This is a genomic window from Paenibacillus sp. Y930, from assembly GCF_056786375.1.
Genome location: NZ_JBXCIX010000001.1, coordinates 980,418 through 1,038,088 on the forward strand (window position 1 = coordinate 980,418; position 57,671 = coordinate 1,038,088).

51 protein-coding genes, 2 pseudogenes, 1 riboswitch and 2 other annotated features are annotated in these 57,671 nt (G+C 39.4%); of the genes and pseudogenes, 16 read left to right on the plus strand and 37 right to left on the minus strand.

What is annotated here, in order from left to right:
• Positions 1-178 precede the first annotated feature (178 nt).
• Positions 179-423: a binding site (T-box leader), on the minus strand.
• Positions 424-790: 367 nt separating this feature from the next.
• On the minus strand, positions 791-1,969 hold the full coding sequence (locus AC1TO5_RS04645; RefSeq protein WP_482061600.1) for a copper resistance D family protein: 1,179 nt from the start codon (positions 1,967-1,969) through the stop codon (positions 791-793).
• A 210-nt stretch (positions 1,970-2,179) separates the two neighbouring features.
• Here AC1TO5_RS04645 and AC1TO5_RS04650 point away from each other — a divergent pair, with 210 nt between their 5' ends.
• Entirely contained in the window at positions 2,180-3,559 is a 1,380-nt protein-coding gene (locus AC1TO5_RS04650; protein WP_482061601.1) for a Glu/Leu/Phe/Val family dehydrogenase, read from the plus strand.
• Between the two features lie 132 nt (positions 3,560-3,691).
• Here the strand turns inward: AC1TO5_RS04650 and AC1TO5_RS04655 are convergent, their stop codons facing one another.
• Positions 3,692-4,651: an aldolase catalytic domain-containing protein gene (locus tag AC1TO5_RS04655; protein WP_482061602.1), complete on the minus strand. Its 960-nt coding sequence runs from the start codon at positions 4,649-4,651 to the stop codon at positions 3,692-3,694.
• A gap of 167 nt (positions 4,652-4,818) precedes the next feature.
• Positions 4,819-4,980, plus strand: a riboswitch (cyclic di-AMP (ydaO/yuaA leader).
• 4 nt (positions 4,981-4,984) lie between these two features.
• Between AC1TO5_RS04655 and AC1TO5_RS04660 the strand changes: the two genes are divergently transcribed.
• On the plus strand, positions 4,985-5,419 hold the full coding sequence (locus AC1TO5_RS04660; protein ID WP_482061603.1) for a hypothetical protein: 435 nt from the start codon (positions 4,985-4,987) through the stop codon (positions 5,417-5,419).
• A gap of 81 nt (positions 5,420-5,500) precedes the next feature.
• Here AC1TO5_RS04660 and AC1TO5_RS04665 read toward each other — a convergent pair whose 3' ends face one another.
• Positions 5,501-6,571, minus strand: coding sequence for a branched-chain amino acid aminotransferase (locus AC1TO5_RS04665; RefSeq protein WP_482061604.1), 1,071 nt, complete (start codon positions 6,569-6,571; stop codon positions 5,501-5,503).
• Positions 6,572-6,700: 129 nt separating this feature from the next.
• On the opposite strand from AC1TO5_RS04665, the gene AC1TO5_RS04670 reads away from it, so the two are divergent.
• Positions 6,701-7,612, plus strand: coding sequence for a LysR family transcriptional regulator (locus AC1TO5_RS04670; protein WP_482061605.1), 912 nt, complete (start codon positions 6,701-6,703; stop codon positions 7,610-7,612).
• On the opposite strand, the gene AC1TO5_RS04675 is transcribed toward AC1TO5_RS04670, so the two are convergent.
• The 3 genes from AC1TO5_RS04675 to AC1TO5_RS04685 are packed head-to-tail and all read right to left on the minus strand — an operon-like array spanning position 7,591 to position 10,165.
• Positions 7,591-8,373 carry an ABC transporter permease gene (locus tag AC1TO5_RS04675; protein WP_482061606.1) on the minus strand — a complete coding sequence of 261 codons (783 nt, stop codon included), beginning with the start codon at positions 8,371-8,373 and terminating at the stop codon, positions 7,591-7,593. The genes AC1TO5_RS04670 and AC1TO5_RS04675 overlap by 22 nt on opposite strands.
• A gap of 2 nt (positions 8,374-8,375) precedes the next feature.
• On the minus strand, positions 8,376-9,179 hold the full coding sequence (locus AC1TO5_RS04680; protein WP_482061607.1) for an ABC transporter permease: 804 nt from the start codon (positions 9,177-9,179) through the stop codon (positions 8,376-8,378).
• The gene (locus tag AC1TO5_RS04685; protein ID WP_482061608.1) at positions 9,176-10,165 is read right to left on the minus strand and encodes an ABC transporter ATP-binding protein; all 990 of its coding nucleotides are present in this window, start codon (positions 10,163-10,165) and stop codon (positions 9,176-9,178) included. Before AC1TO5_RS04685 ends, AC1TO5_RS04680 begins: the two co-directional genes overlap by 4 nt.
• Before the next feature lie 205 nt (positions 10,166-10,370).
• On the opposite strand from AC1TO5_RS04685, the gene AC1TO5_RS04690 reads away from it, so the two are divergent.
• Complete coding sequence (locus AC1TO5_RS04690) at positions 10,371-10,628, plus strand: hypothetical protein (RefSeq protein ID WP_482061609.1); 258 nt, start codon at positions 10,371-10,373, stop codon at positions 10,626-10,628.
• 77 nt (positions 10,629-10,705) lie between these two features.
• Here AC1TO5_RS04690 and AC1TO5_RS04695 read toward each other — a convergent pair whose 3' ends face one another.
• Positions 10,706-11,779, minus strand: a complete 1,074-nt coding sequence (locus AC1TO5_RS04695; RefSeq protein WP_482061824.1) for a Gfo/Idh/MocA family protein — start codon at positions 11,777-11,779, stop codon at positions 10,706-10,708.
• A gap of 16 nt (positions 11,780-11,795) precedes the next feature.
• Entirely contained in the window at positions 11,796-12,917 is a 1,122-nt protein-coding gene (locus tag AC1TO5_RS04700) for a Gfo/Idh/MocA family protein (RefSeq protein WP_482061610.1), read from the minus strand.
• A 213-nt stretch (positions 12,918-13,130) separates the two neighbouring features.
• Here AC1TO5_RS04700 and AC1TO5_RS04705 point away from each other — a divergent pair, with 213 nt between their 5' ends.
• A complete protein-coding gene (locus AC1TO5_RS04705; protein WP_482061611.1) occupies positions 13,131-13,988 on the plus strand; it encodes a helix-turn-helix transcriptional regulator in 858 nt (285 codons plus the stop codon).
• A 317-nt stretch (positions 13,989-14,305) separates the two neighbouring features.
• Here AC1TO5_RS04705 and AC1TO5_RS04710 read toward each other — a convergent pair whose 3' ends face one another.
• The 15 genes from AC1TO5_RS04710 to AC1TO5_RS04780 form a co-directional block, all read right to left on the minus strand.
• The gene (locus tag AC1TO5_RS04710; RefSeq protein WP_482061612.1) at positions 14,306-15,895 is read right to left on the minus strand and encodes an ATP-binding protein; all 1,590 of its coding nucleotides are present in this window, start codon (positions 15,893-15,895) and stop codon (positions 14,306-14,308) included.
• 108 nt (positions 15,896-16,003) lie between these two features.
• A complete protein-coding gene (gene odhB, locus AC1TO5_RS04715) occupies positions 16,004-17,260 on the minus strand; it encodes a 2-oxoglutarate dehydrogenase complex dihydrolipoyllysine-residue succinyltransferase (protein ID WP_482061613.1) in 1,257 nt (418 codons plus the stop codon).
• Positions 17,261-17,267: 7 nt separating this feature from the next.
• Complete coding sequence (locus AC1TO5_RS04720; RefSeq protein WP_482061614.1) at positions 17,268-20,177, minus strand: 2-oxoglutarate dehydrogenase E1 component; 2,910 nt, start codon at positions 20,175-20,177, stop codon at positions 17,268-17,270.
• Between the two features lie 217 nt (positions 20,178-20,394).
• A complete protein-coding gene (locus tag AC1TO5_RS04725) occupies positions 20,395-21,900 on the minus strand; it encodes a leucyl aminopeptidase (protein WP_482061615.1) in 1,506 nt (501 codons plus the stop codon).
• 225 nt (positions 21,901-22,125) lie between these two features.
• Positions 22,126-22,671, minus strand: a complete 546-nt coding sequence (locus AC1TO5_RS04730; protein WP_482061616.1) for a peroxiredoxin — start codon at positions 22,669-22,671, stop codon at positions 22,126-22,128.
• 215 nt (positions 22,672-22,886) lie between these two features.
• On the minus strand, positions 22,887-24,365 hold the full coding sequence (locus AC1TO5_RS04735) for a BclA C-terminal domain-containing protein (protein ID WP_482061617.1): 1,479 nt from the start codon (positions 24,363-24,365) through the stop codon (positions 22,887-22,889).
• A gap of 207 nt (positions 24,366-24,572) precedes the next feature.
• Complete coding sequence (leuB, locus tag AC1TO5_RS04740) at positions 24,573-25,652, minus strand: 3-isopropylmalate dehydrogenase (protein WP_482061618.1); 1,080 nt, start codon at positions 25,650-25,652, stop codon at positions 24,573-24,575.
• Positions 25,653-25,887: 235 nt separating this feature from the next.
• A complete protein-coding gene (ilvC, locus tag AC1TO5_RS04745; RefSeq protein ID WP_482061619.1) occupies positions 25,888-26,880 on the minus strand; it encodes a ketol-acid reductoisomerase in 993 nt (330 codons plus the stop codon).
• Positions 26,881-27,513: 633 nt separating this feature from the next.
• Entirely contained in the window at positions 27,514-27,999 is a 486-nt protein-coding gene (gene ilvN / locus AC1TO5_RS04750; RefSeq protein WP_482061620.1) for an acetolactate synthase small subunit, read from the minus strand.
• Positions 27,996-29,741, minus strand: coding sequence for a biosynthetic-type acetolactate synthase large subunit (gene ilvB, locus AC1TO5_RS04755; RefSeq protein ID WP_482061621.1), 1,746 nt, complete (start codon positions 29,739-29,741; stop codon positions 27,996-27,998). Before ilvB ends, ilvN begins: the two co-directional genes overlap by 4 nt.
• Before the next feature lie 67 nt (positions 29,742-29,808).
• Positions 29,809-30,086 (minus strand) — a binding site (T-box leader).
• A 123-nt stretch (positions 30,087-30,209) separates the two neighbouring features.
• A complete protein-coding gene (locus tag AC1TO5_RS04760) occupies positions 30,210-30,575 on the minus strand; it encodes an LSm family protein (RefSeq protein ID WP_482061622.1) in 366 nt (121 codons plus the stop codon).
• A gap of 146 nt (positions 30,576-30,721) precedes the next feature.
• On the minus strand, positions 30,722-31,081 hold the full coding sequence (gene rplT, locus AC1TO5_RS04765; RefSeq protein ID WP_482061623.1) for a 50S ribosomal protein L20: 360 nt from the start codon (positions 31,079-31,081) through the stop codon (positions 30,722-30,724).
• Between the two features lie 43 nt (positions 31,082-31,124).
• A complete protein-coding gene (gene rpmI / locus AC1TO5_RS04770) occupies positions 31,125-31,325 on the minus strand; it encodes a 50S ribosomal protein L35 (RefSeq protein ID WP_251666071.1) in 201 nt (66 codons plus the stop codon).
• Between the two features lie 32 nt (positions 31,326-31,357).
• Entirely contained in the window at positions 31,358-31,939 is a 582-nt protein-coding gene (infC, locus tag AC1TO5_RS04775) for a translation initiation factor IF-3 (protein WP_482061624.1), read from the minus strand.
• Positions 31,940-32,146: 207 nt separating this feature from the next.
• Complete coding sequence (locus AC1TO5_RS04780; RefSeq protein WP_482061625.1) at positions 32,147-33,382, minus strand: glycosyltransferase family 2 protein; 1,236 nt, start codon at positions 33,380-33,382, stop codon at positions 32,147-32,149.
• Positions 33,383-33,767: 385 nt separating this feature from the next.
• On the opposite strand from AC1TO5_RS04780, the gene AC1TO5_RS04785 reads away from it, so the two are divergent.
• Entirely contained in the window at positions 33,768-34,334 is a 567-nt protein-coding gene (locus AC1TO5_RS04785) for a phosphatase PAP2 family protein (protein ID WP_482061626.1), read from the plus strand.
• A 200-nt stretch (positions 34,335-34,534) separates the two neighbouring features.
• On the opposite strand, the gene AC1TO5_RS04790 is transcribed toward AC1TO5_RS04785, so the two are convergent.
• The 3 genes from AC1TO5_RS04790 to AC1TO5_RS04800 all read right to left on the minus strand — a co-directional run bounded on the left by AC1TO5_RS04790 (position 34,535) and on the right by AC1TO5_RS04800 (position 36,511).
• The gene (locus AC1TO5_RS04790) at positions 34,535-35,146 is read right to left on the minus strand and encodes a hypothetical protein (RefSeq protein WP_482061627.1); all 612 of its coding nucleotides are present in this window, start codon (positions 35,144-35,146) and stop codon (positions 34,535-34,537) included.
• A 128-nt stretch (positions 35,147-35,274) separates the two neighbouring features.
• Positions 35,275-35,988: a tRNA (guanosine(46)-N7)-methyltransferase TrmB gene (trmB, locus tag AC1TO5_RS04795; protein WP_482061628.1), complete on the minus strand. Its 714-nt coding sequence runs from the start codon at positions 35,986-35,988 to the stop codon at positions 35,275-35,277.
• A gap of 328 nt (positions 35,989-36,316) precedes the next feature.
• Positions 36,317-36,511 (minus strand): hypothetical protein, encoded by a 195-nt coding sequence (locus tag AC1TO5_RS04800; RefSeq protein ID WP_482061629.1) that lies wholly within the window; start codon positions 36,509-36,511, stop codon positions 36,317-36,319.
• A gap of 264 nt (positions 36,512-36,775) precedes the next feature.
• On the opposite strand from AC1TO5_RS04800, the gene mnmL reads away from it, so the two are divergent.
• The 7 genes and pseudogenes from mnmL to AC1TO5_RS04835 all read left to right on the plus strand — a co-directional run bounded on the left by mnmL (position 36,776) and on the right by AC1TO5_RS04835 (position 43,361).
• Positions 36,776-37,738, plus strand: a complete 963-nt coding sequence (gene mnmL / locus AC1TO5_RS04805; protein WP_482061630.1) for a tRNA modification radical SAM protein MnmL/YtqA — start codon at positions 36,776-36,778, stop codon at positions 37,736-37,738.
• 4 nt (positions 37,739-37,742) lie between these two features.
• The gene (gene mnmM / locus AC1TO5_RS04810) at positions 37,743-38,318 is read left to right on the plus strand and encodes a tRNA 5-(aminomethyl)-2-thiouridylate-methyltransferase MnmM (RefSeq protein ID WP_482061631.1); all 576 of its coding nucleotides are present in this window, start codon (positions 37,743-37,745) and stop codon (positions 38,316-38,318) included.
• 34 nt (positions 38,319-38,352) lie between these two features.
• Positions 38,353-38,715, plus strand: a pseudogene (locus AC1TO5_RS04815) (VOC family protein); the annotation flags it as partial.
• Positions 38,716-38,742: 27 nt separating this feature from the next.
• Entirely contained in the window at positions 38,743-39,714 is a 972-nt protein-coding gene (locus AC1TO5_RS04820; protein ID WP_482061825.1) for a type I phosphomannose isomerase catalytic subunit, read from the plus strand.
• Positions 39,715-40,178: 464 nt separating this feature from the next.
• Positions 40,179-41,510, plus strand: a complete 1,332-nt coding sequence (locus AC1TO5_RS04825; RefSeq protein ID WP_482061632.1) for an ABC transporter substrate-binding protein — start codon at positions 40,179-40,181, stop codon at positions 41,508-41,510.
• 124 nt (positions 41,511-41,634) lie between these two features.
• Positions 41,635-42,525, plus strand: a complete 891-nt coding sequence (locus AC1TO5_RS04830; protein ID WP_482061633.1) for a carbohydrate ABC transporter permease — start codon at positions 41,635-41,637, stop codon at positions 42,523-42,525.
• 2 nt (positions 42,526-42,527) lie between these two features.
• Positions 42,528-43,361: a carbohydrate ABC transporter permease gene (locus AC1TO5_RS04835; protein ID WP_482061634.1), complete on the plus strand. Its 834-nt coding sequence runs from the start codon at positions 42,528-42,530 to the stop codon at positions 43,359-43,361.
• An 81-nt stretch (positions 43,362-43,442) separates the two neighbouring features.
• Here AC1TO5_RS04835 and AC1TO5_RS04840 read toward each other — a convergent pair whose 3' ends face one another.
• The 5 genes from AC1TO5_RS04840 to AC1TO5_RS04860 form a co-directional block, all read right to left on the minus strand.
• On the minus strand, positions 43,443-45,242 hold the full coding sequence (locus tag AC1TO5_RS04840; RefSeq protein ID WP_482061635.1) for a B12-binding domain-containing radical SAM protein: 1,800 nt from the start codon (positions 45,240-45,242) through the stop codon (positions 43,443-43,445).
• A gap of 267 nt (positions 45,243-45,509) precedes the next feature.
• Positions 45,510-46,016, minus strand: coding sequence for a ferritin (locus tag AC1TO5_RS04845; protein WP_482061636.1), 507 nt, complete (start codon positions 46,014-46,016; stop codon positions 45,510-45,512).
• Between the two features lie 383 nt (positions 46,017-46,399).
• Complete coding sequence (locus tag AC1TO5_RS04850; RefSeq protein ID WP_482061637.1) at positions 46,400-46,618, minus strand: DUF1450 domain-containing protein; 219 nt, start codon at positions 46,616-46,618, stop codon at positions 46,400-46,402.
• A gap of 192 nt (positions 46,619-46,810) precedes the next feature.
• Positions 46,811-47,011 carry a cold-shock protein gene (locus tag AC1TO5_RS04855; RefSeq protein WP_482061638.1) on the minus strand — a complete coding sequence of 67 codons (201 nt, stop codon included), beginning with the start codon at positions 47,009-47,011 and terminating at the stop codon, positions 46,811-46,813.
• A 180-nt stretch (positions 47,012-47,191) separates the two neighbouring features.
• Entirely contained in the window at positions 47,192-48,613 is a 1,422-nt protein-coding gene (locus AC1TO5_RS04860) for a S41 family peptidase (protein ID WP_482061639.1), read from the minus strand.
• Between the two features lie 86 nt (positions 48,614-48,699).
• On the opposite strand from AC1TO5_RS04860, the gene AC1TO5_RS04865 reads away from it, so the two are divergent.
• Positions 48,700-49,497: a Cof-type HAD-IIB family hydrolase gene (locus AC1TO5_RS04865; protein WP_482061640.1), complete on the plus strand. Its 798-nt coding sequence runs from the start codon at positions 48,700-48,702 to the stop codon at positions 49,495-49,497.
• Positions 49,498-49,577: 80 nt separating this feature from the next.
• On the opposite strand, the gene fur is transcribed toward AC1TO5_RS04865, so the two are convergent.
• The 4 genes from fur to AC1TO5_RS04885 form a co-directional block, all read right to left on the minus strand.
• Positions 49,578-50,045, minus strand: a complete 468-nt coding sequence (fur, locus tag AC1TO5_RS04870; protein ID WP_482061641.1) for a ferric iron uptake transcriptional regulator — start codon at positions 50,043-50,045, stop codon at positions 49,578-49,580.
• Between the two features lie 975 nt (positions 50,046-51,020).
• Positions 51,021-51,914 (minus strand): GNAT family N-acetyltransferase, encoded by an 894-nt coding sequence (locus AC1TO5_RS04875; protein WP_482061642.1) that lies wholly within the window; start codon positions 51,912-51,914, stop codon positions 51,021-51,023.
• Between the two features lie 393 nt (positions 51,915-52,307).
• The gene (locus AC1TO5_RS04880; protein WP_482061643.1) at positions 52,308-52,670 is read right to left on the minus strand and encodes a DUF3139 domain-containing protein; all 363 of its coding nucleotides are present in this window, start codon (positions 52,668-52,670) and stop codon (positions 52,308-52,310) included.
• 249 nt (positions 52,671-52,919) lie between these two features.
• Entirely contained in the window at positions 52,920-53,450 is a 531-nt protein-coding gene (locus AC1TO5_RS04885; RefSeq protein WP_482061644.1) for a GNAT family N-acetyltransferase, read from the minus strand.
• 213 nt (positions 53,451-53,663) lie between these two features.
• Here AC1TO5_RS04885 and AC1TO5_RS04890 point away from each other — a divergent pair.
• A pseudogene (locus AC1TO5_RS04890) lies at positions 53,664-54,917 on the plus strand (IS110 family RNA-guided transposase); the annotation flags it as partial.
• Positions 54,918-55,261: 344 nt separating this feature from the next.
• Here the strand turns inward: AC1TO5_RS04890 and AC1TO5_RS04895 are convergent.
• Positions 55,262-55,723 (minus strand): hypothetical protein, encoded by a 462-nt coding sequence (locus tag AC1TO5_RS04895; protein WP_482061645.1) that lies wholly within the window; start codon positions 55,721-55,723, stop codon positions 55,262-55,264.
• A 167-nt stretch (positions 55,724-55,890) separates the two neighbouring features.
• On the minus strand, positions 55,891-56,832 hold the full coding sequence (locus tag AC1TO5_RS04900) for a ketopantoate reductase family protein (RefSeq protein ID WP_482061646.1): 942 nt from the start codon (positions 56,830-56,832) through the stop codon (positions 55,891-55,893).
• Between the two features lie 159 nt (positions 56,833-56,991).
• Here AC1TO5_RS04900 and AC1TO5_RS04905 point away from each other — a divergent pair, with 159 nt between their 5' ends.
• Complete coding sequence (locus AC1TO5_RS04905) at positions 56,992-57,558, plus strand: TetR/AcrR family transcriptional regulator (protein ID WP_482061647.1); 567 nt, start codon at positions 56,992-56,994, stop codon at positions 57,556-57,558.
• The last annotated feature ends 113 nt before the right edge of the window (positions 57,559-57,671 follow it).

Genomic DNA, 57,671 nt, shown 5'->3' on the forward strand with positions numbered 1-57,671 from the left:
AAACTCAAGTAAAATGTTCTTGGATGTGGTAATCCGTTCTGATTTTCGCATTAATGCGAATCTGTTAACTTTCAAACGGAAAGTTAACTAGGAGCCCAACCTCGTAGCATCACTTCGTAATCATTAGTGAATCAGCGTGATCACAAGCGAAATAACAGAAAAAGGCCCTTCCTCCCTATACAGGGACGGAAGAACCGTGGTACCACCCTAATTCAGACATATCGAACATAAAACTTTCGATATACCTCTTAGTCCCTGTAACGACGGGTCATCGTGTAGATCTACTGATTGACGCTAAGTCAATGTTCAAGTACAAGCTCCAGAGTGAATTTCAGTTATCAGTTGCTATAGGAATGCTCTCAATCTGCGGCACTCCATCCCTGTATAGATGATTAACGTACTTATCTCTTTCATAGCCTTCAAGTATTACATACTCGTTATATTATAGACAAAATAACTTGCTCATGCAAGATAGCATATTAATTTCGATAGCTAATTAAGGCTCAACCTCATAATAAGTGCTTGAGTGTGTAAGTTAGATTGCATCCTAATGTGTTATTTTTTAGCAATAAGCGGACTGTAAGGACGTTATTGCTGCATTTTCCGCTCATATCGAGTTTTCGCGGACTCAGATGACCTTATTCGCTCGTTCACTAGTGAATTTCGAGCGTCATACGATCAATAGCGTAACGTGTGTCCTCTTGCATCCTAATTTGTTGGTTTTAAGCTAATTAGCGTACTGCGTGTCCGCTCATATCTCATTAAGCACTGTTTAGGTTTTGAGCCCTTATTAATCATTACTAAATTTAAAATCAAAGCTTCGCTCATGTCCATCCTCGAATGTCATAATTACTTTCGCTTGCCACTGGCTTGGGTACGGTAAGTTCATATCCTTCATCACAAATCTAGATTCATTGAAATTTTCGAAGCCAAATTCATCTTCAAGCTCAGCCTGTACTAATGCAATGTCTCTTGTCGATCTGGCTGGCTTATCCGCTGCAGACAACGACACATCTACTGTTGCTACTTTCCCTTCCTCTTCTAATGTCCATAGCGTTATACTTAGCTGATTCGGACCAGGTGCATTAGGAGTCAGCTTCACTGTGTAATGTAACTCATCACCCATTTTATGAACGTTCAATATATTATTCATCTGCGGCATCGGACTAATCTGACTTATTACTGATGCAAGCGTAATAATTACTGTTAATAAAATAGCTTCCAGCCACATAACACGCAGTGGATTTTTTTGATGCTTCACAATTTTCATACGAGCAGCATACCCCAAGCTAATAGCTATGCTAATTACTACAATTTTGATCAATAGCCATTTACCCCACGATGTATAAAGTAGATATAACCCGCTTGGTAATATAAGTATCGTTAGTACAATACCACTAATGGCCACCAGTGCTATCGTTATCCATAATATTTTCGAGAATTTATTCATAAATTCAGCAGCAATAGCTTTATCATGTCGCCAAATTATCCACAGCTTAATTACACCACCAATCCAAATCGCCGCACAGGCTAGATGGATATAATCAAATAGTATTCCGATCTGACTACTTTCAAGAGCTGCAATATGCCCATTCATAGCCTCCCCAAAAAGAATAAGCCATGCCCAAATCACACTCAATACGCCATCGTATTTTTTGAAAAACAAACCGATAATTGCCATAACCAATAAGTAAATCAAACCTTTGCCTGTAGAAGTATTCAACAGTAATTCCTTCCATTGAATCGAATCTGCACCAAAGATATTAAGCCATTGCATCGATTGAACACATAGTACTAATATAACCGCAATGACCAAAAACTTAGTTAGCTGCTGAGCACGAAGCCCAATACGTCCTAATATCAACTGTTCCCACTTCATTCCTAATAATGAATTGGCAATAATTAATCCAGATGTAGCTAACAAGGTAATAAGTAAAATCACATTACTTATATACAACAGCGTATCCATTATGTCACTTCCTAATTATGTAGTAAAATTATTACTTTTCTATACCTAATTGATCTAGTTCAGTGTAACATAGGAGTTATATTAATGTGTTGCAACTTTGTTAACATTCAACTAATCGCAACACATTATATAATAAACGATTGTATCATTCTCGGGCAGCAGCACATCATATAAAGATACAACGTCAATATGATTAGGGAGCTGAATTTAATGGGAAGACAAACTGGCATGATCGTTCAACAAGCTTTAGATATCTTGTCGGCTGATCCTGCAATTTTACCGTTGCTTAAAGGAAATACTCGCGAGCAAATTTTCCAATCGATAGGCGCCATTCTTTCTACACCAAATAAAACTCATAAAGCTTATCTAAGAATTACGTTAGATAATGGTAATGTTGTGCGAATTCCTGCCTATCGAATCCAGCATAATGATGCGATTGGCCCCTATAAAGGTGGTATACGATTCCATGAATCTGTCAATGAAGACGAAGTAAGTAATCTTGCTGCGTTAATGACGTTGAAAAATGCACTACATGATGTTCCATTCGGTGGTGGTAAAGGTGGCGTAGGAATTAATCCACGTCAATACTCTGAACGTGAATTGAATCTTATATGTAAAAAGTATGTACAATATTTCACCGACATTCTTGGTCCTGATAAAGATATTCCTGCTCCTGATATGGGTACTGGTGAGCGCGAAATGGATTGGATGACCGCAGAGTACAAGAACATTCATCCTGGCAAACCTTATCTAGGTAGTTTTACAGGAAAAAGTATCGTTTCTGGTGGCTCGCTTGGTAGACGTGAGGCAACCGGAAAAGGTGTTTACTTTACATTCAAATATATGCTTCAATCTTATATCCGTAGTAACTTATCTACACTAGAATCATATAATAATCCATATCTGCCTATTGCAAAAAGCTATTTGGATCGCCCACTAACGATTGCGATTCAAGGCTTCGGCAATGTAGGCGCAGTTATTGCACAGGAAGCTTTCCTAGATCAATCTGTTCAACATACCGTTATTGCAGTTAGCGATCGCAATGTTACGCTATTCAGCGAAAAAGGGCTACCGATCGATAAGCTATTACAATATAGTTTAGACCATGCGGGTGAACTTCCTACAACAACTGAAGCATGCGCCGAATATCATATTGAGGCTGTCATTCAAGAGCGTGAAGCTGTGCTTTATCAAGATGTTGATGTATTGTTCTTAGCTGCATTAGAGGAACAAATTCACGAAGGTAATGTGAGTCAAATAAAGGCAAAGTGGATTGTTGAAGGAGCGAATGCGCCAATTACTGGTGAGGCAGACGATGTATTAGCAGCCAATAATGTCATTGTCATTCCAGATATTCTTGCTAATGCTGGAGGAGTGATCGTCTCTTACTTTGAGTGGCTGCAAGGCAAAGATACACAATTCTATAGTGAAGAACGTGTATACGAGTTACTTTATGAGAAGATGCAAAGAACATTAGATCAAGTATTTCCGCTGTTTTTCAGTCAAAATCATCAGCTTCGCCAATGTTGCTACAATCATGCGGTGATGAGGTTGTCCCAGGTTCTCTACCGTCAAGGCAAGCTCTACTGACTCCGACGTCAGAATGACTTACAGCGTTGCTGCTGACTTCGCATAGGCTGTGTATCGGATAAAGGATAATATAATAAAAAAACCTAACAAAAAAAAGGTTAGTTCATCTCTGAACTAACCTTTAGGTTACACTTATTTATTTGCCATTTCTGGAGTTGTAAGTTGATCATAGAATTCTACGTATTTATCTTTGTCCTCTGAGTTTCTAAGTGCCATCGCAGAACGTGGATGCTCATCAAGTACACCAGTTACCATGTACGGAATATTGTAACCCCACTCTACTTTGTCACGCATAGGAACCATATGCTGCTCGATCATATCAAGCACAGGACGAATATTGTATTTTGTATTTTGAAGCTCTGTTACTAGCAGCTCAGTGTTACAGTTACCTGCAGCACGACCCATACCGTATACAGATGCATCAAGCAGTTCAACACCTTTACCACCAGCAAGAAGCGTATTAGCAAAAGCAAGTTGAAGGTTATTATGAGCGTGAACGCCTAGACGTTTGTTAGGAAGATGCTCAAGGAATTTATCAACCAAATAACTCATATCATTTGGCTTCATACTTCCGTAAGAGTCAACGATATATACAAAATCAACAACGCTATTGTTAATTAATTCGAATGCTTCGATCATTTGATTTTCAAGAACATTAGACAACGCCATAATATTAATTGTTGTTTCATATCCACGGTCATGGAAAATTTGAACTAGTTCAAGAGCTTTGTCCACATCTTGAATATAACAAGCAACACGGATTAGATCAATCATACTCTCACTACGAGGCAAAATATCATTTTCATCAACGCGACCGATATCTACAAGCGCAGAAAGCTTCGTTTGACCTTTATTAGGAATTACTGTTCTAAGAAAGTCATCATCAAGGAATCTCCATGGACCAGCTTGGTCAGCACCCTTTAGCAATTTAGGAGAGTTTTTATATCCAATTTCCATATAATCAACGCCAGCTTCATTCAAGCTATTGTACAAATGTTGAACAAATTCAACACTGAAATCCCAATTGTTCACAAGTCCGCCATCGCGAATCGTACAGTCTACAATTTTACAATGATTAGTTTTGGATTGCATATCTTATACTCCTTTTATTCAGAACATAGTTCATTTTTTAATCATCATACTTGAATTTCATAAATAACGCAAAATAAAAATAATTGTGCACTTATGTATCAACTGAATCTTTTCGCTTATCAATAGCTTGGTTTCGTTTACAAATATGTATTAACAAAGTAAACTAATATTATATTTCGCTTAATTTTTCGTATGAAAAAGCGGGGGAACCAAACAGAATCGATTTTTTTTCGATTTTAAGGGGTGAATCAAGTCTAATTTATAGACAGTAGGGCCACTCTCTAGCCCGAACCCGACAGCTAACCTCGTCAGCGTGAAAAGGAGAGATGTGCAATGACAATTTGTCCATCTAATGATTTTCAAAATTCACCAACAGATTCAATAATTTTTCAATTGCAGCGAATCGAAATTTTCGTCATTCCTGCACTTGCCATCGATGCCAATGGTTATCGTGTATGTCTGAGAATTTCAAGCAGTAGAGGTTATGGCTGGAGTGAAATCTTCGTCGACGATTCCGAAATTAGCTTTGATCTACAAGATTGGGAGCACCAACTCGCCACGTTTATCGGTCCATGTTCTATTCATACTCTTGCGGAGCTAATCTCCTCTCAATTACAACAATCAACCTTTTATGATCAACGTGCGATTTATCTATTCACTAATGCATTACATCAAGTTAATTTTTTACCTGATTCAGATAGCAATTCAGAGGTTGATGAAGAGTTAATATTAAGACGTCGAGCTGTTGCTTACTTGTCTATACGTTAACAAAAAATCCCCTGCTATATGGCGATACTGTAATGATCCTTTGTCATTACAATCCATAAGGCGGGGGATTTTTATATGTTATTATGAGTCTAAGCTAACTACCCAACCGAATGGATCTTCAACTTTACCCGTTTGAATACCAGTAATTGTATCGTACACTTTTCCTGAGATTTCACCGATGTTGCCATTATTAATAACTAGTTTTTCACCATGATAATTTAATTCTCCAATAGGTGAAATAACTGCCGCTGTACCTGTACCAAAAGCTTCCTCTAGCTCGCCTTTATGATGAGCCTCGACTATTTCTTCAATAGATATACGACGTTCTTCAACCGGAACGCCCCAATGCTTCAGCAATGTAATAACTGAATTACGAGTAATTCCATCGAGAATACTACCATTTAGCATTGGTGTATGAATGACACCATTAATTTTGAAAAATACGTTCATGCTACCTACTTCTTCAATATAACGTCTGTGCACGCCATCCAGCCATAGAACTTGAGAATAACCCTGCTCCTTTGCTTGCTCTTGCGCATTGAGTCCCGCAGCGTAGTTACCTGCTGTTTTCGCTTCACCTACACCACCTGCAACTGCACGTACAAACTCAGATTCCACGTGGATTTTAACAGGATTAACCCCTTCAGTATAGTACGCACCTACAGGAGACATAATGATCATAAATAGATAGTTTTGTGATGGATTTACACCAAGAGTTGCCTCTGTAGCAATAATGAATGGACGAATGTAGAGACTCGTTCCTTCTACACTTGGAACCCAATCTTGATCAACCTTCAATAATTCCATCAAACCATTGTAAGCCATATTTTCATCAAGATGCGGAATACTTAGACGAGCGTTTGAACGGTTAAGACGCTCAAAGTTTTTCTTAGGACGGAATAGCTTAATTCCATTGTCCGTTCGATAAGCCTTCATCCCTTCAAATACCGTTTGACCATAGTGGAATACTTTTGCAGCAGGGTCCATTGAAATGTTTTGATAAGGTACAACTCTGCCTGAGTGCCAGCCTTGACCTTCTGTATATTCTAAAATAAACATATGATCAGTATAATAATGACCGAAGCCAAGCTTTGTTTCATCAAGTTTAGATTTAAGATTTGTCGAACGTTCAACCTTAATAGTATGATCCATTATGAAATTCTCTCCTTAGAAATTGTTTTCTTAATTGAATGATACCATGGTTTCCCGTATATTTATAATATCTATATTATGTTGTTGCCATACCTTAAAGGTATGACCGCATCGAGGGGAAGCGTTGTCATGGATATACGTCAATTGAAATACTTTTTGACTATTGCTCGCGAAGGTCAAGTTACACGCGCAGCGAAAATATTGAATATGGAGCAACCACCGCTAAGTCGTCAATTGAAACAAATAGAGGATGAGCTAGGTGTCCGGTTGTTTGATCGTCACGGTAAAGGTTTGCAGTTAACCGATGCTGGCATCGTACTGAAGCAAAAAGCCGAAACACTTATTTCGCAATTTAATGAGACGATCGAAGAGATGAAGGAGCTCCAGGAGGGCGTTCGTGGCGTGTTGTCGATCGGCGCTGTATTTTCCTGCATTTCCCTACTCCCGCAGCCGATCGAGCAATTTAGAAGGCTCTATCCTCAAGTAAATTTCAAAATATTAGAAGGCGATCATTATTATTTGGGTGAACAGCTAGAAAAACGAGCCATTGATATTGTATTCGCTCGTCTACCGTTCGAAGCACTTACTGATCCTAAGCAGCTTGCTGTAATGCCATTACCCTCTGATCCGTTCGTCGTTGTCATTCCTAGCAAATGGGATCAATATCGCAATACGAAGCAGTTTCAGATCGAGGAGCTTGCAGGTTTACCGCTGTTAACGCTGAAAACAGATCAAACGACTCATATGCATGAACAGGTTATTGCCGCTTGTCGCAAACATCATTTCGAGCCTAATATTATATGCGAATGCTCATCTGTAGCGATTACCATTGCCCTTATTGCTGAAGGAATTGGCATTTCACTTTTGCCACGCTCGGTTATGCATTCCTTTATGGACCCTCGTGTTAGAATGATCCCACTATCGAATGAGGAACTACAATCCGATATCGGCATCATCTGGCATAAAGATCATTACTTAACGAAAAGTGCCCGCTTCTTTATCGAATCGATCCGTGAAGATCATGATCCAGTTGAACGATAATGCTTTACACCAAATTGCCATATCAAGTAACAAGGAATGAGAAATAGTGAGCCACCGAAAGGAATAAGCATCGCTTGCCACAACGGAGCTTCCACTTTGTCTAAAATCATTTGCAATGGGATATAACTCACTAATCCGAATGGAATAATGAATGTAAATAGCTTCATTACCCACTTTTCATAAATATTAAGCGGATACTGGGCCATCTCACGCCCACCATCTGTAAATACATTAGCAATTTCTAACCCTTGCACCGTCCAAAAGCATAGTGTTGCCGCCAGCATAAATATGCCAATAAAAATACATACACCATTAACAATCATGAACAGAATAATAAGGATATACTGCCAATGCCATAGCTGTGGGAGCTGGCTAATAGCATAGATAAGTACGATCAAACTTTGCAACAAACGACCGATTCTTGTAAATTCGAATGCTGAACCGAGAACTTGTAGTACAGTATGTCGTGGACGTAACAATAGTCGATCAAAGTCTCCGCGAATAATAAGCGAAGAAAAACTATCGAACCCTCTAGCGAAGCATTCACTTAATGAAAACGATTGGTGAATGATTGCAAAGCATAAAGCAACCTCGGCAAAGTTCCAGCCTTGCAGCGTTCCAAACTTCTCGAACATGAAATATAAGCCTGCAAATATTGTAAACGGAATGAAAAATTGCCCGATACTTAACATGAGAAAAGAACCTTTATATTGCAGCTGGGCACGTAAATGCATGATTAAATATTTATAATATAATGTCATAGCTAGCCTCCTTGAATAACAACTGCACGGACAGCTTTATTCATTATCCAATATCCGACAGCGAGTATAACCACTAGCCAACCTAATTGATTACAAATTCCGATTATAAGCTCACTACCTTGTACATGCTCATTAAATACACGGAATGGGAAATCTACCGTCCAGCGAAATGGAAAGGCATATGTAATGAGTTGCATCCACTGTGGCATTAGCGGTATGGGAATAACAAGACCAGCTAAAAACTCTCCCAACACTGCAAATAGTAGCACTGAGCCCGTTGGTGACATTGTCCAAAACACAGAGATATAGATGAGCATTGAGATCGCAACAACTAAAAGTAATGCTAGCAATAAAGTAACGACAAAAGCTAGAAAGGTAATCCAATGAGATGGAATCGTTAGTCGATATGGTTCCGGAATTAATAATACAATGATCGTCACTGGTACGCAGCGTAGCGTCATATTCGCTACACGCTGGGCTAGTAGCTTACTATACCAGAAAGGATAGATCGAGCTTGGACGACATAATTCATAGGCGATATTGCCACTTGTTATTAATTCAAAAATTTCAGGATCACGCACCCATAGCATAACAAGCGATAGGCATATTTGCTGCAACCAAATATAAGATACGACTTGTTGTAAAGAAAGATCCGGCTCTGCTGGTGCTTGATTGTAAAAGGCGATATAGATCATGATGAATATGAAGCCAAAAAACAATTGTGTTGCTATGCCAGCATAAGCTGCTGTACGATACTGCAAACCATTCAAAAAGCGAATTCTCCATACCGAAGTGTATGTTCTCATACCGAATGCTCCTTATAAAGCGACAAAATTAAGTCCTCAATCGGGATCGCTTGTACCGTAAAATCAGTTACTTCAATTTGCGCAGTTAACCATTGAATACATTGAGGCACAGTACATAACTCAGTATTTACAGCAAGTGATAATTTCTCTTCACTTTGCTCGATCAACGTAATACCTGGTAAGATTTCATCGACTAGATGTCCACTGTAAGCCACTTGAACAATTTTCCCTGTACCATAGCGCTGTTGTAATTGTGATAACGTTCCATCGAATAGTAGCGTTCCTTTGCCGATCATCATAATCCGATGCGCTAACGCCTCAATATCATTCATATCATGCGTCGTTAAAATGACCGTAACACCATAGCGCTCGTTAATCTCTTTCACAATCGATCGGACCGCAATTTTACTATCCGCATCTAAGCCAATCGTCGGTTCATCTAGAAACAATATGGAAGGTTTATGGAGTAAAGATGCGGCAAGCTCACAACGCATGCGTTGACCAAGGCTAAGCTGCCTTACAGGGGTATGTAATATATCCGCGAACTTCAACAAATTTGTTAATTCCTCTAACGTTTCAATATATTGCTGTTCCGGTATACGATATATATCTCTAAGGAGCTGGAAGGAATCAATAACTGGCACATCCCACCACAACTGAGATCGCTGTCCAAATACAACACCAATTCTAGCTACATATTTTTGCCGATCTAACCACGGCGTCATATTCATAACGCTGCAGCTACCGCTATCTGGGAGCAACACCCCACTCATAATTTTGATCGTTGTTGATTTGCCCGCTCCATTGGGACCGATATAACCAACAATTTCACCTTGCTGCACTTGAAAGCTAATATTCTTCAATGCTTCAATAACTTTATAATCTCGCTTAATCAGCGCTTTGAACGCTTCCTTTAAGCCCCCTTTACGTATAGCAACTTGATAGGATTTACTAATTCCGTGCAATGAAATGATAGGCTTATCCATTCCTTCCCTCCTTTTTTTTTAATAGAGCGTGATCACAGTTGGGCTTTTTGAACATCCTCTAACATGATCGGACTTATTACTATATATTAATTTGCACACGCTTTCAACAGTTCTTTTCGAGAATAACTGCTCATATTGAACGAGCCGTTATTCATAAGATCGTAAAGAACACTCGTGACCTCTAGTCGTGAGAGGAATTGATGCATTGAAGATGGATGATTACCATTATGCGATCGGAGGCTGTCCATTGATGTTATCACTAGCGCGCCCTCAAAATGTTACTTTTCAAGTTTATATTTTTCGAATGAGTTTAATAAAGCGTTATTTTGCGCTTGATATTATAGGGGGACTTGCATTTTATATGGTAGGAAGAATGGTATTCGGCAGTGAATTACTTGGAATTGGATGTAATATAGTAGTCTCTCAGATGCTTCAATATATTGTGCCTATAAGTTCAAGTTAACTCCATAGAAAAATATGCCTATATATCCGCACGTCCAGATATATAGGCATATTCATTTAAACTAATATCCTGCTTACTTATTCCACAACAACTGCTTGTTGCTGAGCTAACAACGTCAATTCAGCTACTTTGAAAATATGATTCTGTGTCATAGCGTTCTCCGTACCATGTAAACAATCAAGTATGAACTTTCCGAAGAATGGAAAACCTACTTTACCTTGCAAATTCCAATATTGCTCACCTTGCTTATTCACTAGAAATAGATGATCTCCACCTGCAGACTTTGTTATATCTACATACTTTCGCAGTTCAATATAACCTTCCGTCCCAAGTATAATCGTTCGACCATCTCCCCAACTACTTAATCCGTCAGGTGTCAACCAATCGACACGAATATATGCTGTAGCACCATTAGCCCCTACCAGATGTGTATCGCCAAAATCCTCAAGCTCAGCTCGATGTTTATTATTGTAGTTAGCAACTTGGCTTGAGGTTATGCGAGCGTCATTATTTCCCGAGAAATAAAGAAATTGCTCGATTTGATGAGATGCGATGTCGCATAATATGCCTCCATACTGCTCTTTATTGAAAAACCAGTCTGGTCTACTAGCTTCATTAAGGCGATGTGGCCCTAGCCCGATCATCTGAATAACTCTACCGATTGCTCCTTGCTGAATCAGCTGCTCTGCAAACACAGCACTTTCAACATGAAGTCGTTCACTGTAATACACTGCATATTTACAATTTGTTCGAGCTACAGCTTCCTTAACCTGCTCCAATTGTGCCAATGTCGTAAACGGTGCTTTATCTGTAAAGTAATGCTTACCCGCTTCCATTACTTTAATACCTAACCCCGCTCGTTCATTCGGTATCGCCGCTGCTGCCACTAATTTAATTGTAGCATCCTCTAATATTTGCATTAATGAGCTCGCAATTTGAACAGTAGGATATGTAGCGACAAACTGTGCAACCCTTTGCTCATCCTCGTCATATACCCATTTCAAAGTAGCACCTGCTTCAATTAACCCATTGCACATGCCATATATATGTCCATGATCTAATGCGATCGCCGCGAATTGAAATTCCCCTTGTTCCACGACATGATCTGGCTTTCCAATAGGTGCATAGTTCATGCCATCGCTATGATTCACTATACTTTCCATATCATCACCCCTGAAATTTTGATTTTGCGATCTTTTCTTCTAAATGAGCAAGGTATTTGTCCTCGTCAATCGGAAACTGTACCCAATCATCTTCCCATGTAGACAATAACATCGCATTAGCGAGCATTAGACCTTTAATTCCTTCTACACCTGGTGCAATTAGCGGCTCATTATGCAATATCGCATTAGCCCAATTTTGTGTAATTCCCGCATGATCTGGATTACTGCCTTCGATCGGTATATCGATTTGCCAGCATTCAGGCTGAGCAAACGGCTCCGCCGAGCGTGCATTGAATTCAGACTCTGATTCTAGCAATCGATAAAATGTTAATTTACCATTTTCGATCACGACTTTACCGCGATCCCCAACAACCTCGAAGCGGTTCGTTCCAGGCGCTTCTGCTGTCGTCGTTACGAAGACACCTGTAGCACCATTCTCATACTCCACGAAAGCGGTCACATCATTTTCCACTTCAATATTACGATTTTTCCCGAAGTAACAGAACGCACGTAGACGCTGAGGCATCATACTTACCGTCCATTGCCATAGATCAAGCTGATGTGGATCTTGGTTGAGCAATACCCCGCCGCCTTCACCACCCCATGTAGCACGCCATGTCCCTGAATCATAATAGCTTTGCGATCTATACCAATTCGTAATAATCCAATTCGTCCGTCTTACTTCGCCTAGCTCACCACTATCGACTAGTTGCTTCAGCTTCCGATAGAGAGGATTCGTTCGTTGATTGTACATCATACTAAATACAACATCACTTTGCTCTGCCGCTTCATTCATATGGCGAACTTGCTTCGTATATACTCCAGCCGGCTTTTCTAGCAGCACATGTTTATTATGCTTAAAGCTAGCAATCGCTAATTCGGGATGTGAGAAGTGCGGCGTACAAATAATAACACCATCCACCACATCAGAGGCAATCAACTCGTAAGGATCGCTATATACATGAACAGCTTCACCTAATGTCTCACTTGCCCATAAGCGACTTGCCTCATTAACATCAGAGACAGCAGTAAGTTCTACACCACTTACCACTCCATTACGAATATATGAAATATGACCTTTACCCATATTACCTAAACCAATAATTCCGATTCTAACTTTTGACATAATAAACCTCCTAAAACTTCTCTAGGCTCCTTGGAGTAACTTCTCGGTACAGAAAAGTTGCTTCGGAAGCCTGAGCCTCAATATTCACTAGCATACTTGTATGTTAGCATTACCGGCTATCCATTACTTCATCACGGTTAATCGATTTCAACATGCAATTAACTCTAGTTGGTGTATAATTTAAGTTAATACAATGATTGAGGTGAATCGGATTTGTCAAACACAACACATCTTATACCATTCACAATAAACTTTCATAATGATATTCCTAATCACTTGACGTATCACACCCATGCCACCTATGAAATTTACTATTTTCATGCAGGAAAAGTTAATTACCTTATTAATGATCGCATCTACAAACTAGAATCAGGAGATATGATTCTTATGCACGGAATGACATTACATAAAGCCCATTTAGAACAAACGGATTGTTATGAACGAACCATTATTCATTTCGATCCATTTTATTTCAAACAACATATGCAACCAAGCTTTGTACCCGATCTGCTAATGCCATTTCATAAACTAAAAAATATCCGACTATCGTTCATAGAGCCCGTTCGCATAGAAATAGAAACTCTTCTCCATAAATTAGTGCTGCTACAGCAAAGCGCGGAGCCATTCGCCATAGAGCGAAGTCATATCGTGCTACTAGAGCTAATGCTATTAATCTACACACAATGCCAGCAACCACTGCAGGATATCCAGCAAAATCAACATGCTTCAACGAAGGAAACCCATGTTCAAAATATCATTTCATATATAGAAGAACACTATAGTGAAGAAGTATCGCTGCAACATATCCAGGAAGCGCTTCATCTCAATAAATTTTATCTTAGTAAATCATTCAAAGAAGTAACGGGAACAACAATCTTTCAGTATATGCTAGAACGTCGCATTTACGCTGCCAAAGTATTGCTTATCAAGCAGATCAGCACAATAACAGATATTAGCTATGAAGTTGGCTTCAAGCATCCCGCACACTTCTCAAGATCGTTCAAGCTAGTTACCGGAGTAACCGCTGAGCAATACCGCAAACAATACAGCATCCACGACAAAAACCATTAAGCAGCAAAGCGCTTAATGGTTTTTTATTCCCTATAATCCCCAGAATCGTTGCGCGGACAGCCAGCGTGAATCTGCGAGTCTGTCCACTTTCTACCCAGAAAGTGAACTAGGAGCCAACACCGGAGCATCACCCACAGCTTTTCCGCTTTACTTCGGAGCGTAGATCGCTTGTCAGCACCGAGAAGATGACATGAAGCTAGTGACGCGAGTAGCGGAGTGTACGTTATTGGTACACGAGCAACACAGCTAGCGATGAATGGCATATTCGATGTCGAGTACGCTGCGTCAGCATAATCATCGTGATCACAAGCGGTCGGTTACAGGGGAAGTTGGATGTCTATCAAAGTACCCTCACCAGGTCGACTCGAAATAAGCATCGTCCCTTTATGCTCCTCGATAATACGCGAGCTAACCATCAGCCCTAATCCTGTTCCATTTTCTTTGGTCGTTAAAAACGGTTCGCCAATACGTTTCATAACATCTTCAGGCATCCCATCGCCCTCATCTTGTATTTTCACATGTATCAGTTGTTCGGAAGACTCAAAGCGTACTGAAATCGCTACAGTCCCGCCTTCGAGCATTGCTTCAAAAGCATTTTTTATTACATTTAAAAACACTTGCTTCAATTGATTTTCGTTGCAATATAATTTGGGCATATCGTTCTCAGTCTGAAAATTAACTTCTACACCTAGTAGCATAGCTTGAGTATCTAGAATGGACAGTACACTTTGTAATATATGTTCTATGTCGTTGAATTGAAAGGAATTGTAGTGGGGCTTCGCTAAAGTCATAAATTCATTCACAATAAGGTTGATGCGATCAATTTCAGTACCCATAATGTCAAAATAGTAGCTATGCTCCATATATTTATTACGCAACAGCTGGGTAAATCCTTTCAATGCCGTCAATGGATTACGAATCTCATGGGCAACACCTGCGGCTAGTTGACCAATAACCGATAATTTCTCAGAACGTATGAGGCGTTCTTCATCCTGCCGTCGCTCTGTCAGATCACGCAATACAGTTAATATCGCCGTCCTACCAATATAATTTTCAATTTTTACGCTCGAAAGCTCGACCTCGATGATCTGATCACCGATGCACATTTGCTGTTTGCGAAATGCTGTTGCCTCCTCTAATGAAAGCGCACTTTGAAAATCTTTTAACACTTCTTCACGTTCCACTTCAATAAAATGATCGGTAAACAATTGATCTGATAATCCGCTAACATGCCGTTTACCTAGTAAATCTAGTCCATGGCGATTGGCAAATACAATAGCAGTATCTACCGTTATAAATATCGGTTCCGGTATCGTCATTAACATACGCTGATACATTTTGGCATTACGAATGAGTTCACGTTCTTTCTCATACTTAATCGTCACATCTTGCACTGTTGACAAGTAATAGGATTGATCATGATGAATCATTCTTGTTCGTTTGCCTTCCAAGTAAACCGTCGATTTGTTTTTATGCTTCCCATGCCAACGAATAATTTGACGCTTCGTATATTCCTTATCTAGCACTTCATCAAATGTTTGAGGTAATAACCAATCCTCTTCCTCGATAAAAAGCTCCATCTGGCAATTAATCATTTCATGAACAGCATAACCTAGTAGCTGTGCAAAGTAAGTGTTAACATAAATGATTCTATGGTCGTATACAACGAATACGCCCGCGACAACATGATCCATTAAGTTTTGATAAAAATTAGGCTGTTCTTTAATCAATTCTTCAAAATGATTAATACTTTCCTGTTCTGAATTAGCATACATCATTGGTTCTTGTCCTTCTTCAAATCTTTGTTCACCTATTGAGCTTAATTCAACTGCGCGTCCATAATTATCATCTTTATGTAATTGTTCACGGTATTCATTCGTATTATGTTGATCACATTGAATATTCATGTCATCCTCCTTACTGCTTCCTTACTATAGTATTTGCCATAAAATTCAAAAAACCTCTCGGTTTTAGTAATCACCAAGAGGTTTTTTTGAATTTTGTATGTTTAATAACTATCCTTGAAGAAGTAATTGCTCTGGATCTTCAAGCAGCTCTTTAATTGTAACTAAGAAACGAACCGCTTCACTACCGTCAACGATACGGTGATCGTATGATAATGCAAGATACATCATTGGACGATTTTCCATACGTTCTGCATCAATCGCAACGGGACGAAGTTGAATTTTGTGCATACCTAGAATACCAACTTGAGGTGTGTTCAAGATTGGAGTAGACAGCAATGATCCAAATACTCCACCATTTGTAATTGTGAAGCTACCACCGTGTAGGTCGTTTAACGTCAATGTATTAGCGCGTGCTTTCTTAGCAAGCTCGCCAATATTACGTTCAATTTCTGCAAAGCCCATACGATCTGCGTCACGTACAACTGGAACAACTAGACCTTCTTTGGCAGCTACAGCAATACCGATATCGAAATATTTCTTCATCACGATATCTTCACCGTCAATCTCAGCATTCAACATTGGGAATGCCTTCAATGCACCGACAACAGCCTTCGTGAAGAAGGACATAAATCCAAGATTAACATCGTTTTTATCAAAGAACGACTGTTTACGGCGTTTACGAAGATCAAGAATAGCCGTCATATCAATTTCATTAAATGTAGTTAGCATGGCTGCTGTTTGTTGAGCTTCAACTAGTCGCTTAGCAATTGTTGCTCTACGACGAGACATACGTTTACGTTCAACCGCTTTGCCGTCTGCTGACACAGAAGCTGGTGTTGAATTGGCTACAGGAGCAGCTATTGGCGCTGGCGCAGCAGTAGGTTGAACCTGATGTGAACGAACATCTCCAGGGTAGATACGACCGATTGCATCTTTGCCTTGAACTTGAGTTAGATCAACACCTTGCTCACGAGCAAGCTTACGAGCCGCAGGAGACGCATTAACACTTCCTGATGCTGCAGCTACCGATTCAGTCGTTGCTACTACTGGCGCTGACGGCTGAGCCGCTACTGCCGTCGGAACCACTGTAGCAGTTTCAGTCGTCGCTGGTGCTGGTACAGCGGCAGCAGATGCCCCACCAATCGAACCAATTGCTTCGCCTACTAGTACAACCTCACCGTCCTGCTTCGCAATTGCCTGTACTGCACCGCTACTTTCAGCACTAATTTCGATATTAACTTTATCCGTTTCTAGCTCCAGTAGTACGTCTCCTTGATTAACAGTATCGCCAACTTTGACGAACCATTTCGAGATCGTTCCTTCTGAGATCGATTCTCCTAATTCTGGTACAATAATATCTGCCATTAGTAGCTTACCCCCTTACAATATTCGATTCAATTGGCTGCCCATTCAAAGTAGATGAAATAATTGCTTGCTGTTCTCTTACATGAACCTCTTGATGTCCACTAGCTGTACTAGCGCGATCAGGACGTCCGATGTAATTCACTGCTACATTTTTCGGAGCGATCGCACGTAATCTTGGATCCATGAATAGCCATGATCCCATATTTTTCGGTTCTTCCTGTACCCATATAATTTCCTCTAGCTTCGGATAAAGCTTAACGATACGCTCAATCTCAGCCTCTGGGAATGGGAATAGTTGCTCGATACGTGCAATTCTTAACCATTCATAATCGGTAGGAGCGGAAGATGATTGTGCTTCTTCAAGATCAACCATAACTTTACCTGTTCCGAATACGATACGTTTCACTTTATCACGATCAGCCTTTGCTTCTGTTAAGCTGAACTGTGGCAACACTGGCTTGAACGAGCCTTCGCTAAATTCAACACCATGTGCAGCGACACGAGGATTACGAATTAAGCTCTTCGGCGCAATAAGCACTAATGGACGAACATTTTCACTTCCTAGCATTGCTGCTTGCTTACGTAATAAGTGGAAGTATTGTGATGCACTTGTTAGATTCGCAACTGTCCAGTTATTGTCAGCTGATAGCTGTAAGAAACGCTCAAGGCGTGCACTAGAATGTTCTGGACCTTGACCTTCATATCCGTGAGGTAGAAGAATCGTAATACCAGATTTTTGCGCCCATTTTGCACGACCAGCTGCAATGAATTGATCAAATATTACTTGTGCAACGTTTGCAAAGTCACCATATTGAGCTTCCCAAATCACTAATGTCTCTGGCGCAAATACATTATAACCATATTCGAAGCCTAGAACAGCAGTTTCAGAAAGTGGACTGTTATGAATAGAGAACGACGCTTTAGCTTGCGGAATATAATGTAATGGCGAAAACTTTTGGGCATTTACATTATCATTCAAGACGATATGACGATGTGAGAATGTTCCACGCTCGACATCTTGACCACTCATCCGAATCGGAGTACCATCAGCCAATATTGTAGCAAATGCTAACGCTTCAGCATGTGCCCAATCAACCTTTTCCCCATCATTCAAGCTTACAGCACGACGTTGTAAAATCTTTTGTAGCTTATTATATTCGGTAAAGCTTTCAGGACGATTAAGCATCTCAAGATTGATTTCACGTAATTGCTCCATCGCTACGGATGTTTTCACATCTTCTGGAACAGTAAAGCCTTCTGGCTTTTCACGTTTTTCTTTCTTTTGTCCTTCATTAGCTTTCATCATTGCATACGCATTTTGAAGCACATCCAATGTACGACCACGTAAGCCTTCTACCTGTTCCTTAGTCATAGAATTACGCTCTACCAATTCGTTAGCATAAATCGTACTAACTGTAGGATGGTTACGGATTTTGCTGTACATCAACGGTTGCGTTCCTTCTGGATCGTCCATCTCGTTATGACCGTAGCGACGGTAGCCGATTAGATCGATTACGAAGCCTTTGTTATAGCGTAAACGATACTCACATGCTAATCTAACCGCAGCAAGACAAGCCTCTGGATCATCCGCATTTACGTGAACAATCGGAAGATCGAAGCCTTTCGCCAAGTCACTCGCATAATAAGTCGATCTAGAATCTTGACTATTCGTCGTAAAGCCTAAACGATTGTTAGCGATAATATGCAAAGTACCGCCATTACTATAACCGTCCAAATTATTAAAGTTAAGTGTTTCTGCTACAATACCTTCGCCGATAAACGCAGCGTCACCATGAATGCAAATCGTTACTGCAGCATGGGGATCCTGCTTAGGATATCCTGGTTTGGAACGATCCTCTTGGGCGGCTCTTGTATAGCCTTCAACAACTGAATTAACAAATTCCAAATGTGATGGATTATTAGCAAGTGTAATATTAGCTCGTACCGTTTCACCTTCACGCACTGTACGATCAGCACCAAGATGATACTTAACGTCACCTGTCCATCCGTAATTTAAGTTTTTAGTACTTTCAAGTGCTTTATTAGGTGAGTTTTGGAATTCCGCAAAAATACGCTCATACGGCTTTCCAAGTATGTGGGCAAGTACATTTAGACGCCCACGGTGTGCCATTCCCACCAAAATATGCTGTGCACCATCATGTGCCACAGCTCTCACAATTTCATCTAGTACAGGAACTAGCATATCTAGACCTTCGATAGAAAAACGCTTCTGACCAACGAATGTTTTGTGAATGAAGTTTTCAAATAACTCAACCTGTAGTAATCTCTCTAGCAATGCTTCTTTCTCACGATCGGAAAGTGGAGCAGGGAAAGATCCAGATTCAGCTTTTTCAAATAACCAATCACGTTCATGTTCGTCATGAATATGAGTAAATTCATAAGCAGCAGAACGTGCGTAGATTTCACGCAAACGCAGTATAGCTTCCCAACCATTAGCAATATTAGCAGGAGCATTATTCCATATTAATTTTGCTGGAATGGCTTCAAGATCATGCTTAGTTAAGCCAAAAGTTTTCGGTTCCAACAGCTTCGTATCAGCTTTAGGACTTAGATCAAGAGGATTGATATCTGCACCTAGATGTCCATAACGACGAATATTCAACATCAATTGGTGAGCAGCTACAACCTTTTGCAATAAATTACTGTCTAACGGGATGTTATTACTTACGAGTGACGCTCTTGAAGCATTAACTCCAGAATTCGCTACAGAAGATTGCGCTCCAGGTGTAGAAAAATCAGTTGGTGGTTCCCCCCAAAGGACAAATAATTCACGAACGGAAGGATCGACCATATTCGGGTCTTGCAAATAAAGCTCATATTGCTCCTGCACATAACCATAGTTAGGACCATAGTAACTCTTCCAAGGAGAAGTGTTGCGCTCATCATGGATGCTCATTGCAGTTTATTCCACCCTCTCTATACTTTTAGATCTTGATATTATTATAAGTGCATTAACACTTATATTGAAAAGAGAAGTACACTACTGTTTGTCACAGTATCGTAACTTCTCTATATTCTAGTACATTAATGAAAAGGCTTCAACCGCTATTTTGGCATCGGTTTCATCGATTATCCATATGGATTCAACCGATATCGACCTTTCTGTCCATTTCTCAATCATTTTCAGATATTAATTGATAAAGTGTTCTCACCATTACGCCTGTTGCACCTTTTGTTTCCCATTTGCGAGAGTTGCTCAAAAAGGCAGTCCCAGCTATATCTAGATGTACCCATGGTTTGTCCTCGGCAAAATGTCCAACGAATAGACCACCTGTAATGGTACCTCCATGTCTGCCACCACTATTTTTCAAATCAGCAACGTCGCTGCGGATTAGCTTCTTATATTCAGCATATGCAGGAAGCTGCCATACCCGTTCTCCGCTTCTAGTAGATGCAGCAATTACTTGTTGCATTAGCTGCTCATTATTCGTAATCGCACCTGTGGCTTCTGTCCCTAGTGCTACTACAACAGCCCCCGTTAACGTAGCGACGTCAACTAGTTTCGTTGCTCCTCGCTTAATAGCGGTCGTCATGCCATCAGCCAATACTAATCTACCTTCAGCATCGGTATTAACGATTTCTACCGTATATCCACTCATCGTTGTAATAATATCGCCTGGTTTCAAGGCACGGTCACTAGGCATATTTTCTGCTGTTGGAATGACAACGACAACATTGACTGCTAATTTCATCGAAGCAATGGCACGTAATGCACCAAGCACAGCTGCCGCACCACCCATATCAGAAATCATTTCTTCCATGTTTGCAGCAGGTTTCAAGGAAATACCACCTGTATCAAATGTAATCCCTTTACCAACGAGACCCCATTTTTCATCTGAAGAAGGATCACCTTCATAATGAATAACGATCATTCTCGGTGGATTAACACTACCTTGACCAACACCAAGCAGAGCTCCCATATTTTCTTCAGCCAATGTCCACTCATCCAGCACTTCAATATCCAGTTCCAATTCGTCGGCTAATTGTTCAGCATAAAAAGTAAGTCGTTCTGGTGTCAGATCATTGCCTGACATATTCGTCAAGTCACGAGCAAGTTTTACACTTTGTACCATATGCTCTGCTTCATTAACCGCTGCTTCATACATAGCGACATTGGCAAGCTGTGAATCATTAAGTACAAAGTTTAAAACCTGCAAATTATAAAATTTCTGATCTTCTTTCTTCATTACTGTACGCTCATATAATGCTAATTGTAACCCTTCGATCATCGCTTGTACGCTATGATGTGTACCTTGAGTTGATAGCGCTGTCTCTAATTCCGCATTATTCAGTGATAGTGACAAAGAAGCAAGTCGTAATGACTTCACTTGTTTCGCAATAGCTGCAAACAGCTCGCGTAATCCATCTGCTCCATCTTCCTCGCTATAAGCTGCAAGCAACAAATATCGCTCATTAATTAAACCTAACGTAGCAATAACCGCAACTTGATTCGCTTTTGCACTAAATTGTTCATTTTCAAACATTGATATAATATGCTGATCAAGTGCATTTCCTACAATCGGCTCACCTTGCTTCAATTGTTGTAATTGTTGCTTATTAACTAGCAATAATAATGCATCTGATGGCTGCTCTTTATTGCCATATGTATAAGTTGTCATCTTTTAACCTCCAACGCTTTTCTCTACTTCTTATCAATTGAAATTTTTCTGTAAATTATTCCTTTTCTCATTCTAAACTGTACCACTACAAAAGGCAATTTACCGTTGCCTTTTGTAGTAATATTCACACTTAGATCAGTCATATAATACAAAAATAAAAAGACCATCTACCGTTGTCAAATTGACAATCGATAAATGATCTTTTGTACTAATTAACTGTTTTAATTAACCTTGAAGGTTAGCTTGTCCTGGTTTCCAGTTAATTGGGCAAAGTCCACCAGATTGAAGTGCTTGAAGTACACGAAGAGTTTCTTCAACGCTACGTCCAACATCATTGTGGTTAACTACTTGATACTTGATTTCGCCTTCTGGATCAATAATGAATAGACCACGTAATGCTACGCCTTCTTCTTCAATAAGAACACCATAATCAGCTGCAACACTCTTCGTAATGTCAGAAGCCAATGGGAAGTTCAAATGTCCAAGACCATTGCTCTCAACTGGAGTAGTAATCCAAGCTTTATGAGTATGCTTACTATCGATAGAAACACCAAGAACTTCAGTGTTCAGTGCTTTAAATTGATCATATGCAAGACTTATTGCTGTAATTTCAGTCGGGCATACAAAAGTGAAATCTAGTGGGTAGAAGAAAAATACTAACCATTTTCCTTTGTAATCAGAAAGTGAAGCAGTTCCAAAATCAGAACCATCACCAAGTGCAGTTTCCATTGTAAAATTAGGTGCTTGAAGACCTACCAAACGATCAGCCATAATAAATTCCTCCTCGTATCCTATCTATCTATTATCATGTAGTTTTCTATGAAAATCATAAAAATGACTACTGATAAATATTATCATTACAAAAGACTAGTGTCAAGATTATAAACAATATTTATTTATAATGATTACAAATAAACTAAAAAAGTCATCATTTTTTCACATTATGATGACTTTTTTAGTATAATTAATGAGATTAGTTGTATCAGTTAACTAAGCTTCATAATAGATAATGAAGCACCTTGACCTTGACTTACCAAGTTCACAACCTCTGAAGCTCCATATAATTGAAGCGAAATTTTGCTCCCTGCAGTGATATACGCTATCACCGTAGCTGAATAACTTGATTGAGCATGTCCTGCAGGAATGGAAGAATTCACTAGTGCAGAATCATTTCTAAGCAGACGGGTTCCAATACTTTTTGCCTCCGTCAAATTAACATGATAGGTAATATAATAAAAGCCCTCTTGCACAACATTTATGCCGTCCTCTGCATAACTATAGTAATTTTGTGTATGACTAAGGATATCCCATTCTATTGACACTCCATCTGATGTTACAGGATATGGAGAAAATGAACTTCCTGCATATGCCCAAGGTACGATATTACTTCCAGACTCACCTTGTGGGCCTGTTGCTCCTGTTTCACCTTGAATACCTGCTGGGCCTGTTTCACCTTTTTCACCTTGAGTACCTGCTGCGCCTGTTGCTCCCGTGTCACCTTTTTCACCTTGAGTACCTGCTACGCCTGTTGCACCAGTGTCACCTTGAATACCTGCTACGCCTGTTGCACCAGTGTCACCTTGAATACCTGCTGCGCCTGTTGCTCCTGTTTCACCTTGAGTACCTGCTGCGCCTGTTGCTCCCGTGTCACCTTTTTCACCTTGAGTACCTGCTACGCCTGGGTCCCCTTTATCTCCTTGCGGTCCTGCAACGCCTTTGTCTCCTTTATCTCCTTGTGATCCTGCCGGGCCTGTTGCTCCCGTATCTCCTTTATTCCCTTGCGATCCCGCTGATCCCGTTGCCCCTGTAGAACCTGAGGAACCGGTATCTCCTTTTTCTCCTTTGACACCTTGCTCGCCCTGCTCACCCTTTTCATCTGTTGGTTTTTTACCAGCTAATTGAGTGTTAATATTAACTTGTCCATTAATACCATCCCAAGCGATTTCTAACCCTAGAGAAGTGGCAAGCGTTCGAATTGGCAAGTACATACTACCTTGGAACGATAGAGGTGGTGTCGCATTACCATTGCTATCCTTTAGCTGAATCTGTTTGCCATCTACAAAAATAGTAGCATTAGATACTGTTCCTGAAATTGTCGATCCTGCTTTAAGTCCAGTTCCATTAATAGCGGATGTAGTAACCGATGCGGAGCTAGTCGTAATGTATACTGCTTGATCTGCTTGACTCCAGCGAACATTCAACCCAAGTAGCTGTGAAGTCGCACGAAGTGGTAAATATAATCGATTTTCATTAGAAATTGAAAGGATATCCTGTTTGGCTTTCTCACCATCTACATAAATTGGTGTATTCGTTACCTTTCCTTGCTTATTTTCCGCAGCTGCTGAAACGGGTACAACAAATGCAATAGACGCCATCAATATAAAAACTAACAAAACGCACATTCTCTTTTTCATCTTTTTATATCCACCTCTTAATTCATTTTGCATTTCATTATTAATTATCACTACTATCTTACTCCCTTCGATTCACACATTATTCATAGCACTGTCATCAACTGATATGCCTATGTCTTCTTTATTAAAATTTAACCTATTTATCACTAATAGTATGTAATGCAGATTACAAAGAACAAAAAAAAAGAGGAATTTAGAGAAGTAAACCTCTCTAAATTCCTCTTTAAAACAATGTTTTTTTATTAATTGCAGATATAATTATTTTTTCATTGCAGCAATAATTAGATCGCCCATTGCTGTTGTTCCGATGGCTTGGCCCTTATCAACTGCGATATCTCCAGTACGGTGACCAGCATCAAGTACTTCTTTCACAGCATCCTCAATCGATTGTGCTGCTTCGTGATATCCAAATGTAAGACGGAACATCAATGCTACAGAAAGAATTGTTGCGATTGGGTTAGAGATACCTTGTCCAGCAATATCAGGTGCAGAACCGTGTACCGGCTCGTATAGCCCGAAGCTACCTTCGCCTAGTGAAGCAGAAGAAAGCATACCGATTGAACCTGTAAGCATTGCTGCTTCATCAGATAGAATATCTCCAAACATATTTTCCGTTACGATAACGTCAAAGCTAGATGGACGGCGAAGTAACTGCATTGCACAGTTATCAACTAGTATATGCTCAAGTTCAACTTCTGGATATTCCGCAGAAATTTTGATAACAACTTCACGCCATAGACGAGAAGATTCAAGAACGTTTGCTTTATCTACAGATGCAAGGCGTTTGTCACGAGTCATAGCGATATCGAATGCTTGACGAACAATACGCGTAATTTCCATCTCGTTATATGCACAAGTATCTACTGCTTCGATACCAAATTCAGTTTCACGACGGAATTTTTCTCCGAAGTAAATACCACCAGTAAGTTCACGAACTACGATTAGATCAGTACCTTCAAGCACTTCTGGCTTCAATGTTGATGCATCTTTCAAACAATCAAATACAGTAGCTGGACGGATATTAGAGAAAAGGCCTAGTGCTTTACGAATACCTAGAAGCCCAGTTTCTGGACGAAGATTACCAGGGTTACTATCCCATTTCGGACCACCAACAGCTCCTAATAGTACTGCATCGGATGCTTGACATAGATCCAATGTTTCTTGTGGTAGCGGAGTACCTTTTTCGTCAATTGCGATACCACCGAATAGAGCCTCTTCAGTTTCAAATTTGTAACCAAAAAGCTCCTCCGTTTTTTTCAATACTTTCAAAGCCTCTCCAACTACTTCTGGACCAATACCATCTCCGCCAAGAACGGCGATTTTTTTAACTTCAGACATCGTTAACACTCCTCATACTATTGTTTATGAATTGATTTCGAATAATACTATAATAATTATACTTTCATTTAACCACAATTCATTTCCTTTGACAAAGATATAAAAGCTATCAACTTTATAGGTTATAACTATAATAGAACAAATAAAAAAGCACGAAGCAGTATTACCCGCATTCGCGCTTTTTATGGATGAAACAGTATGCAATGACTTATTCAAACATCAATCCGAAAATTAATTATTTTTTGATCCAGTGCATAAGTTTACGAAGTTCTTTACCAGTTGTTTCAAGTTGGTGCTCGCTCTCGTTACGACGAGTAGCATTCATCATTGCAAAACCAGATTGGTTTTCAAGGATGAAATCACGTGCGAAGCGACCTGATTGAATATCAGCAAGAATAGCTTTCATAGCTACTTTAGTTTCGCTTGTTACAACACGAGGACCACTTACATAGTCACCGTATTCAGCTGTATTGGAGATGGAATCACGCATAGTAGCAAGTCCACCTTCATACATCAAGTCAACGATTAATTTAAGCTCATGTAGACACTCGAAGTATGCCATTTCTGGAGCATAACCAGCTTCAACAAGAGTTTCAAAACCAGCTTTAACTAGCTCAGAAGCACCACCACAAAGAACAGCTTGCTCACCGAATAGGTCAGTTTCTGTTTCTTCTTTGAAAGTAGTTTCGATAACGCCTGCACGAGTACAGCCGATACCTTTAGCATAAGCAAGACCTAGCTCTTTTGCTTTACCAGTAGCATCTTGGTGGATAGCGATTAGACCTGGAACACCAAAACCTTCTTCATACGTACGACGAACCATATGACCTGGAGATTTTGGAGCTACTAGAAATACGTCTTTATCAGCAGACGGTTTGATTTGTGCATAGTGAACGTTGAAACCGTGAGAGAACATAATTGCAGCGCCCTCTTTAAGGTTTGGTTCGATTTCTTCTTTGTATACACGAGCTTGAGTCTCGTCAGGAAGAAGAATTTGTACAATATCAGCGATTTTAGTAGCTTCTGCTACTGTAAGTACTTCAAAACCGTCTTTTTTCGCAACGTCAGCTGATTTACCAGGACGAAGACCGATAACAACTTTTGCACCGCTATCACGAAGGTTTTGCGCTTGAGCATGACCTTGGCTACCGTAACCGATAACCGCGATTGTTTTACCATCTAAAATACTGAAGTTTGCATCTTTTTCATAATATAAAGTAACTGCCATTTCTATAATTGCCTCCTTTAATGTGACCCTTTGAACGGGTATGTAAGACGAAGAATAGTCTTCTCCTCACATCCCCGTTCAAATAGGGGTAAAAATAATTAAGTAAAAGTCCTCTAACAAAAGTCATTGGACAAGTCCAATGACGAGACTGAATAAACTAATCATACTTCAAAGCAGCCAAAACTTCCAACACCAAGAAATTGGAGATACCAATTACAAGGCCTGAATAAGCTTACCATACTTTAAAGCAGTCAGACACTCCAACACCAAAAAATTGGAAAATACAATTGCGAGGTCCAAGTAAGCTACCCATTCTTTACAGCATTCAAAACTTCGGAGCAGTCAAAGCTTTCAGCACCGAGAAGGTTGGACGAAGCAAGACTCTTGGAGCGTAAGCGTACGTTTTTGGTACGTGCGCACCCAAGAGGTGAAGCTGCGTTCAAGATTCGATGTCGAATAAGCTACAACGCGATGCTTCGTGATCAAAGCTTTGAATTAGCTTTCAGCACCGAGAAGGTTGGACTTAGCAAGACTCTTGGAGCGTAAGCGTACGTTATTGGTACGTGCGCACCCAAGAGGTGAAGCTACGTTCAAGATTCGATGCCGATTAAGCTACGAAGCGGCACTTCGTGATCAAAGCTTGTTACCGCGATTGAGGGCGGTTACACCAGTCCTCGACACCTCACGAATACCGTACGGCTTAAGCAATTCAATCATTGCATCGATTTTTTCAGTATCACCAACAACTTGTACCATTAAAGTATGTGTAGCGATATCGACAACCGATGCTCTGAATGTATCAACAACTCCAAGAACTTCAGGGCGTGATGCTGGCTCAGCATTAACTTTAATTAATGCTAACTCGCGAGATACCATTGCATTCGCACTCAAATCAATAACTTTAATTACATCAATTAATTTATACAGCTGTTTAATAATTTGTTCAAGCGTATGGTCATCGCCAGAAGAAACGATAACCATACGAGACAAACCTACCTCTTCAGAGGCACCAACTGTAATACTTTCGATATTGAATCCACGTCTTCCGAACAGACCAGACACACGTTGCAGAACGCCTGGCTGATCGTTAACAATTACAGCGACAGTATGTTTCTTCATTCTGCATCCCCCATAATCATTTGATCGATTGTGCTACCTTGAGCAACCATCGGATATACATTCTCATCACGACGTACAACAAACTCAATTACTGCAGGCCCAGGATGGTTCATAGCTTCTTCCCAAACTTTGCGAGATTCTTCTTTATTCGTTGCACGGAAGCCCTTCACTCCATAAGCTTCAGCCAGCTTAACAAAGTCTGGACTACCAGCCAAGTCAATATGGCTAAATCTATTTCCATGAATAAGCTCTTGCCATTGACGTACCATACCTAACACTTGGTTATTCAGAATAACAACTTTAACAGGAATATTATGAATCGCACAAATAGCTAACTCTTGTGCACACATCTGCATGCCACCGTCACCATTGATTGATACAACTAGACGATCTGGATTAGCCATTTGCGCACCTATTGCCGATGGGAAACCAAAGCCCATTGTTCCTAGACCACCTGAAGTTACCCATGAACGAGGCTTATTGAATTTATAATATTGAGCGGCCCACATCTGATGTTGACCAACGTCAGTTGTAACAATCGCATCACCATTTGTTGTTTCATGAATTAATTCAACAACCCATTGTGGCTTAAGCTCTGTATCTGAATCGATATACTTGAACGGATGTGCGTTTTTGGATGCGAGTAGTTCCGTTCTCCACTCATCCGCTAAATCTGCACGAACTGCTGTTTGATTAGCAATTTCTAGTACCGTCTTAACATCTCCAACGATCGGAATATGTGTATGCACGTTTTTACCAATTTCAGCTGGGTCTATATCGATATGAACAATTTTCGCAAGTGGAGCAAAGCCACTTAGCTTACCTGTTACACGATCATCAAAGCGAGCACCAATATTAATTAGCAAATCCGCTTTTTGAATCGAATTATTAGCAGTGTAGGTACCATGCATACCTGGCATACCCAACCATAAGTCATTACCACTTGGGAAGCCGCCTAATCCTAGTAATGTCGTTGTAATCGGAATCTCAGTTTTCATAACGAACTCAAGTAGTTCTTCATGTGCACCGGAGTAGACTACACCGCCACCTGCAAGGATAAGAGGACGTTTCGCTTCTTGGATCGCTTTAATCATTTTATCAACTTGAAGCTTATTGGGTGATACCGTTGGATTGTAGCCACGAATATTCACTTCGCTCACTGGCTTAAACAATGTTTTCGCAGCAGATACGTCCTTCGGAATATCAATTAACACGGGACCTTTACGACCAGTATTTGCAATATGAAATGCTTCGTGAATAACTCTTGGCAAATCTTCAACATCCCGAACCAAATAACTATGCTTCGTAATCGGCATTGTAATTCCTGTAATATCAGCCTCTTGGAAAGCATCAGTACCGATTAATGTACTCATTACATTACCTGTAATAACTACCAATGGTGTAGAGTCCATGTACGCTGTTGCAATACCTGTTACAAGATTTGTTGCTCCTGGGCCAGATGTTGCAATACACACACCAACTTTACCACTTGCACGAGCATAACCATCAGCTGCATGGATAGCTCCTTGTTCATGTCTTGTTAATAAATGATTGAAATCTGGATTTCCATGCATTGCATCATATATATAGAGAACTGCACCACCTGGATATCCGAATACACAATCTACTCCCTCAAGCAATAAGCTCCGTAGTAAAATCTCAGAACCTGAAATTACCTCTGGCTTAGAAAACTTCTCGATTAGCTCTTCTCTTGATTTCGTTGTCACATTTGTTGTTGTCATTTGTATTCCTCCTCTCGAAAAATCAAAAAAACCTTCCGTCACTGTCACCATCATTTTCATGAAAGTGTACAGGGACGAAAGGTTGATCTTCCGTGGTACCACCCAAATTCGTTATCTATTTCTCAATAGATAACCTCTACAGGTTGGAGTCGTATGTAAATAAACATAGGACATCCTACCATTGGCACTTTAACGCTTGCCCTGCGAATTCCCCTAATCTAAAAATTTCAGGGAAATAGCTCCGAGGTGACTTCGTAATATAGGGATTCCGGTGTTGGTTCCAGCTAATCCAACACTCTCTGAGCAGTAGAGCCCTAAATACTTCTTCCTCATCATTGCCTATTTCTTTATATCGTAAACAGTAAAAATATACATTGGATATTGCTTTTCATTATTATATGACGATTAAACACATACGTCAATAACCTTACACTATTCTTTTATTAGTTTAACTTAAATCGTCAGCTTTTATGCATAGCGACGTCTTCTATGAACTCTTCTTCTTTTACTTCTACCTCTACATTTATTGCAGCCACATGGTCGACGACGTCGGAACGAACAACCACAGCCACAGCGTCCACGACGTGCTCCACAGCATGAACAAACAAGGATTGCTAATAGTCCAACCGCAATAATCCCGATAATAAAAAAACAAAATAAAAATTTAGTTTCAACTTTTCTATTTTTATTTTTATTCATTGAAAGCGGCGCTAGAAAAATCCGATTACCGTCTACTGCAACAAGTTTTCCTTTGACCTTCGTTCCATCCGCTTTTTCAACATATATGTGTTGACCTACATACTGTTCAAAATCCTTCTTGGCTAAGTTACTCACTGAATAAGACACCTCCTTAAGTTAGATAAGGTAGTCTATGCATTTTGCCACGGACAGGACTGTATGTTTGTCCGTCCACACAACAAAAAAGGCTCTAATTATCCCATCTACGAGATAAACTAGAGCCTTTATATAGAAGTTAACGACTACGCGCTAACTTTTTCTTTCGCAACTTTAGCTAGAGCATTGAATGATGCAATATCGTTAACTGCTAGCTCAGCTAGCATTTTACGGTTAACTTCAACGCCTGCAAGTTTCAAACCATGCATTAATTTGCTGTAAGAAATATCATTCATACGTGCTGCAGCATTGATACGAACGATCCAAAGTCTGCGGAAATCACGTTTTTTGTTACGGCGGTCACGGTAAGCATACATTAATGAATGCCCAACTTGCTCCTTAGCCGATTTAAATAAGCGATGTTTCGAACCAAAGTAACCTTTAGCTAATTTAAGAATCTTTTTACGACGACGTGTGCGGACAAATCCGCCTTTGACTCTTGCCATGAATAGAAACCTCCTGAATGTATAATCGATTTATTGTTCAATATTATTTAAGATTAGAAAGACCTTGCTGAATACGACGAACGTCGCCAGCTGCCATCAACGGTTGACCAGCAAGAACTCGTTTTTGACGTCCTGATTTGTGAGAAAGTAAATGGTTTCTGTAAGCTTTGTAACGTTTAACTTTACCTGTACCAGTAATTTTGAAGCGGTCTTTAAGACTGCTATGCGTTTTCATCTTGGGCATTGTGTTATCCTCCTTAAAAGTTATACATAAGATTAGGTACTGCTTTTTGGTGCCAAAATCATAATCATGCTCCGGCCTTCAAGCTTAGGAGCGCGCTCAACATTGCATATTTCGGCAACCTCTTTTTGCAAACGATCTAAAATCTTTTTCCCTAAATCAGCATGTGCAATTTCACGACCACGGAAACGAACAGAAGCCTTCACTTTATCGCCTTCGCCTAAAAATTTCACAACATTGCGGAATTTAGTTTGATAATCATGTTCATCAATGTTTGCACGGAACCAAACTTCTTTAAGATCAATAACCTTCTGGTTTTTACGTGCTTCTTTTTCTTTCTTCTGTTGCTCATAACGGAATTTACCATAGTCCATAATGCGACATACTGGCGGCTTTGCTGTCGGAGCGACATTCACAAGATCAAGATTCATTTCAATTGCCATTTGTAACGCTTCACGTATTGGCTTAATACCAAGTTGTTCACTCTCTGGGCCAACTAGACGAACCTCACGAGCGCGGATTTCGTCATTGATTTGATGTTCTCTGCTAATAGTGTTCCACCTCCAAATTTTATTACCTGCACAAAATAAAGGATGCGGGTTCGATTGAACCCGCATCCTATAAACGTAATGTATCATCAAAATCGAATGATTGACATTCGATTATTCTGCATTCGTTCATCGCTACCAGTCAGTTTTAACCGAACAGGTGAGAAGCGGGTGCCTCTACTTGTGCAATGTATTCAATTAATGTTCCTCAAGTAATATATCACACTACAAATCGCATGTCAAACATTTACCGACAACTACGAAAGATAGCTTAATTTATTTCCCTCTAACCTCTTCGATGCGTACAACACGTGTATGCTCTGTATGGCTCCATACTTTGTTGTTCTGTGTAAAGAACGCATAGAATGTAATTGGGAACCAAGAAATTAAGAAGAATGGCAATGTGATTAGATGAGCGAACATTTTCCACGACTTCACTTTTTCCATCATCATTGCTGCTGGGAATGGTAATACTCCCGCTATAATAATAATCGTAACAAACCAAATCGGCATCGCGCTATAGATTGAGAAAATAACATTATCAGCCGGAATAATCAAATCAATCCACAATACAACCGTTAATAAGAATCCAATAAGTGTATTGTATACGGAGATCGAATATACAGCAGCATCAATTTTTGTAAGATTACGTTCTTTTATACCTGCCCACAAAAGCGGGAAAAAGTAATTTTTAGCTACGTTGAAATGACCTTGCATCCAACGTAAACGTTGACGAGCTGAAGCCTTAAAAGAAACCGGCTTTTCATCGTATACTTTTGCATCATAGTTCAAGACAGGATATACGTTACGCTTTACACAACGCATAGAGAATTCTAAATCCTCAACTAAACTCGTTGCACCCCAACCCATTTCTTTCAACAAGTTGGTATCGAAGCACATCCCTGTACCGCCTAAGAAATTACTCATTTGCAAGTTCGTACGCGATAACTGCCATAGACGATTACAATACCAATACGTAATCGCATAAGCTGCTGTAACCCATGAATCTTCAGGGTTTTTAGTGTCCAAATATCCTTGGATAACTTTGTAATCCGCACATAGATCATCATTCATTAAAGTTAAGAAGTCGTGGTTAACTAGATTATCAGCATCAAACATGACAACTCCATCATATTGACGAGGCTTAGCCCATAGTTCTTTCAACATCCATTCAATCGCGAATCCTTTACCACGTTGCTCGTGATTTGTACGTTCACAAGCATTTACACCATGTTCGCGTACAATATCAGCTGTACTATCCGTACAATTGTCGCAAATGACAAAAATGTCAAACAACTCAGCTGGATAATCCATTGCTTTCAAATTTTCAATTAACGCCCCTACTACTTTTTCTTCGTTATGCGCTGCTACAAGAACAGCGAATGATTTTTGCGGTTTCTGTCTAGGCCTACTTTTATTTTTCTTGAAGCCAAACATCGATAACGTAAATTGGTATACCGCAATGATAGCCAGCAGAATCTGAATCACAAGAAATGCTACTGTCACAACCATGTTGTATCGCCCCCTTTAATACATCTTTCTCTCTGTGTAAAAATGTTTAAGTAATTCTTTACGAAAACTTTATTAACCTTCTGATTGTGCAGTCTAACGATCACTCTTGTCAAAATGAAAAAAAGGTCTATAATAGCCACATTAGGCTATAAAAGCGTTTGCATCGTGATCACTCTTCATTTTTGCTTCACAAAGCTACGAAAACATCCCATTTTCATGTTTTTTGCTTTTGGAAAAGAGATTATTCATACTATTAGTTAGGTTTACCATAATTAAAAGTTTCTATTACCCATACTTAAAACTAAAATGGTATAGTATACATGTAAAAAAAGAATTTCATCACAACATATGCTGTGAAGAGTTATATATTGGAAGGATGTATTGCATGGAAAAATGGATTAGTTGGTTGAGAATCCATGAGGAACGATTGTTAATATGGGCCAACAGAAGGCTATCACACCGCATGGTATTTCGCTTTATACATAATTGGATGAGTATAATAACTCATCTCGGTGGAGCTACTTTCACCATTTGTTTTTCTTTTCTTTTGGCAATTTCTGCTAAAGGAGAAGTTGCTTTAATTGGTTGGAAATGTTTAACTACTTTGGCGATTAGCCATATTCCCGTTGCCATCTTAAAACGTAAATTTAGGCGCTTACGACCATATCAGTCCTTACCAGGTGTTAACATCGGATTAAAACCGTTAGAAGATCCATCATTCCCATCTGGACATACAACTGCCATATTCGCACTAATTATTCCCATTGTGTTAAATGCGTCGTTGCTACCATCCTTTGTTGTCCCACTAGCACTGATCGTTGCTTGCTCCGTTGCATGGTCACGGATGTACCTTGGATTGCATTATCCTTCAGATATTGCAGCAGGTGGAGTTATTGGCACTGTCACTGCATATGCCGTTGAGTTTTTCTGGCAAGGCACTTCAGGTATCTAGATAATCTAAATAAACTATTGTTAAAAAATCTCATTGCTTTTCATTTAAAATATTGAAAAATAAAGCTATCACTGCTTCGTCTTGTAATTGGGACAAGTGTTGATAGCTTTTTGTGTGCATATATGACCAACATTTCTTTTTATTACACAATAGACATATATTGTTCGTTCTATCGTGTTTTTCAAAACTGAGTAATGTTATCATTGGATCCGGTAAAGCTTCCACTTTTGATCAATACGGATAAATATATGATCACCTGTTCCAATAGTCTCTTCTAAATTGTTATCTAATGATTTAGTTGAAATTTTCACAATGGCAACTTCATCCGCAATCTCATTAAGACTATATTCTTCTGTTACAGCCTTTACTCGTGTTTCATCTCGTTCTAACATAGTCACCGCCAATATGTACGGCCTTCTATCTTTTAATACATCAAATGCAGGATCATAAACAAATGCTAATCGTGCTTCTTCATCGTTTTCATCTATTGTTTCAAACAATGCCAGTATAGTTTTAAGTAGTTCTCCTTCCACCCCTGTATTTTGAATATTACTAAGATCCAAATCCCCTTGTCTTTTTTGTTTTTCTCGTAATTCAATATCCATTTCCACTGTTGTTGTTTCAATTATTTCATTCGAATTTAAATCTTTTAAGTAATTGGTTCCTGAACTTAAAGGAGCTATTTTATTTTCATCCTCCGTATTGGATTCATTTATAGACGATTTCATAGGACTTTCACCTTGATTTTGACAGCCTACTAATAAAATTAAAGAACAGATAACTAATACCCAAAAAAATAAAAATCTATTCAATATTCACGCCTCCATTTCTGAGTATTAGACGAGATATTCAAAATAAAAGTTTCGTTGTTTTTCCATAAAACACAAAAAACCATTAGCATCAAAAGGCACTAATGGTTTTTTGCAACGTTCAATAAGAACTACATACGATATTTCGTTTTCTTCTGCTCGCGATGTTCCTTCAACACTTCTTCACCAATAACAACCTCGACACGATGAATCGGCTGACCTAGATGATAGAACTTCGTTTCATACTCGGTGAACACAAGATCCTCACGGGGCTCGTCTTTATGAAGATTAAGTGAAATATTACGCATCACTAATTCCATATCGGCAAAGCTATTCAATGAGAAATCGAACAATGATTGCGAATCCGTTTTGAAATGAATTTCGCCACGAGTATTAAGCTTCTCCATATACTTTTCGACAAATCGAGGATGAGTTAAGCGACGACGAGCGTGCTTGCTTTTCGGCCACGGATCACTGAAATTCAAATAAATACGTTCAAGCTCCCCATCTGCGAACATTTCATCAATGTTTTCGATATTAGCGCGTAGCAATGCCAGATTAGGAGGTGTTTCTTCACCTTTTTCCTCCCATGCTGTACGCCCCTTCTCGCTTGCACGACGAATAAGTTCATCGTACATATCGACACCAATATAATTAATTTCAGGATTACGCACACTCATTTGACTAATAAATTGACCTTTGCCCATCCCTAATTCGACATAAATCGGATGATCGTTACCAAAAAACTCATGCCATTTTCCTTTATATTGAGAAGCATCAAGCACACATAAGTCAGTTTGTGACTCTATGCTTTCAAGAATCCCTTTTCTCCCTCTTAGACGCATTGTTATATCTCCTTCATTATGTTCAAGTTCATATTATAATCAGCTATTATTGTGCCTAAGAAATGCTTGCTTGTAAAGAACTTTCCGCTTTATTGTGCATATTACCAGATAAGTGCAGCAATAAGAAAGTTCAATAACATAGTTTATCCCTACTAACCTAATGTAGTTTGGAGCTAGAATATGTAGTTTAGAGCCAGTAAACTTCATCGTATGACTAACAACAAAAAAGACCGATATGGAAAAATCTCTTCCAACCAGTCTTTAGCTAAATTATATAAGCGACGTTACTACGCTAATAGAGCCATCACTTGCCGATCGAGCAGCTCGTTTACCAATAGCGCTCACTTTCGCTAGAAGCCTCTTTGTTCATTGTTTGCTGTAATGCATTGTTTAATTTTTTGTGCGCCGAAACTTTCAAGGATTGGTTATTGTTAAAACGTACTCCTGTAAGAGCAATAAGCTCCTTAACCGTTAATTCAACCGTCAATAATTCATCGCCCTGTGGAATTTTTGTCATATCCATCTCTAATCACCTCATCATATATTATGAAAATGAAGCTAAAGTTATGCAAATTTGAATTCGTTTACAAAAAGTAAATGTCAGGTTTTTTTGTTGTTATTTCACACTTTCAATATAACATACGGTGTCACTTTTAACAAGTCAATCCTTTCATTTTCAAGCCTTACTTATTTCCGAACAATTAAGAAGTTATGCAATAGAAAGCATGGCTTTTCAGCTTATTTTTCGTTACAATTGATGATGAAGCAGGATAAAGGATGGGTAAAGATGATTAATATACAAAACGCCTCAGAACAGCCTTTGCTGTGGGGAGATAAAAATTTTCATACTTGGAATTATGAAATGCGCAATGAATTTGATTCTAAAGTATTCAAAGTGATGCTAGATGCAGGATTTACTTGTCCCAACCGCGATGGTTCTATCGCCAAAGGCGGCTGTACATTTTGCAGCGCACGCGGATCAGGTGATTTCGCTGGGCGTAGACGTGACGATCTAGTTACTCAATTCAACACCATTCGTGATCGACAACATCAGAAATGGCCTGATGCCAAATATATTGGATATTTCCAAGCGTATACAAATACGTATGCACCGGTAGAAACGCTACGTGAATACTTCGAAGTGATCGTTGATCAACCAGGCGTTGTAGGGCTATCTATTGCCACTCGTCCCGATTGCTTACCAGATGATGTTATTGATTATTTGGCAGAGCTCAATGAGCGTACTTATCTATGGGTGGAAATGGGCTTGCAAACGGTTCATGAATCGACTTCCACATTAATTAATCGTGCACATGATACAGCTTGTTATCTTGACGCTGTTCGACGCTTACGTGAACGAAATATCCGGATCTGTACACATATCATTTACGGATTACCAGGAGAAACGCATGAAATGATGCTAGAAACAGGTAGACAGGTAGCGAAGATGGATGTTCAAGGCATCAAGATCCATTTGCTGCATCTGATGAAAAAAACGCCTATGGTAAAGCAATATGAAGCAGGACTACTGAAATTTCTAGAAATGGATGAGTATATAAATCTAATTGTCGATACACTCGAAATATTGCCGCCTGAAATGACTGTTCATCGCCTTACAGGTGATGCCCCAAGAGATTTACTGATTGGTCCGATGTGGAGCTTGAATAAATGGGTAGTACTGAATAGTATTGATCGCGAACTTAAAGCGCGCAACAGTTGGCAAGGTAAGCTGTGGAATGTGGAGGGTTAACTAAATGGGCTTTATCTCTTCTCTAACAATGGCTCAGCGCTGGATTGCTGAACGTGTAGCTTCGGGTGGCTTTGTCATCGATGCAACGGCTGGCGGGGGCGTAGATACATTGGCACTCGCTCAGCTTGTCGGTGCAAAAGGTACTGTGCTTGCGTTCGACATTCAACAGGATGCGCTGGACAAAACAGCTACAAGATTGCAGCAATGCAAAGATCAGACTGCATTAGCTACAGTCTCGCTTATTTGCGATAGTCACGCTAATATGGCTCAATATGTTGAACAAGCAGGGACGGTAGGGGCAATCATGTTCAATCTTGGATACTTTCCTGGTGGAGATGAGCGTATTATAACGATCCCTAGCTCAACGATCGATGCGCTTGAACAGTCACTACAGTTACTTAAAGTTGGTGGCATTGTTACTTGCATGCTCTACCCTGGTCATGCAGGCGGCGATACAGAGGCTGATGTCGTGCAGCAATGGGCAAGCGCATTACCCGTGGAGCGTGCACAATGTGTTATATATCGACAGCTGCAGCGCGCCAATGCCCCCTATCTGATCGGCATTGAAAAAAAATCATAGGCTTTATTAAATTTGAATTATAAGGAGCATACATATGTCTATTCAAAAAATCGAGCATGTTGGTCTTATGGTAAAAGATATTGAAACATCTATTCAATTTTATACAAAAGTACTAGGTCTAAAGCATTTGCGTACGATGCCACACTCTAATGGTTTAATTACATTAGCTTTTCTTGGTTATCCAAATTCCAATGAAACGGTAATCGAACTTATTCAAAACTTCAATGTAAATCTGCCTGCTGAAGGAAAGGTTCATCATATCGCATTTACCGTTACCAATATTGAAGCGGAATTTGAACGTATGAAGCAATTACCGGAAGTTACACTGAAAGATAAAGAATTAATTACTTTACCTGATGGCTCATTATATTTCTTCTTCTATGGTCCAGATGGTGAGTTTCTTGAATTATTCCAACCAGGTAATATTACACCGTACCCGTTACAGTTCCAACCCGAGTTCAAGGAGCGTATATGGGGTGGACGTGGCTTAGAGAAGTTTGGTCTAACGCCACCTGAAGGGGCAATTGGCGAAGGCTGGATGATCAGCGACCATCCCAACGGCATTACAAAGGTCATTAACGGCGCACTCGCTGGTACAGGGCTAGATGTTATTCGCGAACAATTCGGTACAGCTTGGTTTGGTAAAAATGGTGTATCAAGTAAAAGTGAACGCTTCCCACTTCTTATTAAACTACTAGATTGCCGTGACGATTTATCGGTGCAGGTCCATCCTACCGATAATTATGAGCAATTGCCAGCTGGTGAGCTTGGTAAAACGGAAATGTGGTATATTCTTTCCGCAGAACCTGATGCGAAGATTATATATGGATTAAAGGAGCATGTCTCACGCGATCAACTTGCACAAGCGGTTGCTGATGGAAATATTATGGGTAGCTTGCAAGAAGTATCCGTTAAAACAGGAGATGCCTTCTATATTCCTGCTGGTACCGTACATGCATTATGTTCAGGGGTCGTTGTCGCTGAAATCCAGCAAAACTCCGATACGACATACCGCTTGCATGATTATAATCGCCCTGGACTTGATGGGCAGCTACGAGAGCTACATATTGAAGATTCATTAGCAGTTATCGCATATGAAGGCGCAGGCGCTTCCTACGTGGATACGACGACTATGCGAGCTGGAGAGTGGCTAACGATTGCTGCTTCTCCTTACTTCGTCGTAGATAAAGGTATAATTGTAGATCAAACTATATTATCCACATCTGCTGATAGCTTTGAAATTATTGTTGTTGCTGACGGAAACGGGACAATTGGCTGGGGAAATCAAGAACAAGCAATTTCAGCTGGTCAATGCTTCCTATTGCCTGCTGTACTAGGAAAATATACATTAAACGGTAATATGACAGTGTTACGCAGCGTTGTGCCTAGCATTTAATTTCAACTCTAGATATGTTAAACATATATTTTATTTTCATATAATGATAAATTTCAAGCCATTGAAGCTGCTGCCTAAAGTAGTCGCTTCAATGGCTTTTCTATCTTTCTGGGACTATCATTGCATATTATAACTTTTTCCGAATATATTTATTTTCAAGGTGAATTGTTAACATTACACTTTATCCATTACATAAACATTTACAATTTAGTAAGAAGACATTTTTCAAGAAAACTCTCTTCGAAAACCATCTAACCGTTTAGTTTTTAAAGGGTTTATCCGAAATACATATATTTTTATCCATTTATAACTAAAAATAAGTAGTTTACAAAATTATTCTATTATGATACTTTATCATTAAAGCGTTTTCATTAATGTTATCACTAACGATTAATGAAAATGTTAACATGCTTTGTCTTCTTAGTTTTTACTTTCGAGTTAAAAAATTTTATAGGGGGCTTCACATGAAAAAACTACTTACGCTTTGTCTGATTTTATCAATGTCTTTATTCGCTTGGGGTTGTTCAAGTGGCAACAACGCTGCACAAGGTGACAAATCTGTTATTGATGGTGGCGCCGGAGAAAATGCAACAGCGTTAGATTACTGGACTTTCGTAGAGCTGCACGGGCAACATTTTGAGAAAATGTTAAGTAAATGGAATGCTGAATTCCCAGATCGTCAAATTAAGTTAAACGTTACCGTTATGCCTTATGATGATATGCACAACAAACTCCTAATCGCACTTCAAACTGGAACGGGAGCTCCTGATATTTCAGATATCGAGCTAGGTAAATTCCCTGACTTCCTTAACGGCACCCCTAATCTAGTTGAGCTTAACGACGTAATAGACCCTTACCGTGATACAATCGTTGAGTCGCGCATTAATATCTACAGCAAGGACGGTAAAAATTATGGAATCCCAACTCACGTTGGTGCAACCGTTGCCTTTTACAACACAGAAATTCTTGAAGAGGCTGGTATCGACTACAAAGATATCGTTACTTTTGAAGACTACAAAAAGGCTGGTATTACGGTGTATGAAAAAACAGGAAAATATCTTGGAACTGCCGATACGAGCGCTAACTGGCAGGCTGGTATACTTCTTGCTCAGCAAGGCAATGATTTGACTGATGATAACGGCGTACCGCAAGTTAATTCCCCTGAGCTAATTCGTGGGTTCGGGATGATGCAAGATCTTCTTGAAAACAACGTTATATCCACCATTGCAGGCGGTCAACCGGATACAGAGGAAGCGTACGGAGAATACAATGCTGGTAATTTTGCTAGTGCATTTATGCCATTATGGATGATGTCACGCTTTACAAACTATATGCCTGATCTTGCAGGGAAAATTGCTATTGCACCACTTCCTGCACTCGAAAAAGGAATGCCTAGATCTGTAGGTGCTGGTGGTACTGGTACTGTTGTTACGAAAACATCTAAAGATATCGAGCTTGCAAAAGAATTCCTAGCTTATGCAAAGCTATCTCTAGATGCTAATATCGAAATCTGGAATACACTCGGCTTCGATCCGGTAAATATGGACGTATGGGACATGAAAGATATAACCCACAATCCAGAAAATATGTTTGTTAAATACTTTGTTAATAGTCCATTTGATGTTTTGAATACGATTAGAGATGAAATTAGAATGATCAAATCTACATCAGCATCACCAACAATTAATAATATGTTTGGAACAACTACGCTTAATGAAATATTCGAGGATGGTAGAGATGTAACTGAAGCGTTGAATGAAGCTCAAGAGCTTATAACGCAGCAGCTAAGCAACTAACCGTATTCGTCATTCGTGAAAATATGAAGAGCTATCTATATGTAACTGTAGATAGCTCTTTCATATCAATCTCTACCATCAAAGCTATCTATTGAATATATTAAGAGGCCAAGGAGTCTAATTTATGAAAAAAATATTACACTCACAAAAAGTAGCTCCTTACGTATTTATTCTCCCTTTCGTGCTAGTCTTCCTTATTTTTTGGTTATATCCATTACTTAGTTCGGCTGGAATGAGCTTTCAGAAGGTTACGCTCGGCCAAGATGCAGCTTGGATAGGCATGAACAACTACGAAAAATTATTGGGGGATAAAATTTTCGGGAAGGCTGTAATGAATAGCATTGTTTATATGCTGTTAACACTTATTGTTCTAATTCCTGGACCTATGATACTAGCCGTACTCCTTAATAGTAAGTATATGACATTCAAAGGATTTTTCAAATCTTCGTTCTTCTTTCCAGCACTCACTTCGGTTGTTGTTGCAGGTACCATTTTCCGTTTAATGTTTGGTGAAATGGAGAGTTCGCTAATTAACACGATATTATCTTGGTTCGACATTGAGCCTATGAAATTCCTTAAAGGTCAAACGACTGGCTTTATCGCCTTATTAACTCTAGCAGCTTGGAGATGGACAGGGGTTAACATGCTATATTTCCTTGCTGGACTTAATAATATTAGCGATGACTATTATGAGGCCGCTTCAATTGATGGAGCCTCAAAATTTCAAAAGTTTATGCTTATTACGGTTCCGTTATTGAAGCCAACGTCAATATACGTTATTACGATTTCCATCTACGCTGGTCTTGCGATGTTCGTAGAGAGCTTGATGCTCTGGAATGGTAACAACTCTCCGAAAAATATCGGTCTAACTATTGTAGGTTATTTGTATCGTCAAGGTATTGAGAAAAATGATCTTGGCTATGCAGCTGCTGTAGGTATCGTGCTTCTTGCCGTAACGATGATTATTAATTTATCGCAATTAACATTAAGTGGAATGTTCAAGAAAGGAGACTAGCGATGGAATATGAAAAGCTCAAAAAAACAAGTCTCTTTATCTTTTTTGCAATCATTGCAACCATTATTCTAATGCCTTTCTACGCGATAATGATCGCATCCTTTAAGCCTGGACAAGAATTGATTAGAAAAGGCTTAAATCTTCATCTCGACTTCTCTATGATGAGCTTTGACAACTATATTTATTTATTTACCGGAAACCACTCCTACTTCACTTGGTTTGGCAACTCGATTTTACTAACTGTTGTACAAGTGGTGCTTACACTATTTATTAGTGCAGCAGTTGCTTACGGCTTTGCCGCATACGAATTTAGAGCGAAAAACTTCTTATTTATTTGTGTATTAATGATCATGATGGTTCCATTTGAAATATTGCTATTACCTCTTTACACGCTAACCTTTAAGCTTGGTTTAATGAACACTTACTCAGCAATCGTATTGCCTGGCATCGCGAATGCTTCAACCATATTCTTCTTTCGTCAATATTTGAGAGGTATTCCGAAAGAGATTATTGACGCCGGGCGCATAGATGGTGCTACGGAGTACGGTATATTCCTTCGTCTTATCATTCCGGTTATGAAGCCTTCATTTGCCGCGATGGCTATTCTACTTGGTATGAATAGCTGGAACAATTTGTTATGGCCTTTCATGGTACTAAGTGATGGTTCCAAATATACGTTAACGATCGGCTTGAAAACATTGTTAACGCCTTATGGAAACAACTACGATCTACTAATCGCCGGATCATTTTTCTCGATTATTCCGATTCTTGCATTATTCTTTGCTTTCCAAAAATATTTTATCGATGGTATGACTGCTGGAGCTGTAAAAGGATAGTGGAACTCAAAAATAGACTATAGCGCTAGGCTATAGTCTATTCATTAGCATCATTACTGTTTCAGTCAGTGTATGCATTCTCTATTGTTGTACAGTTTGGCTAATATTCATACTATATATGTTAGCAGTGGAATGCTTCTCACCCTGCTCCTGGATATACATTGCAATGAGTAATGATTCCCCTTCAGCCACCACTTCACCTGTCTCCAGGTAATGCGACATATTGAATGGAACTTTCTCTAGAACGACATGCTTCTGCAAATCACGTTCATTGAAGCGATAGCCGGCAAACTGCTCGTTCACTTGTTCAGGTTGATCAGCAAGCTTCTTCATCCAGCTTGACCATTCTGATTTCTCCATAATGGAGTCCCACCATACTTTACGAGGCTTATAGCGATGGTTTCTATAATAATCTAGCTTCATCAAGCCTTGTATTACTGGAAGATCAAGTTGATGCCCCTGGGCCTCTTGTGCATAAACAAGATATGACCATAACCGCGAGAATAGATCCTCTAGCTGATGACCAATTTTCTGCCAGCCTTGTCCTTCCCAATAATCACCGAAGCTTTGGAAGAAGTCAAACGGTGAGTTGAATACATGATCAACGAGATAAAGCAATGTACTATCCATCCGATGATCATTCCAGTATTTCTCTAGAACATCCTCTACCCGCTTAATTCTAACAATATCAGCAAAGGGCATAAGATCGTTACCGAGCATTTCATACGGCGCACGATCTTGGTAGATGTAGCCCCATTTGTCTGCATCATTGCGTAAGCCAGTACCACGTAGCATCTTCAAGAAACCAAGCTGTAACTCCTCAGGACGTAGTGCAAATACATCGTTAAATGTGCCACGGAACGTATCATAGTTTTCAAGTGGTAAGCCCGCAATCAAATCCAAATGCTGAGCAATCGTTCCTGACTCCTTAACTTTAGTCACTGTGCGGACAAGCTTACTCCAGTTCTGACGACGTTGAACCGCTAGATTGGTTACATCATTCGTTGATTGAACACCAATCTCAAAGCGGAACACACCTGGAGGAGCATTTTCAGCCAAATAATCTAGTACCTCTGGACGCATAATATCCGCAGTAATCTCAAATTGGAAGACGCAACCACGATGATTTTCAATTAGGAATTGGAACATCTCTAGTGCATAGTCTCGCTTAATATTAAAGGTACGATCGACGAATTTAATCAAATTCGCACCTTGATCGATAAGATAGATAATATCCGCCTTCGTACGCTCGATATCGAAATAACGTACGCCAACTTCGATACTCGATAAACAAAATTGACAACTGAACGGACAGCCACGGCTTGTCTCGAAATAGACCACACGATTTCCTAATTGCGGAATATCTTCTTCGAATCGATAAGGAGAAGGTAATGTATTCAAATCAAGCTTCGGACGACCTGGACTAATACGAATCTCTACCCCGTCTGCCAAATGTTTGCGATACGCAATGCCAAATACCATATGATACTTTTGTGTTGTTTCAATTTCAGTTAATAGATGATCGAACGTCTCCTCACCTTCACCCATGACGATAAAGTCGACATCCGTCAATCTTTCCATCCACTGCTCCGTATCATAGCTTACTTCAGGACCACCCATAATAATTTTCAATTCAGGCTGTATTTTACGTAGCATATTAACAACAGTAATCGTTTCTTCAATATTCCAAATGTAACAGGAGAACCCGACGACATCTGGCTTTCTTGCAAATATATCAGATACGATATTCATTGCAGGGTCTTTAATTGTATACTCTGCAATGTCCATATCAAATTTATGACCACTGAATGCTTTTAGACAGCGCAATGCAAGCGATGTATGAATAAATTTTGCGTTCAATGTTGATAGTACGACTTTCATGTATTGTCCCTCGGCTTTCGTTTTCAGATAAAGCTCAATCATCATCTGTATAAATGATTGTGTATTCCTCTATTGTAACTAATTTTAATGCAAATAAGAAGACTAGCGCATATATTCCCTAATGGAGGATCACTGTTCACCCTGTAATTAGAGCAACCATTAACCTAGCTTGTCTACATATATAAACTATGTAGACAAATAAAACCGTCATACTAGCAGATAGTCTGCTAATATGACGGTTTGTCTTATATTCAAGTTGTTAACCGATTAAGCTTCCGCAGCAGGATCAAAAGAGCGTGTTGCGAACTCCGCGTCAAGCATATAGAATGCGTTGCTATCTTGGTCAATTCGTTTTAATTTGGTAATGATGCCATCAAATAACGCTTCTTCTTCAACTTGTTCATCTATGAACCATTTCAAGAAGTTAATAGTAGCATGCTCACGATCATTCATTGCAATATCAGACAGATCGTAGAAACGTTTCGTATTTTGCATCTCATGTTTGTAGCCTTCTTCAAATACTTCAAGTACAGATGCATAAGTATTATTCGGTTCTCCCAATGCTTGAATCGTTGCGCGACGTCCACGATCATTCAAAAATTTATAAATTTTCATACCGTGAAAACGTTCCTCTTCCGCTTGCACAAGGAAAAAGTTTGCGAAGCCATCAACATTATCTGCAGAGCAATGTGCAGCCATAGCTAGATATACATGAGCGGAATAAAATTCAAAGTTCATTTGATCATTAAGTGCTTTTGCTAAACTATCATTCATAAAATGTGCACCTCGCATTTCTTATTTGTAATCATTCTAACATAAAAATGAAGATAAGCAAAGTGCAGTAATCAATTTTTCACCAACTAAGAAGCACAAGCAGCTGGCAAAGCCAGCGCCCTTGCAGCAATCACAGTGGAACTTTTTTTAACTACCATTCCAATGAAGGTTAAAAAAGTTCGGCGGTCAGCACCAAGAAGATGCACTTCAGCGGAAACGAGTAGCACAGTGTACGTTATTGGTACACGAGCACCTTCAATGTTTCTGCAAGAAACATACATCGGAAGCCTATGCTTGGCTTTCGATGGAGGGCATATTCGCCGTCGATTACGCTTCGGCAGCATTCTCATCGTGATCACAGTCGTACTTTTTTAACTCCCTCTCTAGCCTACGATTTTTTTTAGTCGCTTATATAACATATCAGGGGTCGCCTCAACGATGGGCTGCGATTTAATCATAACAAAGCATCCAGATCGACAAGACTTACATTGACCGAGACAGCCTGTTTTCTTCTGCTTCAGTTCAGGATATTTTTTCTTCATACTCTTGTACACTGGTTTCAAGCCTTGTTCTAAGCTGCGCTTGCAATACTTAATTTTCATAAGCAACCCACCACCCACACTGATAATCAATCTCATTACTTATGATGATAATGATTATCAGCGATAATGTCAACTTATTATTTAACTCTACTATGTAATAGAGTCGCTATAGTTGCTGTAGAAAACAAAAAAAGGTGCCTGATTCATTCCAAAGAATGAGATCAGACACCTTTTTCAAGCTAACGAGTAAAATTAAAGTTTTACTACGTTTTCAGCTTGAGGACCACGGTTACCTTGTGTAATATTGAATTCTACACGGTCGCCTTCATCCAAAGACTTGAAGCCTTCGCTTACAATAGCGCTGAAGTGAACGAATACATCGCTTCCACCTTCAACTGAAATGAAGCCAAAACCTTTTTCTGCATTAAACCATTTAACGATACCTTGTTCCAAAGTCGTTACCACCTTATAAGTATTTACTAAGTCCCTGTATTCACAAAAAGTCACAACCCAATTTACGGCAATTGAATTAACTAAAGCCTAATTGTGGCTGCGACTAAGGTCTTAATATCAATATAAATCATATTATCATACCTTGCATGAACTAGCAATAGATGTATTAAATTTACATCGTTATTTTTTCAGCAAATCCTCTGCCTTTTGTAATTGAGAGTCATTCGCTTGCAGTAAGTTGCGAATATCTTCAACTAGTAAAGTTCCTACTTCATCTGTATAGATTCCGTTGACATCTATTCCTTTGGCCGACTCATATTGCTTCACTGCTTGCATTGTTGCTTCATCATATAATCCGTTGTCTGATGGAGCATAGCCTATTGCTAGAAGCAATTTTTGCAGTGCAGTTACATCATCACCAAAGCTATTAAGCTTAAGCTCTATTCCAGCACTTATAGGATGCAAGTTCACATATTCAGGAAGTTCCACGACATCTGTTGGTTCAACACCTATTTTATGAATACCGCTTCCACTCGGTGTTTTCCACTCTGCTTCAGTCAACACAAGTACTGAGCCTGAACGGAATTGCTCATAGGTTTGTACAACACCTTTACCATATGTTGTTACCCCAACAATATGTGCATCAGCTGATTCCTTCAATGCTGCAGCAAGTACTTCACTTGCACTCGCGGAGTATTCATTCACAATGACAGCAATCGGAATGTTAAAGGGTTTGACTTGCTTAGATACGAATTTTATCGTCTTCTCATCATTTTTATATACAACATCAAGAATTTTTTCACCGTTAGGAACAAGTAAATTCGCGATCTCGACCGTCTGATTCAATAGTCCACCAGGATTTGAACGTAGGTCAATAATTAACCCTTTCATATCTCCATCCTTCATTAAACTAGCTAATGCTTCTTTGAATTCCACATCTGTTGCTTCGGAAAACCGAGATATAGTGATCATCCCAATATTATTATCAAGTTGCTTCGAACTAACCGTATGAACTGGAATTTCAGCACGTTCAATATTGAATTCGGTAATTTGCTCTGTCGCTCCACGCTTTATTCCAATGACTACACTCGTTCCTTTTTTACCACGAATTTTACTAAGTAGTTCATTGAATGTATTGCCTTCGATTGATTGCTGATCCACCGTTACAATTTGATCTGCAGGCTTTAAGCCAACTTTTTCAGCTGGCATATCTTTCACTAATGTACTAATAAAATATTTCCCATCTTCTTGCTGCACTTCAGCACCTATGCCATAGAAGTTACTATTGTAAGAATCAGCATAGCTTTCTCCCGCTTCATTGGCCAAGTACTGTGAATATTGATCACCTAATGAACTTACCATTCCGGCAATAGCTCCATCAATAAGCTCACCGCTGTCCGCGCCGTACAAATAACTATCTTGAATTTTACTATACGAAGCTTGTAGCAAATTAAAACCGTCAGCATCCATTACCGAATATTGACGCTTTGCCCATCCTTGTCCGCCCCAAAAACCTGCTATTAATGCGATAACAACAAAAACGGCAACATATTTACTTGAGTCTTTATTTGAGCGCTTTACTCTTTGTTCATTTGATTCCATGTATGTTTCTCCTTGTATGTCCAGATTGTTTTCGATACAATCATACTAACTATAAACAGCAGTCTGAAGGGAGTTTTTTGACAACTATGTACAAATTAATTGCAATTGATATCGATGACACCTTACTTAACGATGATATTATCGTTACAGAAGCCACTAAACTTGCACTTGAACGAGCGATTCAAGCCGGCGTAACCGTTACATTAGCAACAGGACGCATGTATTCATCAGCTCGCAAAATAGCCGATCAAATTCAACTCAATGTACCAATTATCACCTATCAAGGCGCCTTAGTCAAAACGTTGCTTAATGAGCAAGTGTTATATGAACGTTGTGTTCCTGTAGACGCAGCACGCCAACTATTACAATATGCCAAAGAGCATAACTTGCATCTGCAATTATATGTTGACGATATATTATACGGCACTGAGGATAATGAGCGAATTCAAGCTTATTCTCAACTAGTTAATATCCCCTATGAAATTGAGCCTGATTTTGCAAAGCTGATTGATAAACCTAACCATAAAATGCTTATTATAGATGAACCAGACGTTCTCGATCATCACGCAGTAATTTTACAGGAGCTACTAGGTGACCAGCTCCATATTACAAAATCTAAAGCACATTACTTAGAATTCATGCACAAGGAAGGTACAAAGGGTCATGCGCTTCAAGCTTTGGCGCAGCATATCGGTGCCACAATGGACGAAACGATTGCGATCGGCGATGCATGGAATGATCGAGAGATGATACTTGCTGCTGGACTTGGCGTTGCAATGGGCAATGCCGTTCCGATGCTCAAAGAAATAGCTGACTACGTCACACGATCAAACAATGATGAAGGTGTCTGTCATGTTATTGAAAAATTTATTTTCAACGAATAAAATGATGAAGTGAGCATAAAAAAGCCGTTGACCCCCTCCTTATTGAACGAGGCGTCTACGGCTTTATATGTGTGCACATACTATTTAATATTACTTTTACATTTTGGATTTACACAAGCTTTGAAATTCCCGATAAAATCAAGACGATGGTCCACAACCTTAAAGCCGTACTCTAGCTCTAAACGTTGTTCAAGCTCCAATAGCCAATCATCCTTGATCTCTTCTAATGCTCCGCATGTATGACAAATCAAATGATGATGCATATGCTCATGATCCTGTCCACGAAGATCGAATCTAGCAACACCATCACCAAAGTTCATTTTCGCTACGATTTGCAGCTCTGCTAGCAATTCTAATGTACGATATACCGTCGCAAGACCAATTTCAGGGAATTTCGCTTTGACAAGCATATATACATCTTCCGCACTCAAATGATCTTCTTCATTTTCCAGAAGCACACGGACTATTATTTCACGCTGTGTAGTTAGCTTATATCCACTTTCCATTAAGCTGTGTTTAATTTTTTCAACTTCAGCTTGTATATTCATACTTTCGCCTCCTACATACAACTTTAAGTATAACTTATTAATTTAGTATTTTCTCAATTTAGAATGATTCTAAAATAATGGTATGCTATTTTGCCAAAGAAAGCAACTATAAATAGAACTAAGCTAACAAATATTTTAAAAGTATTTGCTAGCTTAGTTTTATTCGTTAATTTTTTGATAATAAAAGCTCTGTTAAGCCTTAATAGACCTCTACTGAATCAAACTGTATCCTCATAGCTCCTAGTGGCATAAGTCCCCTATTTTTACCGTATATACTCATGAGATGCGTTTGATAATCAATAAGCGCTAAGGCATGTGTCGCGGTAGTTATAAACGCGACTCGATTATCTGTTAATGAAATCCGCCGAATCGTGAACGATGTGAGCGTGATTTCCATTGCAATCTTATCGGCGTTCACGGACGGGATCTCGAAATGATGCGATATGTGACAGGTAGCGAGTCCTTCACCTAAATGGTTGTCAATTTCGTATCGATTAAAATCCAGTTTTATTTTACCATGTCGTACTGGCTACTTTTCGATTGAGCTATCGTTCTCCGTTAGCTTAATCTGTATATTCTTTCTTATTTAACATTTGAAACGGGCGAGGGCTCTTTCACCCAATCTGTCGGACCTTCACTATCGGGGATAAACTTTCTCCAATATTCACCGCTTTGTTTATCGAATATCATAATATTATTTTTATTTGCCGTGTTCCCATTGAATGTTGAATAAGAACTAATAATACCATTTTTTAGCTATTAAGTAACGTTATTCTATTACTATATACTGCCTGTTTGCTTAACGAAAACAAAGAGCAGCTGCCGTGGCAAACTGCTCCTTGTTTGATTCAACTATCGTTACCCGTTTGCATAATCATCCGATCTCTCATCAAGTTATTTAACTATAATCTTAGCGTCATTGTACACGACCGTTTCTATCAGTACAAAAGAGCTATCAGGTCCCGTATTAGATTGCTATGTGTACGATTCACTTTTCATATACTTCATATCTGTAAATCTTGGTCCTGCAACAAACCCAAGCCTTTGGTATAAGTGTTCTGCTGGATTTCCAATTAACATATGTAGTTTTATAACCGGCGTAATCGAATATGCCGCTGTCATAGAGTATTTTATCATAGCTTGCGCAAGTCCTTTTCCGCGGTATTCCGGCAGTACAAAAACATCATTTATACCTGAAAAATTGTTAACTATCTCCGGATGTACACCTGCAATACAGCCGCCTATAATTCTGCCTGTGCTTTTTTCCTTTGATACCACTACTTGATTAAGTGTATTAGTTGCTGTGTACCATTCGAAACAATTTCTAATTGTTTCATTAATTTCTTCAATACTTTCTTCCCCAAAGACTTCATAAACTATTCCACCAAGAAATGAATTCCTGAGGGCTCTGGCCATTTCTGGTATATCGCTTTCTTTTGGCGTTTCGAGAAAATAGCAATCATCAAGTGAGTAACTTAATTTGTCGGTCGGTCGGCACATAATTTGTCTCGGTCGCCAAATTTCTGCACCGAAGCTCATTAATATATCAATATTTTCTGTAAGTATACCTTTTAATTGGATTTCCCCTTCTGAGCTCATTGCTTCTCCTTGCAGCAATAACAACTTCCAAAATAATCTTCTATCACAAAAAGGTGCAATTAGAAAAGGAAACATGATTACATTAGGAGCAATAATCGCACCACCCACTTTTTCTCCATCACAATACAAAAAATAACAATCTTCAGACCATTTTGTATCATTTAGCCGAGCATTCCAGTCGTACCACATCTCGATATCTGCTTGTGAATATAAGGTTTGATATACAGCAAACAAGTTCTTATTTGCTTTTTCAAAATAATGATTTTTCATTTACAATCCTCATTCCAAAAATATTTTTGCAACCTTTTTCACCTTGTATCTCCGTTTGAAATCTACTCTATGTACGAATAACATCCATATAAGTCACCCCCTAAAAAAACTCCACTTTCAAACGTTAGTTCATCGTCGAAATTGGAGTTGCTTTTGCGTTATTTACCTAAATAGAACAAAAGCCCATCTAGATATATTTATTGCGCATGCTCCTTGTTTTATTGAACTATTGTTCTCCGTTAGCTTAATGTAACGGCAATTAACGGATCATCGCAGACGTGTCCACCTGACTCAACTTTCCCGAAATGCCTCGGGCGAATCAAGGGACGACTGTCCCGATGCATGATTATGGTGTTAGAAGATGATAATGCCCTTTTTGAGACATCCGAATAATTACTCTTCCATATGTTTGAAATTTTTATCTTTCCTATCAGTTAACGGAGCAATACCACTTTGCAATACTTCTTTAATGGTCGATTTATAATAATATGTATAGTAGTAAATCACATCGGGTTCATCTTTAAACACCACTTTTATTACATATGGATTGTAACCAAACAATTTACTTTTCCAGTGATAATTTACTTCTATCGAGTATTTGTCTTGAGATATCCCCCTGTTTAGAAGATGTTCTACAACCTTATTTCCTAATTCTTTATTTTCTATTGGGGATTTAATTATTCCTAGATATAGCGCAATTGATACGATTGTTAAAATGAGTAGAGCGAAACTCACTTTAGTTATTGTTTTTTTCATGAAGGTTTTATCACTCCTTATCTATAATGTATTTGAAGAATAAATTACTGCTCACGTCTTATTTGTGAGACTTGAAAAATTTCACATCCATAAAGTATTCGCTAAGTAATTAAGCTATCCTGTCCGTTAGTTAAGCGGATTTCCAGTAATGCAAACAAGCGATGGATCGGATCCACCGCTGTGCTATCGTTACTCGTTTGTTCTTAACTTATTGCTCTTAAGCTGTGTTTAAAAATGGATAAGATATACCTATAAAAATCTAGATAATTCAATTTGCGCATAACTGTTTTCTGAACACTCTTTATCCCCGTATATTCCATTAATGTTTTCGAATCCCATCCTAATCCAAAATCTCAAGGCAGACCAATTCTTTAAAGCCACATTTATTCGAATTTGTTCAAATTCCCTTACTTCTATTATCAATTGATTAATGATCTCTTGTCCATATCCTTGTTTCTTAAATTGGTCTCCAATACAAATAGAGGAAATATATATAACGTTATCACTTGGATATCCATGGTATGTCCCTAATACCCCAATCAATTCTTGCCCACTATTCGCTTTAACTGTTTGTATTCTATAATTTTCTTTTTTGCCTTCTGGTGGCAAGTCCCCATTAGAATAGCAATGATTAATAAAATCTGTTTCAGGGTCACGCCCTTCCCAAGCGATTGAATGCAAATTGGTTTCATAAAGTTCTTGGACTACATCAATTTCTTCATACATTAAATCCTCTATGATCAATCTTGGCGATTTCCATTGCGAGTTTAAAGTTTTCAAAACCCAACACTCCTATTGCTGTTTTTGGAATCGATCTTCGTAGTAAATTCTATAAGAACACTAATTTATCCTGCCCGTTACTTCAACAAACGTTCCACGTTAGGATTCCTGTAGAGCATTAATTTTGCACTTTGCAATAAAACGAGCGACTCCGTTACGATAGGGTAGTCACGGGTCATAGCCCTTTAGCTATCTTAAGGAGGTCGCTCTATCTTGAATTTTAAAGCCCAAGCCAAACAAAATCAACTACTTGAACGCATTTCTATCCAGCACCTTGTCGTCGGAATCGACATCGCTCAGCAATCTCATGTTGCTCGTGCTGTCAATTTCCGTGGCATCTCACTCGGTACTCCGCTTCACTTCTCTAACGACGAAGCCGGCTTTGGCCAATTGCTCCGGTGGATGAAAGATATCCAAAAAGCCAATCATCTAAACGACACCATCATCGGTATGGAACCAACTGGCCACTACTGGCTCAGCCTCGCTGCCTGGCTCAAGGACCGAAACTACGAGACAGTGCTAGTAAACCCCCATCTCGTCAAAAAGAATAAGGAAAACCGAGACAATACTCCCTCTAAAAGTGACATCAAGGATGCCTTGGTTATCGCCGACATGGTGAAAAACGGCTACTACACTGTCATTAAAGAAACTAGCAAAGTGTTCATAGAACTACGAGTACTTATGGCCAACCGGGAGACAATCGTCCATCGGCTTGTCAGCGTTAAGAATCAGATTCATCGCTGGGTCGATATTGTATTTCCGGAGCTAAGGCAGGTATACAAGCTCCTCATTGGATCTGGCTCACTCGCTACATTGCGTCTCTTTCCAACGCCTGCTGATCTTAATAAACTCACTGTTCACCAGGTAATCGAAGGCTGGAAAACAGTCATGAAACGGCATAGCGGTGAACGCAGAGCTAGTGAGTTACTAGCATTGGCAGCTCGCTCGGTCGGTGCAAAGCATGCCCAAAAAGCCTATAAACTTCATATACAACAGCTTCTGGCAGAATATGATCTGGCTATGGAGCAGCTACAGGTCATTGAGGAAGCAGTGGCGACTGTCCTAGCCCATATCCCACTAGCTAAGCCTCTTCTCGCAATGAAGGGGATGAGCACCTTGTCTGTTGCCGGCATTCTAGGTGAAGCTGGCGATCTCAGCGGCTATGCACATGGCAATGCGTTGTTGCGTCATGCCGGTCTCAATCTAGCTGAAGCAAGCTCAGGCAAGTGGAAAGGTCAGATGTCCATTAGCAAACGTGGCCGACCAAGGCTTCGGCATGCCCTGTTCATGGCAACTATGGCTCTCATTATGAACGATGAAACATTTAAACGACAACACGAAGTAAATGTAAAGACAAAAAGTATGAAGCCCATGCGTTCAGTGATGAAGCTTTGCGGTAAACTGGCCCGCATTCTGGTTGCCCTAGCTCGTAGTGGTGAAGCTTACGAACCGGATCGAGCTCTTCCTATAATACAGGTCTTAATCGCTACACAATCAGCACAAAAATTGGCTTATTCGCAGGATTTTAAGATTGCACGGAGTACCGGATTGCATTGAACAAAAGGGCATAGACCCGTCGAGAAATGGGAGTGAAAGCCTCCGGAGGTGCGTGGAGCAGCGTGCAGTAGATCAACAAAAAAAGGAGCGAAAACTCGCCCCTTCTGTTCCCGCATGCCCATCGGTTACCAATTTTGACGGCACCCGTTCCATTTAATCCGAGTTATGATTTATCTTCAGGTGAAATCCTGCGAATAAGCGAGCATTCGTGAGAAAACTACATCGTACCGAGGGAGTTCAACCAATTTTAACTCCTAAAACTCAATCGATTTATTGTTTTTGTCAAAATACTGAATACCGCCAGTTCCTGTAGGGAATATAAAGCACTTCTGATTTGGTTCTTTTGTAAAGGTACCTGCTCTGGTTGTATACGTGTTTATTTGATTTAAAATACTTTCATCGATGATATATTCAACTAAGTATTTGTCAGAAAACCCACCAATGAATCGCTGTGGAATTTTTGTTCCCACTACATTCTCCCAATGTTTCGAAAACGTTCCACTACCTGATTGATCCAAGTAGAAACCTACCTCTGTATCGTTCTTATATGCAATTGCTGTGTACTCCTTGTACTTTACCAACTCAATAACGTTAATGTTATTTTCAATGATAAAGGTCTCTATAACTTTATCATCTGGTCTGACTGGTTGTGACATACATCCAATAACAAGGGTAGCAACGACTATCATTGTTAGAGTTAATTTTATAGGATACATTATCCACACCACCTAAGAGATTTGTATTTTCCTTTTAATTCTCATCAACAATTGTATCATAACCATCACTCTGATTATGGATAACTGCCTGTTAGCTTAATAAAATGAGCAGGCCACCACTATGCCTGCTTTTCCTTGTGTATTATTCATCTATCGTGTCCCGTTAGTTAATGATTATTTGAAATAAACTTGGAAATCGCTTGTTTCTCAAGTTCGTCCCAATGAGGTGTCGCAATGTTTAATTGTTGTTTCAACTTATCGAACGAATCAAACAAAGCTGCAATTTCGCCGTAAGATCCATTCATCAATTTCATAAACGGCAATTTATGCATTATTTTTAGACCATAGTATACACTCTGTCTGTGTTTTCGAATAAAGTTAACTTGATTTGCAGGAGTGATAGTATAACCTAATTTTTCTAATATTTGAAACCCCTCGTCCATTACTGATATAGCTTGCTTTAATAGCTTCTTGTCCTTAGATACTTTTTTTAAATCACCATCGTAAAGATAACCAACAGAATTTAAAGCTACTATTGAGACGATATGACTTTTGAGCCAAGCATCCATATCATCATGATAAGCTAATTTAAACTTAACATGTTTAAACGCATTTTCTAGTAAAGCCTTTATTGTGATCTCGCCGTCAAGACTGCCTAGTAGCAGTTGTCCACCTCCCCGTAGGCAAATAATGCGACCGCTCTCTTCTCGGAGTCCTCCGCTAAGCTGAAATCCGAAGATTACATTTTTTGTTATGGCGCTCTTTTCCTGAAGAATATTTTGCATCCCATGGGCATCGGCATTATTACCGACAAGAACAATATTCTGACTCTGATTCTCAGCTAGAATAGGCAGCACGGATGGGAAATCATTGTATTTCATTACAACGAAAATGAGATCATAGAGATCATCAGATTGAAGCTCATGGATGACTTTCACTTCATCGACAGTGTTTTTAAGGTGAAAATAATGGCGAATGACAAGTCCGTCTTTCTTCAATTGTTCAGCTCGCTTCCCTCTGGCAAGTACTGTGACATCATTACCCCCGCGCACTAGAGCATGGGCAAGATAACTTCCTTGAACTCCGGCACCAAAAACTAATATCCTCATTGTGATATCCCCTCTATTTTTTAACGATTGTTGTATTTTGACCATTTGTTCAATAAAGTAAGATTACCAGCATCTCTAACAAGTATCCATTGCTAGATCTATCGGTTTTGTTGGTTTTTCAACAGAATCAAATATATTGTTTAATAAAGGGGAATCTCAATGGATAGAAGAATAAAAAAAAACCAAGTTGCCATTATGAATGCATTAATTCATTTGATCGGAGAAAAAGATTTTGACAAAATAACGATTAATGAAATCGCAGAGCGTGCTGATGTAAATCGAGGAACCATTTATTCGCATTACTCTGACAAATACGATCTATTGGATAAGTGCCTAGAGGCTCAACTGTACCATCTGATCGAGAGTTGTTCCTCAGTGGATGAAACAGAACCTTATCCATCTAAGTCTTCATTGCTCCGTACGCTTGGACAAATGGAGAAGAATGCTCTCTTTTATAGGAATTTATTAAGCAACAAAGGTATTCCTTCCTTCAGAAACCACTTACAAAAAATGATGAGTAATCAAGTAATGGAACAAATCGTTGAGCGCAATTTAAGCCTAAATGAGTTGAGTAAAGATATATTAGTACAATTTTTGAGTTCGGCGATTGTCGGAGTGATTGAATGGTGGTTAACCCAACCAATGCCCTGTTCTGTAGAAGAGATAACTGAACAGTTATGGTCACTGCTCGAACAGAATCAGATGATTCTCCGCTCTGAATCTTAATTACGCTATCCTGCCCGTTCGTATTATGAGATCAACCAGTTCTTTCTGGTTGATCCTTTTTTCATTTGCATAGAGGATTAAGGTAGCCTGGTCGAACGTACATTCCCGTGGGA

Excerpts from the sequence above, each read along its gene's own strand:
- AC1TO5_RS04655 (WP_482061602.1), bottom strand. The coding sequence starts at position 4,651 with ATGCAATCCAAAACTAATCATTGTAAAATTGTAGACTGTACGATTCGC.
- AC1TO5_RS04785 (WP_482061626.1), top strand. The coding sequence starts at position 33,768 with ATGGAAAAATGGATTAGTTGGTTGAGAATCCATGAGGAACGATTGTTA.
- AC1TO5_RS04830 (WP_482061633.1), top strand. The coding sequence starts at position 41,635 with ATGAAAAAAATATTACACTCACAAAAAGTAGCTCCTTACGTATTTATT.
- AC1TO5_RS04670 (WP_482061605.1), top strand. The coding sequence starts at position 6,701 with ATGGATATACGTCAATTGAAATACTTTTTGACTATTGCTCGCGAAGGT.
- fur (WP_482061641.1), bottom strand. The coding sequence starts at position 50,045 with ATGAATATACAAGCTGAAGTTGAAAAAATTAAACACAGCTTAATGGAA.
- trmB (WP_482061628.1), bottom strand. The coding sequence starts at position 35,988 with ATGCGTCTAAGAGGGAGAAAAGGGATTCTTGAAAGCATAGAGTCACAA.
- mnmM (WP_482061631.1), top strand. The coding sequence starts at position 37,743 with ATGGGCTTTATCTCTTCTCTAACAATGGCTCAGCGCTGGATTGCTGAA.
- AC1TO5_RS04680 (WP_482061607.1), bottom strand. The coding sequence starts at position 9,179 with ATGAGAACATACACTTCGGTATGGAGAATTCGCTTTTTGAATGGTTTG.
- AC1TO5_RS04685 (WP_482061608.1), bottom strand. The coding sequence starts at position 10,165 with ATGGATAAGCCTATCATTTCATTGCACGGAATTAGTAAATCCTATCAA.
- AC1TO5_RS04905 (WP_482061647.1), top strand. The coding sequence starts at position 56,992 with ATGGATAGAAGAATAAAAAAAAACCAAGTTGCCATTATGAATGCATTA.
- ilvB (WP_482061621.1), bottom strand. The coding sequence starts at position 29,741 with ATGACAACAACAAATGTGACAACGAAATCAAGAGAAGAGCTAATCGAG.
- AC1TO5_RS04710 (WP_482061612.1), bottom strand. The coding sequence starts at position 15,895 with ATGAATATTCAATGTGATCAACATAATACGAATGAATACCGTGAACAA.
- AC1TO5_RS04900 (WP_482061646.1), bottom strand. The coding sequence starts at position 56,832 with ATGAGGATATTAGTTTTTGGTGCCGGAGTTCAAGGAAGTTATCTTGCC.
- AC1TO5_RS04645 (WP_482061600.1), bottom strand. The coding sequence starts at position 1,969 with ATGGATACGCTGTTGTATATAAGTAATGTGATTTTACTTATTACCTTG.
- AC1TO5_RS04665 (WP_482061604.1), bottom strand. The coding sequence starts at position 6,571 with ATGGATCATACTATTAAGGTTGAACGTTCGACAAATCTTAAATCTAAA.
- AC1TO5_RS04650 (WP_482061601.1), top strand. The coding sequence starts at position 2,180 with ATGGGAAGACAAACTGGCATGATCGTTCAACAAGCTTTAGATATCTTG.
- AC1TO5_RS04660 (WP_482061603.1), top strand. The coding sequence starts at position 4,985 with ATGACAATTTGTCCATCTAATGATTTTCAAAATTCACCAACAGATTCA.
- AC1TO5_RS04895 (WP_482061645.1), bottom strand. The coding sequence starts at position 55,723 with ATGTATCCTATAAAATTAACTCTAACAATGATAGTCGTTGCTACCCTT.
- infC (WP_482061624.1), bottom strand. The coding sequence starts at position 31,939 with ATGCGGGTTCAATCGAACCCGCATCCTTTATTTTGTGCAGGTAATAAA.
- mnmL (WP_482061630.1), top strand. The coding sequence starts at position 36,776 with ATGATTAATATACAAAACGCCTCAGAACAGCCTTTGCTGTGGGGAGAT.
- leuB (WP_482061618.1), bottom strand. The coding sequence starts at position 25,652 with ATGTCTGAAGTTAAAAAAATCGCCGTTCTTGGCGGAGATGGTATTGGT.
- AC1TO5_RS04780 (WP_482061625.1), bottom strand. The coding sequence starts at position 33,382 with ATGGTTGTGACAGTAGCATTTCTTGTGATTCAGATTCTGCTGGCTATC.
- AC1TO5_RS04675 (WP_482061606.1), bottom strand. The coding sequence starts at position 8,373 with ATGACATTATATTATAAATATTTAATCATGCATTTACGTGCCCAGCTG.
- odhB (WP_482061613.1), bottom strand. The coding sequence starts at position 17,260 with ATGGCAGATATTATTGTACCAGAATTAGGAGAATCGATCTCAGAAGGA.
- AC1TO5_RS04875 (WP_482061642.1), bottom strand. The coding sequence starts at position 51,914 with ATGAAAAATCATTATTTTGAAAAAGCAAATAAGAACTTGTTTGCTGTA.
- AC1TO5_RS04840 (WP_482061635.1), bottom strand. The coding sequence starts at position 45,242 with ATGAAAGTCGTACTATCAACATTGAACGCAAAATTTATTCATACATCG.
- AC1TO5_RS04700 (WP_482061610.1), bottom strand. The coding sequence starts at position 12,917 with ATGTCAAAAGTTAGAATCGGAATTATTGGTTTAGGTAATATGGGTAAA.
- AC1TO5_RS04720 (WP_482061614.1), bottom strand. The coding sequence starts at position 20,177 with ATGAGCATCCATGATGAGCGCAACACTTCTCCTTGGAAGAGTTACTAT.
- rplT (WP_482061623.1), bottom strand. The coding sequence starts at position 31,081 with ATGGCAAGAGTCAAAGGCGGATTTGTCCGCACACGTCGTCGTAAAAAG.
- AC1TO5_RS04880 (WP_482061643.1), bottom strand. The coding sequence starts at position 52,670 with ATGAAAAAAACAATAACTAAAGTGAGTTTCGCTCTACTCATTTTAACA.
- AC1TO5_RS04865 (WP_482061640.1), top strand. The coding sequence starts at position 48,700 with ATGTACAAATTAATTGCAATTGATATCGATGACACCTTACTTAACGAT.
- AC1TO5_RS04725 (WP_482061615.1), bottom strand. The coding sequence starts at position 21,900 with ATGACAACTTATACATATGGCAATAAAGAGCAGCCATCAGATGCATTA.
- AC1TO5_RS04800 (WP_482061629.1), bottom strand. The coding sequence starts at position 36,511 with ATGGATATGACAAAAATTCCACAGGGCGATGAATTATTGACGGTTGAA.
- AC1TO5_RS04845 (WP_482061636.1), bottom strand. The coding sequence starts at position 46,016 with ATGAATGATAGTTTAGCAAAAGCACTTAATGATCAAATGAACTTTGAA.
- AC1TO5_RS04730 (WP_482061616.1), bottom strand. The coding sequence starts at position 22,671 with ATGGCTGATCGTTTGGTAGGTCTTCAAGCACCTAATTTTACAATGGAA.
- ilvC (WP_482061619.1), bottom strand. The coding sequence starts at position 26,880 with ATGGCAGTTACTTTATATTATGAAAAAGATGCAAACTTCAGTATTTTA.
- AC1TO5_RS04850 (WP_482061637.1), bottom strand. The coding sequence starts at position 46,618 with ATGAAAATTAAGTATTGCAAGCGCAGCTTAGAACAAGGCTTGAAACCA.
- AC1TO5_RS04825 (WP_482061632.1), top strand. The coding sequence starts at position 40,179 with ATGAAAAAACTACTTACGCTTTGTCTGATTTTATCAATGTCTTTATTC.
- AC1TO5_RS04835 (WP_482061634.1), top strand. The coding sequence starts at position 42,528 with ATGGAATATGAAAAGCTCAAAAAAACAAGTCTCTTTATCTTTTTTGCA.
- rpmI (WP_251666071.1), bottom strand. The coding sequence starts at position 31,325 with ATGCCCAAGATGAAAACGCATAGCAGTCTTAAAGACCGCTTCAAAATT.
- ilvN (WP_482061620.1), bottom strand. The coding sequence starts at position 27,999 with ATGAAGAAACATACTGTCGCTGTAATTGTTAACGATCAGCCAGGCGTT.
- AC1TO5_RS04860 (WP_482061639.1), bottom strand. The coding sequence starts at position 48,613 with ATGGAATCAAATGAACAAAGAGTAAAGCGCTCAAATAAAGACTCAAGT.